Source organism: Pseudomonas sp. JL3 (genome assembly GCF_031570575.1).
Classification (GTDB): Bacteria; Pseudomonadota; Gammaproteobacteria; order Pseudomonadales; family Pseudomonadaceae; genus Aquipseudomonas; species Aquipseudomonas cucumis.
In genome coordinates, this window is record NZ_JAKWJK010000019.1 from 1 (window position 1) to 56,071 (window position 56,071).

Sequence of the window (56,071 nt, forward strand, 5' to 3'; positions counted from 1 at the left end):
GCAAAGCGGGTTGACAGTAGGGGCGAGTCCATACATAGGAGTGAGGCTTTACCCGCGAAAGCATCAACTCGGTTTCGAACTCAAACCGAGTCGCCTGCTTCGCGAGCAAGCTTCGCTCCTACAGAGGTTTCAGCGTTACTCATAGTTCGATCTTGTGATGCAGCTCATTCGTCGGGCGCAATGCCCGGGCATAGCAGAATAGAAACAGATTGCGCACCAGTTCCTTGAGCACCACCGGCTCGCTGGAACTCAGGCCGTTGACGTCCAGATCACCCTGATCCTGTAGCTCGTTCAAGGCTTCTTCTTCAAGCACCGCACAGACTTCCCCGGTTTCCCGATGCAGGATTCTGAGATAGGGATGTGGGCGGTCCAGCCAGGCATCGATCAAATAAGTCATGAGTCTCATCTCCATTGATGGGTTTCAATGAGAATAATTCTTATTCATCAAATAGCAAGGCTCTATTGGCGATTTGTGTTTTTTCTGCGGGGGAATTGCTGGGCGTCAAAACGACTGGCGTTTGGCTACTGCGCGGGAATGCTGGGTGATGCGGGGAAGGGCGAAGCACCATCCCACGCCAGGCGCGGGATGGAATACAGCAGATTCAGACTTTTCTGACGAACTCGGATTTGAGTTTCATCGGGCCGATGCCGTCGATCTTGCAGTCGATGTCGTGGTCGCCATCGCACAGGCGGATGTTCTTGACCTTGGTGCCGACCTTGACCACCAGCGACGTGCCTTTGACCTTGAGGTCCTTGATCACGGTGATGGTATCGCCGTCCTGCAGGACATTGCCGACCGAATCCTTTTTCACGGTGTCATCGGAGGCCACTTCGGCTTCGCCACTGGCGGACCACTCGTGGGCGCACTCCGGGCAGATCAGCTGTGCGCCGTCTTCATAGGTGTATTCGGAATTGCATTTCGGGCAGGGTGGCAACGTGCTCACTAAAGCTCCTTGGATTCAGGATGGCTAAAAAGCGCACATTATATAGGGTTTATGCGGGGGAGGGGTGACACATGATTTCGTAGGAGCGAGGCTTGCCCGCGAACGCGGTGTATCAGTCACATTAGTGTCGACTGGTAGATCGCGTTCGCGGGCAAGCCTCACTCCTGCAGGGGGCGGATCAGTGCGTACGGGCGACCGCAAACTCGCTCAATTCCACCAATGCATCGCGGTATTCGCTGGCGGGCAGGGCGTCGAGGCACTTGATCGCACGGGCTACGTAATCGCGGGCCAGTTGCGCGGTGTAATCCAGCGAGCCGGAAGCTTCAACGGCTTCGCGAATGTTTTCCAGATCTTCGATGCCGCCTTTCTGGATCGCCTGACGAACCAGTGCGGCCTGCTCTGGAGTGCCTTCGCGCATGGTGTAGATCAGCGGCAGCGTCGGTTTACCTTCGGCCAGATCGTCACCGACGTTCTTGCCCAGGGTTTCGGCGTCGCCACGGTAATCCAGCAGGTCGTCGACCAATTGGAACGCCACCCCCAGGTGATCGCCAAAGGTGCGCAGTGCTTCGCTCTGTTCCGGCGTGGCACCGGCCAGGGCCGCGGCACTGTGGGTCGAGGCTTCGAAGAGCATCGCGGTTTTGCCGCGGATGACTTCCATGTAGGTTTCTTCCGTGGTGCTGGCGTCGCGGACCTTCGACAGCTGCAACACTTCGCCTTCGGCGATGATGCGCGTGGCTTGCGAAAGGATCTTCATCACCGGCATGGAGCCCAGTTCGACCATCATTTCGAAAGAACGCGAATACAGGAAGTCGCCCACCAGCACGCTCGGTGCATTGCCCCACATCGCGTTGGCGGTCGAGCGGCCACGGCGCATGCCGGACATGTCGACGACGTCGTCGTGCAGCAGGGTGGCGGTGTGCAGGAACTCGATGGTCGCGGCCAACAGGCGCAGGTCATCACCTTCGCGGCCGAGTGCCTTGCCGCACAGCAGTACGAGCAACGGGCGCAGGCGTTTACCGCCAGCCGAGGTAATGTAGTCGCCGATTTTCGATACCAGCGGCACTCGGGAAGTCAGCTGTTTCTTGATGATGCCGTCGACGGCGCTAAAATCGTCCGCCACCGCGCGGTAGAAAGCTTGGGGTTGCATCAGCGACAGTTGCTCCAGAAGGGTTGCGCGGCATGCTAGGACCCACGTCCGGGCCTGTCAAGGCGCGATAGACGGCCACTTGCAACGCTCAAGCAGCTTGCGTACAATCGCGCACCCTGAACTTCCTGGGCAGCACCTGCCTTACGCAATTGCAAACAGGCCTTCCAGCCTTATGCAGCCATGCCAGCCAATACCTCTTCTTATAAAGAGCTGGGTGAGCAGGATTATCGGAGAAATACCATGTCTTATGCAGTAATCGTTACTGGTGGCAAGCAGTACAAAGTTGCTCCAGGTGAATACCTGAAGATCGAAAAACTGGAAATCGCTACCGGCGAATCCGTTACTTTTGATCGCGTTCTGTTGGTTGCCAATGGCGACGACGTGAATATCGGCGCTCCAGTTGTTCCTGGCGCTACCGTTGTGGCTGAAGTGATCTCCCAAGGTCGTCACGATAAAGTCCGCATCATCAAGTTCCGTCGTCGTAAGCACCACATGAAGCGTATGGGCCACCGCCAGTGGTACACCGAGATCAAAATCACCGGTATTCAGGCTTAATTTCAGCCTAATTCCTCACTAGGAGAATTGAACTCATGGCACACAAAAAAGCTGGTGGTAGTACCCGTAACGGTCGCGACTCAGAAGCCAAACGCCTTGGCGTGAAGATGTATGGCGGCCAGGTTATCATTCCGGGCAACATCATCGTGCGTCAGCGCGGCACCCAATTCCACGCTGGCTACGGCGTTGGCATGGGCAAAGATCACACTCTGTTCGCTAAAATCGACGGCGTGATCAAGTTTGAAGTAAAAGGCGCCTTCGGTCGTCGTTACGTAAGCATTGTTCCGAAGACTGACGTCGTCGCGGCATAATTACGTAGTTGCTGGAAAAGCCCTGTCTTGCGACGGGGCTTTTTCGTTTGTGGGGTGAGTCTCTTGCAAAGCTGTTTGTGATGGGCTCCAGCGCTGTATTGGCGGTCGTTGATTGAGGTCGCTGCGCTCATTTTTGCAAGAGTCTTATGTCTAGGTTTTTTCGGCTCGTCCGTATGGCGAGAGGCGTTTTGTTATGAAGTTTGTTGATGAAGTATCGATTCGAGTAAAGGCCGGGGACGGCGGCAACGGTTGCATGAGCTTCCGTCGCGAAAAATTCATTGAGAACGGCGGCCCGAACGGCGGTGATGGTGGTGATGGCGGCTCGGTCTACATGGTCGCCGACGAAAACCTGAATACCCTGGTGGACTATCGTTACACCCGGCACTTCGATGCCGAGCGTGGTTCCAACGGCGGCAGCACTGACTGTACCGGCAAGAAAGGTGAAGAGTTGGTGCTGCGCGTTCCGGTCGGCACTACCGTTATCGATTCTGCGACTCAGGAAGTGATCGGCGACCTGACCAAGGCTGGCCAGCGTCTGCTGGTGGCTCATGGCGGCTGGCACGGTCTGGGTAACACTCGTTTCAAATCCAGCACCAACCGGGCGCCGCGCCAGACTACGCCGGGCAAGCCGGGTGAGCAGCGCGACCTGAAACTGGAGATGAAGGTGTTGGCGGACGTCGGTCTGCTTGGTTTGCCGAACGCTGGCAAAAGTACCTTCATTCGCTCGGTATCGGCCGCCAAGCCGAAAGTCGCCGACTACCCGTTCACCACTCTGGTGCCGAACCTGGGTGTGGTCAGCGTCGATCGCTGGAAGAGCTTCGTGGTGGCGGACATTCCGGGCCTGATCGAAGGTGCTTCCGACGGCGCGGGCCTGGGGATTCGTTTCCTCAAGCACTTGTCGCGTACTCGTCTGCTGCTGCATCTCGTCGACATGGCGCCGCTGGATGACACCAGTGCTCCGGATGCCGCTGAAGTAATCGTCAGCGAGCTGACCAAGTTCAGCCCGTCCCTGGCTGAGCGTGATCGCTGGCTGGTGCTGAACAAGTGCGACCAGATCCTTGAAGAAGAGCACGACGCTCGCGTCAAGGAAATCGTTGATCGTCTGGAGTGGACTGGTCCGGTCTACGTGATCTCCGCGATCGCCAAGCAAGGCACCGAGCGTCTTTGCCATGACATCATGCGTTATCTGGAGGATCGTGCCGATCGTCTGGCTAACGACCCGGCCTACAAGGAAGAGCTGGCCGAGCTCGATCAGCGCATCGAAGATGAAGCGCGCGCCCAGTTGCAGGCGCTGGACGATCAGCGTGCCCTGCGTCGCAGTGGCGTGAAGTCGGTCCATGACATCGGTGACGACGATTGGGACGAAGAAGATGTGGATGACGAAGACGGTCCGGAAATCATTTACGTGCGTGACTGATTCGTTGCGATAAACTTAAGCGCCGCTCACTAGAGCGGCGTTTTAGTATCTGGAAACGGTAGTCACGAATAACGTTACGGGCAGCGCTGGGTCGTGCTGTCCTCAAGCTAAGGTTGAAGATGATGCGGAGCAAGGTGACAGGTGCGCAGCGTTGGGTCGTGAAGATCGGCAGCGCTTTGCTGACGGCGGACGGCAAAGGCCTGGATCGCGCGGCAATGGGTGTCTGGGTCGAGCAGATGGTTGCCCTGCACGAGGCGGGCGTTGAGCTGGTGCTGGTGTCCTCCGGGGCGGTGGCGGCTGGCATGAGTCGTCTGGGCTGGACCGTACGACCCAGTGCAATGCATGAGTTGCAGGCGGCTGCCGCCATCGGTCAGATGGGGTTGGTACAGGCCTGGGAGTCGAGCTTCGCCGAGCATGGCCGGCATACCGCGCAGATTCTCCTGACCCATGACGATTTGTCCGACCGCAAGCGCTACCTGAATGCTCGCAGTACGCTGCGCGCGCTGGTCGAGCTCAAGGTGATCCCGGTGATCAACGAGAACGACACCGTGGTCACCGACGAAATCCGTTTCGGCGACAACGACACCTTGGCGGCGCTGGTGGCGAATCTGGTCGAGGCTGATTTGCTGGTGATCCTCACTGATCGCGATGGTATGTTCGACGCCGATCCGCGCAACAATCCCGACGCCAAGCTGATTTACGAGGCGCGTGCCGATGATCCGGCGCTGGATGCGGTGGCTGGCAGTACGGGCGGAGCGCTGGGTCGTGGCGGTATGCAGACCAAGTTGCGTGCTGCGCGTCTGGCGGCGCGTTCCGGTGCGCACACCATCATTGTCGGTGGACGCATTGAGCGAGTGCTGGATCGTCTCAAGGCGGGCGAGCGCATCGGCACCTTGTTGTCACCTGAGCGCGGCATGCTGGCGGCGCGCAAGCAGTGGCTGGCCGGGCATCTGCAAACTCGCGGCACGCTGGTGCTGGATGCGGGGGCGGTGACGGCGTTGTCCCAAGGCAACAAAAGTTTGCTGCCTGTGGGCGTCAAGCTGGTCCAGGGCAGTTTCCGTCGTGGCGAAATGGTGGTCTGCGTGGCGCCGGACGGTCGTGAAATCGCCCGTGGCCTGGCTAACTACAGTGCTCTGGAAGCACAAAAAATCATCGGTCAGTCGTCTGAGGCGATTGTCGGTCTGTTGGGTTATATGGCTGAGCCGGAACTGGTTCACCGCGATAACCTGATTCTGGTCTGAAGGAATACCTGAATGCGTGTGGCAAAAGGATTATTGGGTTTGTTGTTCGCAATGCCACTGCTGGCCTCGGCCGAGGAAGTTGGCCAGGTGTCGACGGTGTTCAAGTTTGTTGGCCCGAACGACCGTATCGTTGTCGAGGCGTTTGACGATCCGAAGGTAGATGGCGTGACCTGCTATCTGTCGCGAGCCAAGACAGGTGGTGTGAAAGGTGGTCTGGGGTTGGCCGAGGATCGCGCCGAGGCGTCGATTGCGTGTCGTCAGGTCGGGCCGATCAGCTTCAAGGGAGAACTCAAGGATGGCGAGGAAGTGTTCAAGGAGCGCACCTCGCTGGTGTTCAAGACGATGCAGGTGGTGCGATTCCTCGACAAGAAGCGCAATACGCTGGTGTATCTGGTGTACAGCGATCGTTTGATCGAGGGCAGCCCGCAGAATGCGGTGACGGCGATTCCGATCTTGCCGTGGACGCACGCTCAATAAGTTGACGCAAGTCGAAGTGTGGGGGCGAGCAGGCTCGCTCCCGTATTTTTTGTGGTGTATTTGATAAATCGCAGGCAATAAAAAACCGACCCTGAGGTCGGTTTTTTAATGAGCGTGTCGCTTAGGCAGCAGCGGCAACGTTCAGGGCCTTTACGTGGCCATTCAGGCGGCTCTTGTGACGAGCAGCTTTGTTCTTGTGGATGATGCCTTTATCGGCCATGCGGTCGATAACTGGCACAGCCAGAACGTAAGCAGCTTGAGCTTTTTCAGCGTCTTTTGCGTCGATGGCTTTAACTACATTCTTGATGTAGGTACGAACCATGGAACGCAGGCTGGCGTTGTGGCTGCGACGCTTCTCAGCCTGTTTTGCACGTTTTTTGGCGGAAGGTGTGTTGGCCACCGTCGAGCTCCTCGAAAGACTTTTTAGGAAATAGCAAACAAAATAGGCCGCGAATCATGCCGATGAGTTGATGTCTTGTCAAGGGCGGTTGAGACGATCCGCTAAGTGGCAGGTATAGAGCGCCGGGATATTTCTTTCCGGCGTGCGACCTGTAAACTCGCGAGCTTTGGCTCTGTGCTGTTGCGGCGCGGAGTATCGCATAAGTGGGCGCGTTGTTCGCCTGCTGTTTATCGACAGGCAAAAACTCTTTCAATGAATCTGCTCAAATCGTTGGCCGCTGTCAGCTCTATCACGATGCTTTCCCGGGTGTTGGGGTTTGTTCGCGACACTCTTATTGCTCGTGCATTTGGTGCGGGAATGGCGACCGACGCCTTCTTTATCGCCTTCAAACTGCCCAATCTGCTGCGGCGGATCTTTGCTGAAGGGGCATTTTCCCAGGCTTTCGTGCCGATTCTGGCCGAATATAAAAGCCAGCAGGGCGAGGAGGCGACGCGAACATTCATTGCCTATGTCTCGGGCCTGTTGACGCTGGTGCTGGCACTGGTCACTGCGCTGGGCATGCTCGCCGCGCCTTGGGTTATCTGGGCCACGGCGCCGGGTTTCGCCACTACCCCGGAAAAATTCGAGCTGACCTCCGATCTGCTACGGGTCACTTTTCCTTATATATTGCTGATCTCCCTGTCTTCATTGGCCGGAGCGATCCTCAACACCTGGAACCGCTTCTCGGTGCCGGCCTTCGTGCCGACGCTGCTCAATGTCAGCATGATTATTTTTGCGGTGTTCCTGACACCGTATTTCGATCCGCCGGTAATGGCGCTGGGTTGGGCTGTTCTGGTGGGCGGTCTGGCGCAATTGCTGTTTCAACTGCCGCACCTGAAAAAAATCGGCATGCTGGTGCTGCCGCGCCTGAACCTGCGCGATAGCGGGGTCTGGCGGGTCATGAAGCAGATGCTGCCAGCGATCATCGGCGTTTCGGTGAGCCAGATTTCCCTGATCATCAACACCATATTTGCGTCATTTCTGGTGGCCGGTTCCGTGTCCTGGATGTATTACGCCGATCGCTTGATGGAGTTGCCATCCGGTGTTCTGGGTGTGGCACTGGGCACGATTCTGCTGCCGACCCTGGCCAAGACTTATGCCAGCCAGGATCGCCACGAATACTCGCGGATCCTCGACTGGGGCCTGCGCCTGTGCTTCATGCTGGTATTGCCGTGCGCCCTGGCGCTGGGGATTCTGGCTGAGCCGCTGACGGTTTCGCTGTTTCAGTACGGCCAGTTCAGCGCTTTCGACGCGGCCATGACCCAGCGCGCGCTGATTGCCTATTCCGTCGGCTTGCTGGGGATTATCGTGATCAAAGTGCTGGCGCCGGGGTTTTATGCGCAACAAAACATCCGGACCCCGGTAAAAATCGCGATTTTCACCCTGATCGTCACTCAGCTGTTCAACCTGGTGCTGATCGGTCCACTGGCTCACGCCGGTCTGGCCCTGGCCATCAGCGCTGGCGCCTGCATCAACGCCGGGCTGTTGTTCTATCAACTGCGCAAGCAGCAGATGTATCAGCCTCAGCCGGGCTGGGCGAAGTTCGGGCTCAAACTGCTGGTAGCAGTCGCGGTGATGTCTGCGGTATTGCTGGGCGCGATGCACTTTATGCCGGCTTGGGCGGAAGGGCATATGCTGGAGCGTTTGCTGCGTCTGGGCGCATTGGTGATTGCCGGCGTGGTGGTCTACTTCGGCATGTTGCTGTTGATGGGCTTCCGTTTGCGCGACTTCAATCGCAAGGCCTTGAGCTGAGGCTTTTGTCTCGATAAGCACGGGCGGGCCGACTGTTTTGTCGGCTCGATCACTTTGGGTTACGGTGTTGCCTGTCGTCGGCCGCCGGGTGTGGTTATAATCGACCACTTTATGAGCAAGAAGCGCGTTATGCAGCTGGTTCGAGGCCTCCACAACCTGCGCCCCCAGCATCGGGGCTGTGTCGCCACTATTGGCAACTTTGACGGTGTTCACCGTGGTCACCAGGCAATCCTGGCTCGGCTGCGTGAGCGTGCGCTCGAGTTGGGCGTGCCCAGCTGCGTGGTGATTTTTGAGCCGCAGCCGCGAGAATTTTTCGCCCCGGACACCGCCCCGGCCCGTCTGGCCCGCCTGCGGGACAAACTGCAGTTGCTGGCCATGGAAGGTGTCGACCGGGTGCTGTGCCTGGCTTTCAATCAGCGGCTGAGCAAACTCAGCGCCAGCGAATTCGTCGATACCATTCTGGTGGACGGTCTCGGCGTGCAGCATCTGGAGGTCGGTGACGATTTCCGTTTCGGCTGTGACCGGCTAGGGGATTTCGATTTCCTGCAACAGGCCGGTGTCCTTCAGGGGTTTACCGTCGAAGCGGCGCAGACCGTCGTACTGGACGGCATTCGTGTCAGCAGCACCCAGGTGCGTAATGCCCTGGCCGCCGCAGATTTTGCCTTGGCCGAGCGGCTACTCGGTCGTCCGTACCGGATTGCCGGGCGAGTCCTGCACGGCCAGAAGCTGGCGCGCCAGCTCGGTACGCCGACCGCCAACATACAGCTCAAGCGTCGTCGTGTGCCGCTGTCCGGGGTTTATCTGGTCAACGTCGACATCGACGGCAAGACCTGGCCAGGCGTCGCCAATATCGGCGTGCGGCCAACGGTCCAAGGTGATGGCAAAGCCCACCTCGAAGTACATCTTTTAGATTTTGCCGGCGATCTGTATGACCGGCGTTTGACGGTGGTTTTCCACCACAAGCTGCGTGAAGAGCAGCGTTTCGCCTCTCTGGAGGCGCTTAAGACGGCGATCAATGCGGATGTCGCCGCCGCCCGTGCCCTGTCGCACCTAGCGCCAATCGCTAATGAAGAGCCTTAAATGACCGACTATAAAGCCACGCTAAACCTTCCGGACACCGCCTTCCCAATGAAGGCCGGCCTGCCTCAGCGCGAACCGCAGATTCTGCAGCGCTGGGACAGCATTGGCCTGTACGGTAAGTTGCGCGAGATTGGCAAGGATCGTCCGAAGTTCGTACTTCACGACGGTCCTCCGTACGCCAACGGCACGATTCACATCGGTCATGCGCTGAACAAGATTCTCAAGGACATGATCATCCGCTCGAAAACCCTGTCGGGTTTCGACGCGCCTTATGTGCCGGGCTGGGACTGCCACGGTCTGCCGATCGAGCACAAAGTCGAAGTGACCCACGGCAAGAACCTGGGCGCGGACAAGACCCGCGAACTGTGCCGTGCCTACGCCACCGAGCAAATCGAAGGCCAGAAGTCCGAATTCATTCGTCTGGGCGTATTGGGCGACTTCGCCAACCCGTACAAGACCATGGACTTCAAAAACGAGGCCGGTGAAATCCGCGCCCTGGCGGAAATCGTCAAGGGTGGCTTCGTGTTCAAGGGCCTGAAGCCTGTGAACTGGTGCTTTGACTGCGGTTCGGCCCTGGCTGAAGCGGAAGTCGAGTACGAGAACAAAAAATCCGCGACCATCGACGTGGCGTTCCCGATCGCTGATGAAGCCAAACTGGCTGCCGCGTTCGGTCTGCCATCGCTGGGCAAACCCGCCTCGATCGTGATCTGGACCACCACCCCGTGGACCATCCCGGCCAACCAGGCGCTGAACGTTCACCCGGAGTTCAACTACGCCCTGGTCGACGTCGGCGACAAACTGCTGGTGCTGGCTGAAGAGCTGGTCGAGCCGTGCCTTGCCCGTTACAGCCTGGAAGGCTCGGTCATTGCGACCACCACCGGTAAAGAACTGGAACTGATCAACTTCCGTCACCCGTTCTACGATCGTCTGTCGCCGGTTTACCTGGCCGAATACGTCGAACTGGGCGCGGGCACCGGCGTGGTTCACTCCTCGCCGGCCTACGGCGTAGACGACTTCGTGACCTGCAAAGCCTATGGCATGGTCAACGACGACATCCTCAATCCGGTGCAAAGCAACGGCGTGTACGCGACATCGCTGGAGTTCTTCGGTGGCCAGTTCATCTGGAAGGCCAACCCGGCTATCGTCGACAAACTGTCGGAAGTCGGCGCGCTGCTGCACACCGAAACCATTGAACACAGCTACATGCACTGCTGGCGTCACAAAACCCCGCTGATCTACCGCGCCACTGCGCAGTGGTTCATCGGCATGGACAAAGAGCCTGCAACCGGCGAAACCCTGCGCAAGCGGGCAATCAAAGCCATCGAAGAGACCAAGTTCGTTCCGGCCTGGGGCCAGGCGCGTCTGCACTCGATGATCGCCAACCGTCCTGACTGGTGCATCTCCCGTCAGCGCAACTGGGGCGTGCCGATCCCGTTCTTCCTGAACAAGGAAAGCGGCGAGCTGCACCCACGCACCGTCGAGCTGATGGAAATCGTCGCCCAGCGCGTTGAAGTCGAAGGCATCGAAGCCTGGTTCAAGATGGACGCCGCCGAGTTGCTCGGTGAAGAAGCGCCGCTGTACGACAAGATCAGCGACACCCTCGACGTCTGGTTCGACTCGGGTACCACGCACTGGCACGTCCTGCGCGGTTCGCACCCGATGGGCCACGAGACCGGTCCGCGCGCCGACCTGTACCTGGAAGGCTCGGACCAACACCGTGGCTGGTTCCACTCCTCCTTGCTGACCGGTTGCGCCATCGACAACCACGCGCCATACCGCGAATTGCTGACCCACGGCTTCACCGTCGACGAGTCCGGTCGCAAGATGTCCAAATCCCTGGGTAACGTGATCGCGCCGCAAAAGGTCAACGATACCTTGGGCGCCGACATCATGCGTCTGTGGGTGGCTTCCACCGATTATTCGGGTGAAATGGCGGTTTCCGAGCAGATCCTGCAGCGCAGTGCGGACGCCTACCGGCGCATCCGTAACACCGCGCGCTTCCTGCTCTCCAACCTGACCGGTTTCAACCCGGCCACCGACATCCTGCCGGCTGAAGAAATGCTCGCGCTGGACCGTTGGGCCGTGGACCGCACGCTGCTGCTGCAACGCGAGTTGCAAGAGCACTACGGCGAATACCGCTTCTGGAATGTCTATTCCAAGATCCACAACTTCTGCGTGCAGGAGCTGGGCGGTTTCTACCTCGACATCATCAAGGACCGTCAGTACACCACTGGCGCCAACAGCAAGGCCCGTCGTTCGGCGCAAACCGCGCTGTACCACATCTCCGAAGCGCTGGTGCGCTGGATCGCGCCGATCCTGGCATTCACCGCCGACGAGCTGTGGCAGTACCTGCCGGGCGAGCGTAACGAGTCTGTGATGCTCAACACCTGGTACGAAGGCCTGACCGAATTGCCGGAAGGCTTCGAGCTGGACCGCGCCTACTGGGAGCGGATCATGGCGGTGAAGGTGGCGGTCAACAAGGAAATGGAAATCCAGCGCGCGGCGAAGGCCGTCGGTGGCAACCTGCAAGCCGAAGTGACGCTGTTCGCCGAAGATGCGCTGAGCGCCGATCTGGCCAAGCTGAGCAACGAATTGCGCTTCGTGTTGATTACCTCGACTGCTACCGTGGCGCCGTTCGTTCAGGCTCCGGCCGACGCAGTGGTCACCGAAGTCGGCGGCCTGAAGCTCAAAGTGGTCAAGTCGAGCTTCGCCAAGTGCGCCCGTTGCTGGCACTGCCGTGAAGACGTCGGCGTGAACCCGGAGCATCCGGAAATCTGCGGCCGTTGCGTCGACAACATCAGCGGCGCCGGCGAGGTTCGTCACTATGCCTAATGCCGTTGGCCGTTTCGGACGGCTGAGCTGGCTCTGGTTGAGCGTGCTGGTCCTGGTCATCGACCAGGCCAGCAAGTTCTACTTCGAAAGCTCGCTGAGCATGTATCAGCAAATCGTGGTGATCCCCGATTACTTCAGCTGGACGCTGGCCTACAACACTGGCGCAGCGTTCAGTTTCCTGGCTGACAGCTCCGGCTGGCAGCGCTGGCTGTTCGCCCTGATCGCGGTGGTGGTCAGTGCGGTGCTGGTGGTCTGGCTCAAGCGCCTGGGGCGCAACGAAACCTGGCTGGCAGTCGCTTTGGCGCTGGTGCTGGGTGGCGCGCTGGGTAACCTGTACGACCGCATTGCCCTGGGCCATGTGATCGATTTCATTCTGGTGCATTGGCAGAACCGCTGGTATTTCCCGGCGTTCAACTTTGCCGACAGTGCCATTTCTGTCGGTGCCGTGATGCTCGCGCTGGATATGTTCAAAAGTAAGAAGACTGGAGAAACCGTTCATGACTGAACAGGTATTGGCTGAGCAACGCATCGGCCAGAACACGGAAGTCACCTTGCACTTTGCATTGCGCCTGGAGAACGGCGACACCGTCGACAGCACCTTCGACAAAGCCCCGGCGACCTTCAAGGTTGGCGACGGCAGCCTGTTACCAGGTTTCGAAGCAGCGCTGTTCGGCTTCAAGGCTGGCGACAAACGCACCCTGAGCATCGAGCCGGAAAACGCCTTCGGTCAGCCCAACCCGCAAAACGTGCAGATCATCCCGCGCTCGCAGTTCAAGGATATGGAACTGTCGCCTGGCTTGCTGGTGATCTTCAACGATGCGGCCAATACTGAGCTGCCCGGTGTGGTAAAAGAATTCGATGACGCCCAGGTGACCATCGACTTCAATCACCCGCTGGCCGGTAAAACCTTGACCTTTGACGTCGAAATCATCAACGTCAAAGCGCTGTAATAGGCCGAATACGGTCCAGTGTGGGAGCGGGCTTGCTCGCGAAAGCGTCCATCACATGTAACATCAATGTCGACTGACACACCGCTTTCGCGAGCAAGCCCGCTCCCACATTAAGATTTTCACTGTTTTCGAGCCTGGTGTTCGAATGACAGGCGGCATTACTATCTCTTGCGCGCAAGACACGAGGCACAGCATGCAAATCAAACTCGCCAACCCCCGTGGCTTCTGCGCCGGTGTGGACCGGGCGATCGAAATCGTCAACCGCGCCCTGGAAGTCTTCGGGCCGCCGATCTACGTGCGCCACGAAGTGGTCCACAACAAATTCGTCGTCGAAGACCTGCGCGCCCGTGGGGCGATCTTCGTCGAAGAGCTGGATCAGGTGCCCGACGACGTGATCGTTATCTTCAGTGCCCATGGCGTTTCCCAGGCCGTGCGTACCGAAGCCGCAGGCCGTGGCCTGAAGGTGTTCGACGCGACCTGCCCGCTGGTGACCAAGGTGCACATCGAAGTCGCGCGCTACAGCCGCGACGGCCGAGAGTGCATCCTCATTGGCCATGCCGGTCACCCGGAAGTCGAAGGCACCATGGGCCAGTACGATGGCAGCAATGGTGGCGCGATCTATCTGGTCGAGGACGAGAAAGACGTCGCTGCGTTGCAGGTAAACAACCCTGAAAGACTGGCCTTCGTCACCCAGACCACCCTGTCCATGGACGATACCAGTCGCGTGATCGACGCCCTGCGTACTCGGTTCCCGGCCATCGGCGGTCCGCGCAAGGATGACATCTGCTACGCCACGCAAAACCGTCAGGACGCCGTCAAGCAACTGGCGGACGAATGCGACGTGGTGCTGGTGGTCGGCAGCCCGAACAGCTCCAACTCCAATCGCCTGCGTGAACTGGCTGAGCGCATGGCCACCCCGGCCTATCTGATCGACGGCGCCGAAGACCTGCAAAAGAGCTGGTTCGACGGTGTCGAGCGGATTGGCATCACCGCCGGTGCCTCCGCTCCGGAAGTACTGGTGCGTGGCGTGATCCAGCAATTGCAGGCCTGGGGCGCCACCGGGGCCGATGAGTTGGCCGGGCGTGAAGAGAACATCACGTTCTCAATGCCTAAAGAGCTACGCGTCCGCTCCCTGCTCTGAATCTTCTCCTCCCGCGCACAGCGCCTGTTCAGCCTTATCGCTGCGCAGGCTGACGCGTCCGGTCCGGGACAGCACCACCTGGTGCAGGCTGACCGGTTCGCGGCTGGCGCAAATATGTACCGTCCCCGCTTGAAAGGCACCGCTGGGCAACTGCGGTTCGCCCAGGCTGCTGAACCGTACGAAATTCTTGACCGGCAGATTGCCGACAATGGGCACTCGAGCGTCGCTCTGTTGCTCAACCAGCAGCGGATTACTGCTGTCCTCCGGGCCTTTACCGCTGACATCCAGAATGATCCGCCAGCCCTGACCCCAGTCGCCGTTGATGCCGTGTATCACAACACTCTGATTGCGTGTGATAGCAGCAGTTCTGGCATTACGCATACCACTGACAATCGACTGCGCCGCCTGCTCCCGATGGTTCGATTCTGTCAGTGCGGCGAACGCCGGGCTGACCAGTTGCAGAACAATCCCGACAATTGTCAGTCCCATGAGCAGTTCGATCAGGCTGAAGCCTTGCTGATGCATGTCATTTCCCTCCCTGGAGTGCTGCGGCCCGCACGATCCCTGCGCGAGTAATGGCAAAACAACCGTACATCCGCCGGTCGAATGTTCTAGCGTGTAGAAGCAGGTATAGCCGACGGCAACGGAGGGCACCGATGGATCATCGTACAAAAGGTTTCACGCTGATCGAGCTGCTGATTGCGCTCGCCGTGTTTCTGATCCTGATCAGCCTGGCTGTTCCGGCGTTTACCCGCTCGGTGCAAAGCACCAAGGCCGACACCGAGATCGGCGACCTGCAACGCGCACTCAATTTCGCCCGGCTTGAGGCGATCGACCGGGGCATTACCACCCGGGTTCGCCCGACAGCAGGCGGCAGTGTCTGGACCGGCGATCTGACCGTTTATGACGGTACTGGCAATTCGGCCAATGTATTGCGGGTTGTTCCAGCGATGAGCAGTGGTGCAACTCTGACGCTAACCTCAGGAGTGACCGCCATTGATTTCAACAACCTGGGCGGTTTGTCGGCGCCGTCCACGGCAGTCGTGATCAGTTATGTACTGGGGGCACAGAGCAGGACGCTGAATGTGTGTTTGAACGGACGAATTCTATTGGGTGGAAGTTGCGGATGAGGGGTTGGAGCAAGCGCGCACAGGAGGGCATGACGCTGATCGAGGTACTGGTCGCGTTATTGGTTCTGGCCGTGGGGTTGTTGGGCGCGGCGGCGATTCAGCTCAATGCGCTGAAGTACACCGATAGCTCGCGGATGACCAGCCAGGCGAGTTTTATCGCCTACGACATGATGGACCGCATTCGCGCCAACTCCGGCGCAGATTACACCGTCACGCCACCGACCTCGGGCAACCTGAGCGTGGCCCGGGATCAGGACCTCTACGACTTCACCACCAATATCGTCAATTTCGGCGGCGCCACGGCCACCGGCAGCATTACCCGCAACCAACGGGTGTACACCATTACCATTACCTGGGATGACTCACGGGCCGCCAATACCGCCGACTCACGCCGCAGTTTCGTCCTCACCAGTCGCGCCACCGTTGATCCGGCGACGACACCATGATCAGAGCCAGCAAAGGTTTCGGCCTGATCGAATTGCTGATAGCCCTGGCGTTGAGTCTGGTCGTGGTTCTGGGCGTGGCGCAGATCTTCATCGCGGCTAAAAATACCTACGTCAGCCAGAACACTGCCGCCGGCATGCAGGAAGATGCACGGTTCGTCCTGAGCAAAATGATTCAGGAAATCCGCATGGTTGGCATGTTCGGTTGTCTGGGCACGATTATCGACGCCAGCTCGGCAGGGAGTTTCAGTGCCAGTCAGATCACGCCGATCAGTTGGGACAATGCCAACCTCAAATTAACGCTCGTCACCGCCGATGTCGGTGGCAGTGGCGGGGTGCCGACCTGGACAGTAATTTCCGACTGCCGCAACACCGCGACGGCCCACATGGGGGCACGAACGCCGACGTCTGGGCTGTTGGCATTTCCGATCCGGCGATTGGTCTACAGCTTCAGCAACAACCAGCTGCTGATGGGCTCCGGTGCCGGCACGCCGACGCAGCAGGTGCTGGTGAACAATGTCAGTGCGTTCAATGTGAGCTTCGGCCTCGCTAGTTCAGCCACGGATACGGCCGCCTCCAGCTACAGCAGCAACCCATCCGATCCGGCACGAATCCGCAGTGTGCGGCTGACGCTGACGCTCACCGACCCGAACAACCGGGTACGCAATCAAACCTTTAACGTGGTTGCCGCCTTGCGCAACCGGTTGCCATGAGGGCAGGGCTGATGAGTGTTGCTCCCATGACCCCTCGCGCCCAGCGCGGCATGGCGCTGTTGGTCAGCCTGGTGTTTCTCCTGGTGCTGACGTTGATCGGGCTTTCGTCGATGCAGAGCGCCACGTTGCAGGAAAAAATGGCCAGCAGCGTGATCCTGCGCAACCAGTCATTCCAGGGCGCAGAAGCGGCGTTGCGCGTCGGCGAAAGCGCGGTGCAACTGAACACCTATTCATTGCCGGTTTGCAGCGGTACCAGCCAATGCGCGCCGCCGGCCGAAGCGTCGGTCATTACCGCCGCCGGGTTCAACTCCACGTCGGGGGTGACCTGGATCGCCTCTGGCAACGGCTTTTACGGAGTGCAGAACATCGGCACCACCCTGACGGCCGTGAACGTACCGAGCAACACGTCGGCAACGCTGTACCGGGTGACCGCCGTGGGCATCGCGGGCAATTCGCGCAGTGTGGTGGAGAGTATCTATGCGAAGTACTGAGGCCCTTACAGGGCGGCGCAATTGGTTGTTGCAGTTGTTCTGCGGCGCGGCGTTGGGCCTTTATCTGGCAGCGCCGGCTTACGCCTTCACGCCCTCGGATTCGCCGCTGTTGAACGCCGCCGCCGTGGCCCCCAATGTAATGCTGTTACTCGACGACTCGAAGAGTATGAACAGCATTATGTGGGCGGCAGGCTTCGACCCGACGATCGTACGTACTCCGGTGACGATTTGTCTCTCGAATGGTTCGTGCTTGAAAGGTCGGGACCTTGACATGAACGATAACAATATTGCCCTGTCGAGTTTGAATCATGGAACATGTTTGAAGGCGGGATGGTACGGTTTTTATAAGAACAGCCTTCTCGGTCTGGATTCGCTTTGCCTCAAGCTTCCCGATCCGGTGGGGAGCGAGAACACTCTCTATTCGGCGAAATACTTGTCGTATCTGATTAGCCTTGCCAACAATTCCGACCGGGATTTCACCGATGGTTCGATCCCCAATGACTACCGGATGAATGTGACGCGCAACATTTCCAAGGCGTTGGTGGCCAGCAACCGCTCGCTGCGCATCGGTCTGTCGACGTTCAACCTGGCGGTTGGCAACCATAAGAATGACGGCGGTTATATCGTTCGTTCGGTCAGTGATTTGTCGGCCGTCAGCGGCACCGTGACCCAGGCTCAGGCCGATGCCAACTACAACGAATTGATCGCAGGGATCGAGGAACTGAGCGCGCAGGCGGATACGCCGCTGGCTGAAGCCTATTACGAGATCACCCGCTATTTCCGTGGCATGGCGCCATACAACAACTCGACGCCTACCACCTACACCAGTCCGATTCAGTATCGCTGCCAGAGAAATTACGGAGTGGTAATCACTAGTGGTTTGCCGACCTTCGACCATACCTTTCCGACTGACGATCCGCTGGGTAGCAGCCAGTTACCGAACTGGGACGGGATCAGCAGTAACGATGGTGCCAACCGCTTCGGCGACAATGAGGGCGATACCCTGTTCCTGGATGACATCGCCAAGTTCGCCTACGACATCGACATGCGCTCCACAGGGACCGATGTCACGGGCAAAAGCTGGGATGCCCTGGATTTTTCCCGGCAGAACATGAATACCTATACCGTGGGTTTCACTGCGGCAAACCAAATGTTGGCGGATGCTGCGACCTATGGCCAGGGCAAGTACTACCAGGCGACTGACGGCGCGGGACTGAACAGCGCACTTTCTTCGGCTTTGAGCGACATCACCTCCAAGGCTGGATCAGGTGGCAGCGGCGTTACCAGCGGCACGACCCTGACCAGCAACTCAACCTACTTCCAGACCACCTACGACCCCAAGGACTGGCGCGGCACCATCAAGTCTTTTGGCTTCACGTCGGCGGGCGCGGTGGACACAGCCGCGGTGCTGTGGACGACCGATACCACCATCGTGCCCGGCGCCACCGCGCCGACCTATCAGTCCTGGAACACGCAGACCAACGCCGCTGTCACCCTGGCCTACAGCAATTTCTCCCCGGCCCAGCAGACCTCCCTCAGCCAAAGCTTGCCCACCGGCATCACCGGCAGCGATCTGGTGGAGTGGAGCAAGGGCACCCACAAAACCGGGTTGAAAACGCGCAGCGTATTACTGGGCGACATCATCAATTCGCCACTTGTGCTGGCCGCGCCCAAGGACCAGACCGCGTCCGATCTGGTGGGCGACACCACCTACAGCACCTACCTGACCACTAAGGCCGCCAATATGAATGCCAGCCTGGTGGTGAACGCCAATGACGGCTTTGTAAATGTCATCAACCCGGCCAACGGTGTCAGGCGTTATGCCTACATGCCTTCCAGCGTGCTGCCATCATTGCGCTACATCGCTGATCCCACCTACATCAACGGGGTGAGCCACAAGTTTCTGGTCGACGGCCAGGTCGGTGTATTCGATGCCCAACTCAACAGTGCCTGGAAAACCCTGGCGATTGGCGGAACAGGGGCGGGCGGCAAAACGTTCTATGCGCTGCAACTGTTCGACGCCTCGGCCGGCAACGTGACTCAAGCGCTCTGGGAAATCAGTGCACCGGCCACGGCCAGTACGGCGAACGTTTTCAATGATCTGGGTTATGCCTATGCACGCCCGGAAGTGGCACGCTTGGCCGATGGGCGCTGGGCTGCGTTCATCTCCAATGGCTATGGCAGCAACTCCGGGGTGGCAGCGCTGTATGTGGTGGATATCCGCGACGGCTCGCTGATCAAAAAAATCGTCGTCGACAGCACGGAAACCACCAACGGCCTGTCGTCGGTGAAGCTCAGGGTCAACTCACAGAATGTAGTGCAGGCCGCCTATGGGGGGGACCTGAAAGGACGGTTGTGGAAGTTCGATTTGAGTGGCACCACCGCCGATACCTGGGGCGTAGCGTTTTCCGGCAAGCCGTTGTTCACCGCGGCGGGAGGGGCGACCCAACCGATCACTGTGCAGCCGCTGCTCGCCGATCACGCATCGGGCGGTAAGCAAGTGTTGTTCGGTACCGGCAAATTAAATGAGGCCGCCGACAAGACCAACAAGGATCTCCAGGCGTTCTACGCAGTATGGGATGCAGAAGGAGGCTCGGGTCAAATCACGGTGTCCAGCTTGCAGGCGCAGGCGGTGACCGGCGTTTTTTCGGGCAGCGCCGGGCAATTCATCACCACCAGCCAGAACGAAGTGACCTACCCGGCAAAGAAAGGCTGGTACTTGCCGCTGTTGTACAACAACGTGCTGACGGGAGAGCGAGTGATCAATCAGGCCACTTTTGTGTCGGGGCGAATCGTTTTTACCACGGCCAGTGCAGACACCACGGACCCCTGTGCCGGCTTCGGCAGCGGCAAACTGGTCGAACTCGATGCGTTCAGCGGTAAGATGCTTAATTACGCGGTGCTCGACACCAATGCCGACGGGAAGGTTGACAGCGCTGACACGATTTCCAGCGGGGTGATCTTCACCGGCGGTATCCCGACTCTGAACGCGGTGGTCAACGACGCTACCCGCAAGATTGTGAACGACTCCGGTGGCGGCATCAGCACACTGGTGGAAAAATCCGGTGGCGGCAGCGGCCGTCGCATCATGTGGCGACAAATACAGTAAGTGAGAGTTGAGGCATGCGCAGATCCAACCGAGGCTTTACCCTGATCGAAATCATGATCGTGATTGCGATCATCGGGATCGTCATCACCATTGGCTATCCGAGCCTCACCGAGTACGTGAAAAAGGGTCGCCGGACTGAAGTGGCCGGTTTGCTTTCCGAGCAGGCGCAGATTCTGGAGCGTTTCTATTCGAAGAATAATGTCTACACCAATGCCACCGGTCTGAGCGCCGGTAATGATTTCTATACCATCACCCCGACCCTGACCGATCAGACCTTCCTGCTGACTGCGACACGCAAGGCCGGTTCGACCATGGCGAGCGACAAGTGCGGTGATTTCACCCTCACCAATACCGGTGTCAGGAGCATGGTCAATGCCACGTCCGGCCTGACCACCAAGGATTGCTGGGGGCGCTGAGTTTCTTCTTTTCGGGCGCCCTTTGCGCCTTCTGTCTATTGAACGGTTGGATCAGAACATGAGCAGGCAACAGCAAGTGGTGATTGTCGGTGGCGGGGTGATTGGCCTGCTGACGGCGTTCAATCTCGCGTCCGAAGTGCAGAGCGTCGTGCTGCTGGACCGTTCGAATGTCGGTCAAGAGTCGTCCTGGGCCGGTGGTGGAATCGTTTCGCCCCTCTACCCATGGCGCTACAGCCCGGCGGTCACTGCGTTGGCTCATTGGTCCCAGGATTTTTATCCACAGCTGGCGGAACGCCTGTTCGCCGCCACGGGTGTCGATCCAGAAGTGCACACCACCGGGTTGTACTGGCTGGACCTGGATGACGAAGCCGAAGCGCTCGCCTGGGCCAAGCGGGAAAATCGTCCGCTGCGGGCTGTGGATATCTCTGCGGCACACGATGCGGTGCCGGTATTGGGCACCGGATTTTCGCGGGCGATCTACATGGCCGATGTGGCCAATGTGCGCAATCCACGGCTGGTGAAGTCCCTCAAGGCAGCGTTGCTGGCGCTGCCGAACGTGACGATTCATGAGCAGTGCGAGGTCAGTGGGTTTATCCGCGAAGGTGGTGCGGTGGTCGGGGTACAGACGTCGATGGGGGCCATTGCGGGTGATCAGGTGGTTTTGACGGCAGGGGCCTGGAGCGGTGACTTGCTGAAAAGCCTGGGCCTGGAGTTGCCGGTCGAACCGGTCAAAGGCCAGATGATTCTCTACAAATGCGCAGCGGATTTCCTTCCAAGCATGGTGCTGGCCAAGGGGCGTTATGCCATTCCCCGGCGCGACGGGCACATTCTGATCGGCAGTACGCTGGAACATGAAGGCTTCGACAAGACGCCGACCGACACTGCGCTGGAAAGCCTGAAGGCCTCGGCGGTGGAGTTGATTCCGGCGCTGGCGGATGCCGAGGTGGTGGGGCATTGGGCCGGGTTACGACCGGGGTCGCCGGAAGGGATTCCCTATATTGGCCGGGTGCCCGGGTTTGATGGTTTGTGGCTCAACTGCGGGCATTACCGTAATGGGTTGGTGCTGGCGCCAGCCTCGTGTCAGTTGTTTGCGGATGTCATGCTGGGCAGGGCGCCGATTATCGATCCTGCGCCGTATGCTCCAATCGGGCGGATCTAGCCGCAGCGTTTTACCGCTCGTCAGATCCCCATCGCGAGCTTGCTCGCGATGGGGCCTTCAATCCAACCCCAACTTCTTCAGTCGATAACGCATCGACCGAAACGACAGATTCAACCGCTGAGCCGCTGCCGTGCGGTTCCAGCGGGTTTCTTCCAGGGCCTGGAGGATGAGTTTGCGTTCGACATTTTCCAGATACGCTTCCAGATTGTCGATCTGCGTCAGGTCCGGCACGTCGCTGTCCGAATTGCCGTTACCTTCCACCAACCGTAGGTCGCTGGCTTCGATTTGTTTGTTCTCGCACAAGGTGTGCGCCCGCTCAAGCATGTTCTCCAATTCCCGCACGTTTCCTGGAAAACGATAGCTTTTCAGTGCGTCGAGGGCTTGCGGGTGGAGTTTTGCAGCGGGTTGGCCAGTGCCAGTCGCCAGTCGCTTGAGCATATTGTTGGCCAGAAGCTCAATATCGTCGCGGCGTTCGCGCAAGGGCGGCACCCGCAGTTCGATCACATTCAGACGGTAGTACAAGTCCTGGCGAAAGCGTTCGGCGGCGACTTCGGTATCGAGGTCTTTGTGGGTGGCACAGAGTATGCGCACATCGACCACGGTTTCCTGCTGCCCACCGATGCTGCGCACGGCTTTCTCTTGAATGGCCCGCAAAAGTTTGACCTGCATCGCCAGCGGCAGATCTGCCACTTCATCGAGGAACAAAGTGCCACCCTGTGCGGCCTGGAACAGCCCGGGTTTATCTTCGATGGCTCCGCTGAAACTGCCTTTGCGATGGCCGAAAAACTCGCTTTCCATCAATTCCGACGGGATAGCCCCACAGTTCACCGGCACGAACGGTCGGGTGGCGCGTGGGCCTTGGTCGTGGATCAGTCGGGCGACCAACTCCTTGCCGCTGCCGGACTCACCGCTGATGTATACCGGAGCCTGGCTGCGGGCCAGTTTGTCGATTTGTTTGCGCAGGCTGCGCATCGGCAGGGAGTCGCCCAGTAGCCGACGGTCGATGGCGCTGCTGGCACCGCCTGGTGCCGGCAGACTCAAGGCGCTGGTGACCAGTTCGCGCAAGCGGGTCAGGTCAACCGGTTTGGTCAAAAAATCGAAGGCGCCAGCCTTGAGCGCGTTGATTGCCGTCTCCAGGCTACCGTAGGCAGTGATCATCGCTACTGGCACTTGCGCATAGCACTGCTGGATGTGCTGCACCAGCGCCAGACCGGTGCCGTCGGGCAGGCGCATGTCGGTCAGGCACAGGTCGAACGTCTCCCGTGCCAGCAGCGCCTGTGCTTCTGCAAGGTTGCGGGCACTGAAGGTGTCGAGTTTCATCCGTCCCAGGGTGATTTCCAGGAGTTCGCGGATATCCGGCTCGTCGTCGACGATCAGGATTTTTTGCCGTGGGCTCATGTTCAACTTTGTTTCCGTCCGTGAGCAAAAGTGATGCGAAAGCAGCCGCCGCCTTGGCGTGGTTTGAAGTCTAGGCGGGCCTGATTGCTTTCGCACAGCTCACGGGACAGATAAAGCCCCAGGCCAGTACCCTGGCTGCTGGTGGTGAAGAACGGTTCGAACAAGTGCGAGCGCTGGTCCGGCGCCACGCCGGGGCCATCGTCCAGGACTTCAAGGGTCGGCAGCTGGCTGTCCGTATCAATAAACAACTCGAGCCAGGCCTGCGCCCGATCATGGTTCAGGGCGCTATGACGCCAGGCATTGCGTAACAGATTGTCGAGAATCTGGGTCAGCTGATTCGGATCCATCAGGGTTTTGAAGTCTCCGGAACCGATGTGCAGGTGAATTTGCTGACGTTCGGTCGCCCCTTCGCGGGTTTCAGCGACGAAATGCTCCAGCCACGGTCGCAGATCCAGCCGTTGTGGCACGGTTTGCTGGCGACGGGACAGTTGCAGGACGTTTTCGATTACCCGATTCATTCGCTGAGAGTGGTCTTGAATAATCTGTGTCAGACGCCGATCCGCGCCGTTCAGTTCCTCGGATTCCTGCAGTAACTGCGCGGCATGACTAATGGCGCCCAGTGGATTGCGGATCTCATGAGCAATACCGGCAGTCAGGCGACCGAGGGCGGCGAGTTTCAGTTGCTGGGCCTGTTGGGCGATTTGGGCGAGGTCTTCGAGAAAAACCAGCGTCTGGTGGTGCGGGCTTTGGTCCAGGGCAATAAAGCTTGGTTGCAGCTCCAGCCCATTACTGGCGATTTTCAAGCTTTGCGGGCGCAAAGTCGGATTGTTGAACCACAGTTGGAGCCGCTCGACCAACGGCATCGAGTGGTCGTCGATCAACTGGCCATCGAGTTTTTCCTGGCCCAGCAAGGTCAACGCGCTGTGATTGGCCAGTTGCACACGCCGTTGGTCGTCGAGCACCAAAATGCCTGTGCGCATGCGTTGCAGGATCAGTGCGTTGAGGGCTTCGAGGCCGAGCACTTCGCTGGCCCGCTGCTCGGCGAGGGTTTCGCTGACTTCCAGGCGTCGGATCAAGCCTTGTACCAGCAATGCCGCAGCAAAACACAGGGCGCCGAGGGTGCCGACTTGCAGGTAATCGTTGGGGCTGGCGGGATGGCTGAAGCTCAGTAGGAAACTCAAACCCACGATGCCGAGGGCGCCGACCGCAGCAATCAACAGGCCGATTCGTCCGCGCAGCAGGGTATTGCCGATGGCCACCGACACGATCAGCAAGTTGCCGATGGCGCTGGCGACGCCTCCTGCGGCGTAGAACAGGCCGCACAGCAGCAGGACATCGACCAGCGTCAGGCTGAACAGCTGCGCCGGACGCCGAGTGTTCCCCAGAAAGACCACCAGCAGGATATTCAGCACCAGGTACAACCAGCTGCCATTGCGCAGCAGGTCGTCATTGGCGAACGTCAGCAACTGGTTGTCCATGTTGCTGGAGATCAACAGCACCAGGGTGATGCCGACGCTTAAGCGGTAGAGGTGATAGAGGCGCAGCAGTCGCCGGGCCTGTTTGTTGCCGGGACTGGACGTCTCAGCGATCACTGGAGCCCGGGCCTTGCTCAAGATGAGCCTGGCTGCAATACCACTGTTGTTCAAGTTTGAGCGCGCGGTCGCGGGGCAGATGTACGCCGCAATGAGCGCAACGGACCATGGGTGGAGCGTCTTGCTCTCGCGGCGTGTTGGCGCCCGAAACCGGGGCCTTGAACTTGCGCCAGAGCCATACCGCAGCGGCAATCAGGGCGATCCAGAACAATAAACGAAGCATGGTGAGCTGCTTTTTGACTAATGAATTGGCAGTTTAGCCAAGGACGGGTCAGGCGCACAGCGCAATACGCTCACCCCTGAAATCCGGTAATAAAAAAGGCGCCTCGAAAGGCGCCTTCTCGGCACAACACTCAGCGTCAGTCGAACACGCCAAAGGTCATGTAGCTGAACCACGAGCGGTCGGTGGTATTGGCTTCGGACTCGTGTTCCTCTTCTTCGATCACATCGCCGTTTTCATCTTTAGGCTTGAGCTCGTTCGGAATCGAGTCCTTGGCATCCTGGAACTGCCTCTGCACGTCCTGGTTGGCGCGGGTTTCACCTGGCGGCAACGGCGGACGGGATTCGATCAGGCCCAGGGTGGCCTTGCTCAGCCACGAACGGTTGTCGGCTTCGTCCTTCGAGGGCACGAACTGACCGTCCACCAGGCTTGGGTGGTTCGGGTAGTTGAGCTTCAGGGTTTCGAGGGTGGTTGCGGCCAGTTCGTCCAGGTGCAGACGCTGGTAGGCTTCAGTCATCACCGCCAGGCCGTCACCGACCGAAGGGGTTTCCTGGAAGTTTTCCACCACGTAACGACCACGGTTCGCGGCGGCGACATAGGCCTGACGGGTCAGGTAATAGTCGGCAACGTGAATCTCGTAGGAAGCCAGCAGGTTGCGCAGGTAGATCATGCGCTGCTTGGCATCCGGCGAGTAGCGGCTGTTCGGGAAGCGGCTGGTCAGCTGGGCGAACTCGTTGTAGGAGTCGCGAGCAGCGCCCGGGTCACGCTTGGTCATGTCCAGCGGCAGAAAGCGCGCCAGCAGGCCGACGTCCTGGTCGAAAGAGGTCAGACCCTTGAGGTAGTAGGCGTAATCCACGTTCGGGTGCTGCGGGTGTAGGCGAATGAAACGCTCGGCGGCGGACTTCGCAGCCTCAGGCTCGGCATTCTTGTAGTTGGCGTAGATGAGCTCGAGTTGAGCCTGATCGGCGTAGCGACCGAACGGATAACGCGACTCCAGTGCCTTCAGCTTGGCTGTGGCGCTGGTGTAGCTATTATTGTCCAAGTCGGTCTGCGCCTGCTGGTACAGCTCGACTTCGCTCAGGTTTTCGTCTACGACTTCCTTCGATGAGCAAGCAGCGGTCAATGCGAGGATGGCGATCAGCAGCAGGTGTTTCACTTGCATGGCGGCTTGCGTCCCTATGACGGCCGCTGTCTTGGGCGGGGCCGTCCTGTTATGATGAGCGCCCCGTTGAAAAAGCCTCGGGGCAAAAGACGCCGTATTTAACCACAAGCGCGCAGCCGAAACCAAAGGCTGTGCCGACGCCTAGTCTGAGCATGTCCGATAAAATTGAACTTCGCGCAGAGGTGCCGTCCGAATTGGGCGGCCAACGCCTCGATCAAGTCGCCGCACAATTATTCGCTGAGCACTCGCGCTCGCGCCTTTCCGCCTGGATCAAAGACGGCCGCCTGACTGTGGATGGGGCGGTTATCCGCCCGCGAGACATCGTTCACGGTGGCGCCATTCTTGAGCTGACTGCCGAGCAGGAAGCTCAGGGCGAATGGATCGCTCAAGACATTGAGCTGGATATCGTCTATGAAGACGACGACATCCTGGTGATCAACAAACCTGCGGGTCTGGTGGTGCATCCTGCCGCCGGTCACGCTGACGGCACCTTGCTCAACGCCTTGCTGCACCACGTGCCGGACATCATCAATGTGCCCCGCGCCGGTATCGTGCATCGCCTCGATAAGGACACCACCGGTCTGATGGTGGTGGCCAAGACCATTCAGGCGCAGACACAGCTTGTCACGCAATTGCAGAGCCGCAGCGTCAGCCGGATCTACGAATGCATCGTGATCGGTGTGGTGACTGCCGGCGGCAAGATCAACGCGCCGATCGGTCGTCACGGCCAGCAGCGCCAGCGCATGGCCGTGATGGAAGGTGGCAAGCAAGCCGTCAGCCATTACCGCGTGCTCGAGCGTTTCCGTTCCCACACTCACGTGCGGGTGAAGCTGGAAACCGGGCGTACGCACCAGATTCGCGTGCACATGGCGCACATCAACTACCCGTTGGTCGGAGATCCTGCCTATGGCGGCCGTTTCCGTATTCCGCCGGCCGCCAGTGTGACCATGGTCGAATCCCTGAAGAATTTCCCGCGTCAGGCGCTGCATGCGCGGTTCCTGGAGCTGGATCATCCGACCACCGGTAAACGCATGAGCTGGGAATCGCCACTGCCGGATGACTTCGTCTGGTTGTTGTCGCTGCTCAAGCAAGACCGCGAGGCGTTCATCGGATGAGTGACTGGCTGATTCCCGACTGGCCTGCGCCTGCCGGGGTGAAAGCCTGCGTCACCACCCGTGCGGGCGGCGTCAGTCTGGCGCCGTTCGACAGCCTCAACCTGGGCGATCACGTCGACGACAGCCCCGAAGCTGTCGCCGAAAACCGCCGTCGCCTCACCGATCATTTCTCTATTCAACCAGCCTGGTTAAAGCAGGTTCACGGCATTGTCGTGGCACAAGCGGATCCAGGCCTGGTCGTCACCGCTGACGCCAGCTGGACGGCTACACCCGGTATCGCTTGCACCGCGATGACCGCCGACTGCCTTCCTGCGCTGTTTTGCGACCGTGCCGGCACCCGCGTCGCTGCTGCCCATGCCGGTTGGCGCGGGTTGGCGGCGGGTGTGCTGGAAGCGACCCTCGACAGTCTGGCCGTGCCGCCTGAAGACGTGCTGGTCTGGCTTGGCCCGGCCATTGGCCCACAAGCTTTTGAAGTCGGCCTGGAAGTGCGCGAAACCTTCGTCCAGCAATTGCCTGCAGCCGCCAAAGCCTTTGTACCGAGTCAAAACGCCGGCAAGTTCATGGCCGACATCTATGAGCTGGCGCGTTTGCGCCTGGCCGCTCGCGGTGTAACGGCGGTCTACGGCGGCGGGTTCTGCACCGTGACCGATCCACGTTTCTTTTCTTACCGCCGTAGCTCCCGCACCGGCCGGTTTGCCTCTTTAGTCTGGCTCGAACGCTAGACTTCTCTGATCTACATCAACTGTACGACGCTTGAATCTTCCAGAATCGACCACATCTAGTGAGGTATCTGGCAGGTTTCTTCATTCGGGATGTTTATAGGTCCGGCCTGCTCAAAAGGAAGGTGACCCATGCGTATAGACCGTTTAACCAGCAAGTTGCAGTTAGCCTTGTCCGACGCCCAATCCCTGGCCGTCGGCCTCGATCATCCGGCTATCGAGCCGGCGCATCTGATGCAGGCCATGCTTGAACAACAGGGCGGTTCGATCAAGCCCCTGTTGATGCAGGTGGGGTTCGACGTCAGCAGCTTGCGTAAAGAACTGACCAAAGCACTTGATCAGTTGCCGAAAATCCAGAACCCGACCGGCGATGTGAACATGTCGCAGGATTTGGCGCGCCTGCTCAACCAGGCCGATCGCCTGGCGCAGCAGAAGGGTGACCAATTCATTTCCAGTGAGCTGGTACTGCTCGCCGCGATGGACGAGAACAGCAAGTTGGGCAAATTGCTGCTCGGTCAGGGCGTGAGCAAGAAAGCCCTGGAAAATGCGATCAATAACCTGCGGGGCGGTGAGGCGGTCAATGATGCCAACCAGGAAGAGTCACGCCAGGCGCTGGATAAATACACCATCGACCTGACCAAGCGCGCCGAAGAAGGCAAGCTCGATCCGGTGATCGGCCGTGACGATGAAATTCGCCGGACCATTCAGGTTCTGCAACGCCGCACCAAGAACAATCCGGTGCTGATCGGTGAACCTGGCGTGGGTAAAACCGCCATCGCCGAAGGCCTGGCCCAGCGGATCATCAACGGTGAAGTGCCGGACGGTCTCAAAGGCAGGCGCCTTTTGTCCCTGGATATGGGGGCATTGATTGCCGGTGCCAAGTACCGCGGCGAGTTTGAAGAGCGCCTCAAATCCCTGCTCAACGAACTGTCGAAGCAGGAAGGGCAGATCATTCTGTTCATCGACGAACTGCATACCATGGTCGGCGCCGGTAAGGGCGAAGGCTCGATGGATGCGGGCAACATGCTCAAGCCTGCGTTGGCTCGTGGTGAACTGCACTGCGTCGGCGCAACCACGCTCAACGAGTACCGCCAATATATAGAGAAGGACGCGGCCCTCGAGCGGCGCTTCCAGAAAGTCCTGGTGGACGAGCCGAGCGAAGAAGACACCATCGCCATCCTGCGTGGCCTGAAAGAGCGTTATGAGGTTCACCACAAAGTGGCGATCACCGACGGCGCGATCATCGCCGCGGCCAAGCTCAGTCATCGCTACATCACCGACCGTCAGTTGCCGGACAAAGCCATCGACCTGATTGACGAAGCAGCCAGCCGCATCCGTATGGAAATCGACTCCAAGCCGGAAGTGCTGGACCGTCTCGAGCGTCGTCTGATTCAGCTGAAGGTGGAATCCCAGGCGCTGAAGAAAGAAAGCGACGACGCGGCGAAAAAACGTCTGGAAAAACTGCAGGAAGAAATCGCTCGTCACGAGCGTGAATATTCGGACCTCGAAGAAATCTGGAACTCGGAGAAAGCCGAAGTACAGGGTTCTGCGCAGATCCAGCAGAAAATCGAACAGTCCCGTCAGGAACTGGAAGCCGCGCGCCGGAAGGGCGACTTGAACCGCATGGCCGAGCTGCAATACGGGGTGATCCCAGACCTGGAGCGCAGCCTGCAAATGGTCGATCAGCACGGCAAAAGCGAAAACCAGTTGCTGCGCAGCAAGGTGACAGAAGAAGAGATTGCTGAAGTCGTGTCAAAGTGGACCGGCATTCCGGTATCGAAAATGCTCGAAGGCGAGCGCGAAAAACTGATGAAGATGGAAAGCCTGTTGCACCAACGTGTGATTGGCCAGGACGAAGCGGTGATCGCGGTCTCCAACGCGGTGCGGCGTTCCCGAGCCGGGTTGTCCGACCCGAATCGCCCGAGCGGCTCGTTCATGTTTCTCGGCCCGACCGGTGTCGGCAAAACCGAGCTGTGCAAGGCGCTGGCCGAGTTCCTGTTCGATACCGAAGAGGCGATGGTGCGGATCGATATGTCCGAGTTCATGGAGAAACATTCCGTGGCTCGACTGATTGGCGCGCCACCGGGCTACGTGGGCTATGAAGAGGGCGGTTACCTGACCGAGGCGGTGCGTCGCAAGCCTTATTCGGTGATCCTCCTGGATGAGGTCGAGAAGGCCCACCCGGACGTGTTCAACATTTTGCTGCAAGTGCTCGAAGATGGCCGGTTGACCGACAGCCATGGCCGCACGGTGGATTTCAAAAATACCGTGATCGTCATGACCTCCAACCTCGGTTCGGTGCAGATCCAGGAGCTGGTAGGGGATCGCGAAGCGCAGCGCGCGGCGGTGATGGATGCGATTTCCACACACTTCCGGCCGGAGTTCATCAACCGGGTCGATGAAGTGGTGATTTTCGAGCCGCTGGCCAGGGATCAGATCGCCGGCATTACCGAGATCCAGTTGGGTCGCCTGCGTAGCCGCCTGACCGAGCGCGAGCTGAAGCTCGAACTCAGCCCTGAAGCGATGGATAAGCTGATCGCCGTCGGTTACGACCCGGTCTATGGCGCACGGCCGCTCAAACGGGCGATCCAGCGCTGGATCGAGAACCCGTTGGCACAGCTGATCCTGTCGGGTCGCTTCCTGCCCGGGGAGACCGCCAAAGGTGTGGTGGAGAACGACGAAATCGTTTTTGTCTGATCCACGGCGGCAACAAAATGAAAGAGGCCTCGCATTGCGAGGCCTTTTTTTCGTTAGGCTGTTGAACTCAAAGGAAAAGGCTTGTAAAGTGCGCCCCGCAGTAAGTCGCCCTGAAGGGTTTCTGCTCCCCAAGCAGGAATCTGAAATAAGTTGCAAATCATTAACTTGAAAGCAATTTAGGGGGTTGACAGAGGTGCTTAAGATTGTAGAATAGCGCGCCTCAGACACACGAATGCAGCGATGCGAACGGGTCGAAGAGGTGAAGCATGCTTCACAGTTGTAATTGAAATATGTAGTTCCGTGATAGCTCAGTCGGTAGAGCAAATGACTGTTAATCATTGGGTCCCAGGTTCGAGTCCTGGTCACGGAGCCAATTTCAAACCGGGGTATAGCGCAGTCCGGTAGCGCGCCTGCTTTGGGAGCAGGATGTCAGGAGTTCGAATCCCCTTACCCCGACCATTTTTGGGTCGTTAGCTCAGTTGGTAGAGCAGTTGGCTTTTAACCAATTGGTCGTAGGTTCGAATCCCACACGACCCACCATTTTTGAAACCAGTTAACGCTGGAATCGAATCTTAAGATCAGACGCCAAAAGCTCTGTTCGCAGAAGGCGCCTTTCAAAGGTGCCTTTTTTTTACCGGGGTATAGCGCAGTCCGGTAGCGCGCCTGCTTTGGGAGCAGGATGTCAGGAGTTCGAATCCCCTTACCCCGACCATATTAAAAATCCTCGTATCGAAAGATACGGGGATTTTTTTTGCCTGCTGTAAAGGCAAAAAGCCCCGCTTCTCGATGGAGAGGCAGGGCTTGGGCCTTCAGAGGCTTAACTATTGTCTTTCAAGTGCTCGAACAAACCCTTTGGCATTTTTTTGCCATTGGCTTCGTAGTTGGCTTTCACGTTATCGAAAGCCTCTTGTTCGTCGATTTGGCCGTCATGGTTGGTGTCGATCTTGTCGAAGTCAGCCTTGGGTGCGACTTTCAAAAATTCCGCGCGGGATACTTTGCCGTCATCATCGGTATCGGTTTTGGCCATCGAGGCATCGCCGCACTTGCCTTCACCACATTTACCTTCAGGCGTCTTTACGACCTGGTCGGCCGAGGCCAGCAGGTAGCCCTGAGTCAGCGGCTGCGAAGCGAATACGGAACCAGACAACATCATGCCTCCGGCCAGGACGGCGCCAAGCAGGCCAACGGTGTTTTTGCTGAGAGTAGTAGTACGGGACATTACAAATCTCCTGGGTTGCACAACACAACCGCTCGATAAAGAACGCCACATGAGCGCGGCGAGGACCGAAGCAGGCGGTGCCTTGCTCGGGTGTGGCCATTTAGCGGGCGTGGTGTATCGCTACTGTGTCGTGGAGCGCAGAGTTTGTAAGCGAAGGGGTGGAATCAGTGGGGGAGATACAGTGAGACACAGATCTGCAGGGCGATGAATAAAAAATGTGGGAGCGGGCTTGCTCGCGAAAGCGGCATCACAGACAACATCTAGGTTGAAAGTACTGGCCCCTTCGCGAGCAAGCCCGCTCCGTGTGTTAATGCAGCTTCAACCGCGGCTCAGTCCCGCGCCCAATCTTGCTGCCCAGCATCAACATCGCCGTGCGGAATGCGCCATACAGCGCCATCTGGTGCATGCGATACAGAGACACATAAAACATCCGTGCCAGCCAGCCCTCGAGCATCACGCTGCCGGTCAGGTTGCCCATCAAGTTACCCACAGCCGAAAAACGCGACAGCGAAATCAGCGAACCGTAATCGGTGTATTTGTATTCCGGCAAGGATTTGCCTTCGATCCGCAGTTTCAGCGATTTGGCCAGCAACGAAGCTTGCTGGTGCGCGGCCTGGGCGCGCGGCGGCACATTGCGGTCGGTGCCCGGTTGTGGGCAGGCCGCGCAGTCACCGAAGGCGAAGATGTTCTCGTCGCGGGTGGTTTGCAGTGTGGGCAACACTTGCAGTTGATTGATGCGGTTGGTTTCCAGGCCATCGATGTCCTTGAGGAAACCTGGGGCACGAATCCCGGCGGCCCAGACTTTCAGGCTCGCATTGATCACTTTGCCGTCGGCGGTAATCAGGCTGTCTGCCGTCACTTCGCTGACCGCAGCATTGGTCATCACGTTGACTCCGAGTTTCTCCAGGGTTTTATGCACAGGCCCGCCGATTCGTTCCGGCAGGGCAGGGAGCACCCGTGGTCCGGCTTCTATCAGGGTGATGTGCATGTTTTCCGGTTTGATTCGGTCCAGGCCGTAGGCCGCGAGTTCGTGGGCGGCGTTATGCAGTTCCGCTGCCAATTCGACCCCGGTGGCACCGGCGCCGACGATCGCTACGCTAATTTGCTCGACTTTGTCGGTCTGCCCGGCGTGGGCGCGCAGGTAGTGATTGAGCAGTTGCTGATGGAAGCGCTCGGCCTGTTTGCGGGTATCGAGGAACAAGCAGTGCTGCGCCGCGCCCTGTGTGCCGAAATCGTTGGTGGTGCTGCCGACGGCAATCACCAGCGAGTCGTAAGCTACTTCGCGCGCCGGCACCAGTTCCAGACCGGCCTCGTCGTAGGTGGCGGCCAGCTGGATCTTCTTCTGTGCGCGATCGAGCCCGCTCATGCGCCCCAGCTGGAACTCGAAGTGGTTCCATTTTGCCTGGGCAACATAGTTGAGTTCGTCTTCGGAAGAGTTCAGGGAACCTGCCGCCACTTCGTGCAACAGCGGTTTCCAGATGTGGGTCAGGTTCGCGTCGACCAGCATCACACTGGCCGTGCCGCGCTTGCCCAGAGTTTTACCCAGACGGGTAGCCAACTCCAGACCGCCGGCGCCGCCGCCAACGATGACAATACGATGAGTCATGGGGATATCTCGCAAGGCTAAAAGAAATCGGTGCAATTACCCGAGCGAGCGCGATGCAGCTCATAGCGTCAGGTAACTGATAAGTCGGCTCAACAGGCCTAAACCAATGGTCACTGCCAACACCACCACCAGGAGCATCCACGGCCGAAAAGGCCGGCGCTCGACTTGGTGCTGGGACAGGTGCAGGTACTCTTCGACATGCTTCTGGTCGTCCGGGTTCAGGCGGCTGGTCATATTGGGCCTCGTCAGGTAGACGTTGCTGAATGTTTAGAAGCTACAGGGCTTTTATCCTGGGTTGAACGGAGCATAGCCGCTGTCCGGAATCGGCTCGACATTCACCCTGTCGTCCAGGCGAATGATGCCACTTTGTAGCACTCGGGCAGTGATTCCGCCATGTCCGCGAACAGCCTGAAAGGTCCCGGGGCCGAGGTTGTTTTCGAGACGTGCGCAGGGTTGGCACCAGCCGCTGGTTTCAAAAATCGCCTGGCCGATCCTGAAACGCCGGCCCTTGAGGCTGAACAGGTTGATGCCGCTGACGACGATATTGCGCCGCAGATCCTGAGGTCGCACCGGTTGATCGTCGGGGCGGCCCATCAGCGAATTGATGACGGCCAGGTGTTCCCACTGAATCAACGTCACCTGCCGCGCATTGCGCACACCGGGCCGGGCATGATCACCGGTCAACCCGGCCTCGAGCCGCGCTTCTACGGCATCAAGTTCGATCATCGGCGAGCGCGATTGCGGTCGCACACCGATCCAGCGCACACGGCCTTGTTGCGGTACTTCGGCGATCAGCTCCTGCAATGGACTCACAGGCTGATTCCGACATCGAAAACGATGCTGCGCCCCAGATTGCTGCGCAAGAAATCCGGGGCATCCGGATGGGCGAATAACACTCGGGCGAAGGTCGGGCCGACCAGCGACAACGAGCGCCAGCCCTGACGCAGATACTCGGTGGGCGGCGGAAAGTGGCTGTTGAGGTCCAGTACTTCGCGCTTGAGGCTGGCGAAGGCGATGATGTCCAGCTCCCCCAAATCCATGCCCCTCTCTTGGTAGTTATGGGCTTTTTTACGCAAGGTCGGCGCCAGTCTCAGCAGAAATTCATTGGCCGGGATGCGCCGGGGCTTGGCCTCGCGGCGCACCAGTTGGCTCAGGGAAAACGCGCTGCGCCGACGTTGCAGTTCGTCGCGCCATTCGTCGTTGAGGCGCCGGCCTTCGTCGAGCACGAAAAATACCTCGAAATTCGCGTCGCGGAACAACACGTCCGGCGGCTCTCCGGCGGGGGCAAATTCGTCGGCGCGATAGGGAATGTTCAGGCCTTGCAGCAGGCGCTGGCAAACCCAACGCTCACGCTCCCATTTGCGGGCATTGGACAGGAACGTATTGGCTTGCTCGGCCGCAATGGTCAGCAGGCGTAAATAATCTGAGTCATCCATAGGCCCAAGCTTAGCGTTCATTTGCGACAAGCAGAAAGCGTGAAATGGTAAACGCAGGCCTGGGCACCCGGAACGGGCGGTGTAGACTGATGGCTATTACGCCTATGCGCTCGAATGAGGAGTGGAACTTGAAATATTGGCCGGTGTTATTGCTCAGTCTTCTGCCGCTTTGGGCCCAGGCGCTGGAGGTTGGCGAGCGCCTGGCGCCGTGGACCTTACTTGATCAGTTCGATCGGGCTTTCACGCTCGATAACCAGACTCAGACGCTGTTGGTGGCGCGCAGCATGGACGCCGCTAAACTGGTCGGCGCCGCTCTGCAAGACCAGCCCAAGGGCTACCTGGAGGCTCGGCACGCGGTATTTGTCGCGGACATCCAGCGCATGCCTCGACTGATCGCGAAGATGTTCGCAGTACCGGCTATGCGCGATTATCCCTATCGAGTGATGCTTGACCGTGATGGTCGCGTGGCGCCGCGCTACCCCGGGGCCGTGGATAAAGTGCTGTGGCTGCAGCTCAAGGACGGGCAATTGGTGGGGAAGCACGAATACGCCACGGCGGCACAATTGCGTGAGGCGCTGGAGAAGGCCCTGCCATGATTGGCGCATGCCTATGGGCGTTCACGCTGCTGTAGCCTGTCCATGTTGTGTTTTATGACATCCATCACCGCAGCGGTCATCACTGAGGTGGAGACACCAAACATCAGGATTCCGTTGGCTGCCTCCAATGGGCCAAGCAGACGCCAGCGAGGGGACATGACGATGTCGCCGTAGCCTAGCGTGGCGAAGTTGACCGCCGAGTGATACATCGCGATGGCGAATTCGTCGAATTCGTTGAGCAGCATGAACAGCGTGGCCCAGATGGCGATCTGCACGAAATTACTCAGTAACATCAGCAGCATCACCATCGACAACAACAGGATATTCAGCCATTGCGTTTCAGGCGGTTTGGAATGCCTGAAATGCACGTATTGACGCAGGCATATGGTCACGAAAATGGCTTGCAGTACCAGGCAGAACAACATCACGGGAAGGCCGGCCAGTAGATTCAACAGCATGGGAATTTCCTCGGCCGTCGTGTCAGGTCTGTCCCTGGTTGTCTGGCCCGGGCCCTTGCACTTGATCCACCCATTCCCAGAACAGCTGATAGCCGACCGCGAGTATCACAGGGCCGATAAACAGGCCGAGGATACCGCCCGTGACCATGCCGCCCAAGGCACCGATCAACACCACTGGCATCGGTACATCGACACCGCGACCCAGCAGCAGCGGTTTGAGGACGTTATCGACCAAGCCCGCGATGAACACATAAATGGCAAACACAATGGTCGCCGTACTGGCCCCTTCGCTCATGAAAACAAAGACGATGACTGGAAGGGTAATCAGGGTCGCCGGTAATTGCATGATGCCAAGCAGCAGCACCGCCAAGGCGAGAAGACCGGCGCCGGGGACGCCCATGAACACAAAGCCGATGCCCACCAACAGCATCTGAATGAACGCGATGCCGACCACCCCCAACGCCACTGCCCGGATGGTGGCGGTGCACAGGTCGGCGATTTTCGGCCCGTTGATCGGACCGCTGAAGCGCGTAACGATTCGCACCGCGCTGCGGTGGCCGCTTTCTCCATACGCTAAAAAAATACCGGCAATGATCAGGGCGACGATGAATAAAAGGAGCCCCATGCTGACACCCGCAAGCTTGCTCAGCAGGGAGAGGCTGACGCCTTTGATCTGCGGTATGAATTTCTGCGCCAGATGGGGCAGGTCAGTGGTCGCTTGTGCCCATAAGTTATAAAGAGGTTCTCCCACCAGTGGCCAACTGGCTACCGTGGCGGACGGTGGCGGAATATGGAAACTGTCGGTTTTGACCATGGTCATGACCCTTCCCACGGATTCCGCAAGCGAGGCTCCCAACAAATAGACAGGCACCATAAGAATACTGATGACGATCAATACGATCAGTGTCGCGGTGATCCCGTCCTTGTTTCCCAGTTTGCCTTTGAACCTGACTTGCAAGGGGTAGAGGGTGATCGCCAGGATCACCGACCACAGCATCAGATCCAGGAACGGGCTGAATATCTGAAAGCAGAACATCACCAGGACGGCAACCAGTCCGGCACGAATCAGTACATCGAGCAGGTCTCGGGAAAAAACCTTTTCAAGAGTGGATATGGGAACCATTGATTACCTCCTGTAGAGAGTGGCAAAGGCATGCGTTCGGTAAGCCACGGGCGAGCCGGTAAACATGGAAACATTGATAAAAACCCGTCGCTGAGTGTCTCCATGCCACTCAGCGATCCTCGTCCTCCCAATCCACCGGATGAATCATCAGATAGCTGTCGACTGCAGTGCCTATTGTTGGAAAGAACGCCGATTCGCCAAGCCGCGCGAAAAGCCCGAATCGCTTCAGCTTGTCCTTGACCGGGTCCTTCATCTCGGCCACGCACAACTTGATGCCCGCCGCGTGCAAGGTTTCGTCCAGCTCAGCCAACATGTCGGCCGAGGTCACGTCCACGCTGGTGACGGGTTCCGCCGCAACGACCAGCCAGCGCACTGGCGTAGGCGATGCCGCCACGGCGTCCAGCACTCGGTCATGGAACAACTCGGCGTTGGCGAAAAACAACGGCGCATCCCAGCGAAACAGCACTAGGCCGGGTACAAGGCGCGCGTCGGGATAGCGCTTGATGTCGTGATAACCCTTGACGCCTTCCGCGCGTCCCAGAACGGCAGAGTAAGGGCGCCAGCCATCCCACAGAAATTCGATGACGGCGATCACAATGGCCAGGCCGATGCCCTCAATCGCACCCAGCACGGCTACGCCGACGGTGCAGACGATTGACAGCCAGAACTCCCAACGCTGGATTCGATAAATGCGTCGCAGGTCGGTGACCTCAATCAGGCCGATGGCGGATGCGATCACTACCGCAGCCAGTGCGCTGGTGGGTAAATCCTTCAGCAGGTCCGGCGCCACCACTAGCAATAAGGCGACGGCAACCGCGCCGATGACTCCGGTCAGCTGGGTTTTGGCGCCTGCGGCCTCGGCCACGGGCGTACGTGACGAACTGCTGCAGATCGGAAAACCCTGAAAAAATCCGGCGGCCAGGTTGGTGACGCCCAGGCCCACCATCTCCTGGTTCGGGTCCACATAGGTACGGCTCCGCGCCGCATAGACACGTGAGAGCACGCTGGTATCGGCGAATGAAACCAGGGCAACAGCGAAACCGCCGATCAGGACGGGGACGATGTCGGCCCTGGTGATCCAGGGGATGTCGAACGCAGGCAAGCCTTGTGGAAGAGAGCCGAGGACTGATATTCCAGCGCTCTCTGCAAGGTCCAGCACCCCCACGACGATGGTCGCTCCCACCACGGCGATCAGAATGCTCGGTACGCGCTTGTTGCCCTTGAACAGCAGAATCACGGCCAGGGTGGCTGCACCGACCATGAAGGCGGTCCAGTTGGTTTTCCCCTCCATGATCGCTGTAGCGATGGCCCACAGGTTTCTCAACGGGCCGTCGGATTCAATTGAAAAACCGAGAAGTTTGGGCAGTTGGCTGATCAATACTGTCAGCGCGATTCCGTTCATGTACCCGTAGCGGATCGGTTTGGAAAGAAGCTCCGTGACAAAGCCCAGGCGCGCTATGCCGGCCAGGATGCACACTACCCCCGATACGATCGCCATCATGCTCGCAAGGGCGATGGCACGACGCGGATCACCGCCGGACAGTGGCAGCACGACGGCGAGAATAACGGCAGCCAGCGAGGAATCCGGCCCCAGCACCAGAATTCGGCTGGGTCCGAACAGCGCATAAGCGAGCAGCGGAACGATGGTCGCGTAAAGGCCATAGATGCCGGGTACGCCCGATGCCACTGCGTAGGCGATGCCGACGGGCACCAGCATCGTGGTCAGCACCAGTCCGGCCACGAAGTCGTGCCGCAACCAGGCAATTTTGTATCCACGTAGCGTGCGCAGTCCCGGCAGCCAGCGGCTCCAACTGGTTTTATCGTCGCTGGTTTCCCGATGGGCAATCCGGCCGGGTTCCGGGACGGGAGACGAAGAATCCGAATCGCTCATAGGACTGTGGCCCTTTGGTGTACAGCGCAGATCCGCTTGAACGTGCCGGTCAGAATTTTTCTGGAATTCGCCGCAGCGGATAATTCGGTTCACGATAGCCGCCTGATTTCTGCCGCTTGGGCAAAACCACCTTCTCGCGCGGTACATTCTTGTACGGAATGCGACTGAGCAAATCAGAGATGATGTTGAGGCGGGCCCGCTTCTTGTCGTTCGAGTTGGCCACAAGCCACGGAGCATGATCGGTGTCGGTCGCCTTGAACATGTCGTCACGTGCGCGCGAGTAGTCATACCAGCGGCTGTATGACTTGAGATCCATCGGCGTCAGTTTCCAGATTTTTCGGCCATCCTTGATCCGCGCCTCGAGCCGGCGGGTTTGCTCCTCTTCGCTGACTTCCAGCCAATACTTGAACAGCATTACACCCGAGTCGACCATCATGCGTTCCATGAGAGGGGCCAGGCTCAGGAAACGGGTCACTTGCTGATCGGTACAAAATCCCATCACACGCTCGACCCCTGCGCGGTTGTACCAACTGCGATCGAAGATCACCACTTCGCCAGCCGCTGGCATGTGCGCCATGTAGCGCTGCATATACATCTGGCTCTTCTCGCGCTCGGTCGGTGCCGGCAACGCCACGACCCGAAAGACACGCGGGCTCACCCTCTCGGTGATCGCCTTGATCGTCCCACCCTTGCCGGCGCCGTCACGTCCCTCGAAGACGATACAGATCTTGATGCCCTTTTCTTTCACCCATTCCTGCAACTTGACCAGTTCGACATGCAATTGGCGTAACTGCTCAAGATAGGCTTTGTTCTTCAGTTTCAACGGTTCAGCGGAGTTACTTTTAACAGGGGTTTTCTTCTTGTCCTTTGCCATGACCCAAGCCTCACAAATGCCAGTCGCTGACTATCGATAGATAGACCCTGCAGGTGCAGCTATCAGCCTGCAGATTGAGCATTGCTTCGAGCAAAACTGGCGTCAGTCGTGGACGGCCCCTCTGCTCTTGACGTTCAACTCCATTACCACCGCGTGAGTCTAGTCCATGAATCAACCCTCTACAGGGTTGCTACAGGCTCTTGGAGCACGCCTCACCCCACGCCCGGTTCAGGGCATTGCACAAAACGGATAGCGATCTGCGCAAAGCGGCTATTGCCCCGTGTCTGGCATCTCTACCCTCGGCTGTACGGACGTTAGCCGCGTTACCGACTCTTAAAAAAACAACAACAAGAGATAGATGCCATGCGCAAGATCAACGTACATGAGGTTATCGACAACGCTCGATTCAACCGCTTTCACTGGATGGTGCTGTTCTGGTGCGCCCTGATCATCATTTTCGACGGATACGATTTGGTGATTTACGGCGTGGTGTTGCCGATGCTGATGAAAGAGTGGGGGCTCAGTCCCTTGCAAGCCGGCGCACTGGGAAGTTATGCACTGTTCGGGATGATGTTCGGCGCGCTGTTTTTCGGCCCGTTGTCGGACAAAATCGGTCGCAAGAAAGCCATCACCCTGTGCGTGATGCTCTTCAGCGGTTTTACCGTGCTCAATGGTTTTGCCCGTAACCCCACCGAGTTTGGCCTCTGTCGGTTCATTGCCGGGCTGGGCATTGGCGGGGTGATGCCCAACGTCGTGGCGCTGATGAACGAGTACGCGCCGAAGAAAATCCGCAGCACGCTGGTGGCGATCATGTTCAGCGGTTACTCGGTGGGCGGCATGCTCTCGGCGGGGCTCGGCATTGTGTTGATCCCGAGTTTCGGCTGGCAGTCAGTGTTTTACGTGGCTGTGCTGCCGTTGCTGTTGTTGCCGTTGATTATGTACTTCCTGCCCGAGTCGGTGGGTTTCATGCTGCGTCAGGGGCGCGATGAAGAGGCGCGTAACGTTCTGGAACGGGTTGACCCGGCTTACGTCGCGCTCGCCAGCGACGAGTTGCACATGAGCGAAGTGAAGGGCACCGGCACCCCCGTGTTGCAACTGTTCCGTGAGGGCCGTGCGCTGCGCACGCTGATGCTGTGGCTGGCATTTTTCTGCTGCTTGTTGATGGTCTACGCCTTGAGTTCCTGGCTGCCGAAACTGATGGCCAACGCCGGTTACAGCCTGGGCTCGAGTCTGTCGTTCCTGCTGGTGCTCAACTTCGGTGCCATTTTCGGCGCGGTCGGCGGCGGGGTGCTGGGCGACAAGCTCAACCTGCCGCGCGTGCTGGCGGTGTTTTTCGTCATTGCTGCGGCATCGATCACCTTGCTGGGCTTCAACAGTCCGATGCCGGTGTTGTACCTGCTGATTGCCCTTGCTGGCGCCACCACCATCGGCTCGCAGATTCTGTTGTACGCCTGCGCTGCGCAGTTCTATTCCATGACCATTCGCTCCACCGGTTTGGGCTGGGCGTCAGGCATCGGCCGCAACGGCGCGATCGTCGGCCCATTGCTGGGCGGTGCCTTGCTGGGGATCAGCCTGCCGCTGCAACTGAACTTCATGGTGTTTGCCTTGCCCGGTGCGGTGGCCGCCCTCGCCATGACGGTGTTCGCCATCAGCAGCCAGCGCAGTGCCAAGCAAACACTACCGGGCCTGCATCACGTATCGCCTGATGAGGCTGTCGGCGAGGTTTCATGAAAGCGTTATTCCAGGACTTTTCCCTGTCGGCTGCCGTCGCCGGATTTATCGCCACGGTGATTTCCTACGCAGGCCCGTTGGTGATCATCTTTCAGGCCGCCGAGAGCGCGCACCTCTCGCGGGACGTGTTGTCGTCCTGGGTCTGGGCGATTTCCATCGGCAGCGCCGTGCTCGGCATCGGTTTGAGCTTGCGTTACCGAGTTCCGGTGATCATCGCGTGGTCGGCACCGGGCTCGGCGTTGCTGGTGGCGTTGTTGCCGGGAATCCCCATGCCGGAGGCGGTGGGCGCTTATCTGGTCAGCAGCCTGATTATTTTCCTGGTCGGCGTGTCGGGGGCGTTTGACCGGATCATCGGCAAACTGCCCGCAGCGATTGCGGCGGCGATGCTGGCGGGGATTCTGTTCAGCTTCGGCACTGGGTTGTTCGTCTCGTTGCAAGGCAAGCCGCTGCTGGTGCTGGCGATGTTTGCCACGTACCTGATCTGCAAGCGGGTGATGCCGCGCTATGCGGTGTTGATGGTGCTGCTGGTGGGTTGTTCGATTGCGTTTCTTGCCGGTGATTTGCACCGCGAAGCGCTGGTGATCGGTTTGGCCACGCCGGTATGGATTACCCCCGTGTTCAGCCTGAGCGCGATCCTGAATGTCGCCTTGCCGCTGGTGATGGTGGCGCTGACCGGCCAGTTTGTTCCCGGCATGGCGGTGCTGCGTGCCAGCGGCTACACAACGCCGGCCGGCCCGATTATCGCCAGCAGCGCGTTGGGCACTGCGCTGTTGGCGCCGTTTGGTTGTCACGGGTTGAATCTGGCGGCGATTACCGCGGCCATTTGTACCGGTCGCGAGGCCCATGAAGATCCGGGCAAACGCTATGTGGCCGGGGTCGTGGGCGGGCTGTGTTACCTGGTGCTGGGGATCTTCGGCGCCACGCTGGTTTCGTTGTTTTCGGCGTTCCCCAAGGAACTGATCGCGGCCCTGGCCGGGCTGGCGCTGTTTGCGGCGATAGCCGGGGCGTTGGCCGGCGCAATGGCGGTGCCGAGTGATCGCGAAGCCGCGCTGGTGACCTTTCTCACCACCGCCTCGGGCATGTCGCTGTTTGGTTTGTCCGCCGCTTTTTGGGGATTGATTTTCGGCATGGTCACACACGTGCTGTTGAGTGCCCGGCGGCCTGCGCCGGCGACTCAAGCCACCCCTGCGCAGGAGGTGGCGCGCTGACCGAGTAAGTAATCGCAACCCCGATCCATATCCGTTTTCACTATCCCCAGCGGCGAATCCGCCACGGGTGAAGCACTTCAACCTGTCGATCAATAACAATAAGAGAACAGCGATGAAACAGATTTTTCCAGCAACCGGTTCAGTGTTGTCCCTGGCGGTCGTCTCGGGTTTTTCCAGTGGCGTGATGGCTGCCGAGGGCGGCTTCATCGAAGACACCACGGCCACCTTGCAGGCGCGTAACTACTACTTCAGTCGGGACTTCTCGGACATCGTCGGCGCCAATCAACAGTCGAAGGCCGAAGAGTGGGCGCAGGGCTTCATCCTCAACGTCAAATCCGGTTATACCCAGGGTCCGGTCGGTTTTGGCGTGGATGTTATTGGCCTGCTCGGGCTCAAACTCGACAGCAGCCCGGACCGGGTCAATACCGGTTTGCTGCCGGTGCACGATGATGGTCGCGCGGCAAATGATTACAGCCGTCTGGAGGGTGCGCTGAAGATGCGTTACTCCAAGACCGAGTTGAAAGTGGGGGAGTTGCAACCCAACCTGCCGGTGCTGGCCTTCAGCGATATCCGCCTGCTGCCGCCCAGCTATCAGGGCGCAAGCATCAGCTCCAATGAAATCGATGGCCTGACCTTGCAGGGCGGCCACTTGAATTCGACCAGCCTGCGCAACGAGGCCGGCGACGAAAAGATGCAAGCTATGCTCGGTCATGTTCCGCAGCGTCAGGTCAGCAGCGATGGTTTCAACTTTGCTGGCGCCGACTACGCCTTCAATGACAAACGCAGTTCGGTCAGTGCCTGGTTCGGGCAACTGGAAGATATCTACAACCAGCGCTTTCTCGGCTTCAAGCACAGCGAGCCGTTGGGAGACTGGACCCTGGGCGCCAACCTTGGCTATTACGATTCGCGTGAAGACGGCAAAAAGTTGCTGGGCAAGATCGACAACCAGGCGTTCTTCTCCTTGCTATCGGCCAAGCGCGGCGGCCACACGTTTTATGTCGGCTATCAGGGTATGTTCGGTGACAGCGCCTTCCCGCGAGTGTTTGCCAACATCTCGCCACTGGGCAATGAAGTGCCGACCTACGAGTTCGCCTACACCGACGAGCGCTCCTGGCAGGTCCGTTACGACTACGACTTCGCCGCCCTCGGCATGCCCGGCCTGACCAGCACCGTGCGTTACATCACCGGCAATAACGTCGACACCGGCAAGGGCTTTGAAGGCAAGGACCGCGAGCGCGATCTGGATATCGGCTATGTGTTGCAGAGCGGCAGCCTCAAAGGCCTCGGCATCCGTGTTCGCAATGTGATGGCGCGCTCCAACTACCGCAGCGATATCGACGAAAACCGCCTGATCCTCAGCTACACCTGGAAGCTGTTATGAGCCTCGTCAGCCCGGGCAAGACCTCTCATTGCAACGTCGCCGAATCAATGGTCAAGGCGTCGGAGGCCGGCATGGGGATCAGCCTGATTCCGTTCTATACCGCAACACGACCCTTGAGCGACGGCACGTTACTGCGCTTGCTGCCGACCTCTCGTTTACGTCATCCCCAGCAAGTTCGGCAGAGCCAGAGAAATCCACGGTACATAGGTAATCAATACCAGGAACAGAAGCAGGAGAATCAGCCAAGGCATGGCTGCACGGATGGTAGCGGCCAGTGGCATGCCGGTCACCGCCGAGGTAACGAACAGGTTCAGGCCTACGGGGGGAGTAATCAGACCGATCTCCAGATTCACCACCATGATGATCCCCAGGTGAATCGGGTCGATCCCCAACTGAGTGGCAATCGGAAACAGGATCGGCGCCAGGATCAGGATGATCGCCGAAGGTTCCATGAACGCCCCCGACACCAACAACACGATGTTCACCACGAGCAGGAATGTGATGGGTGTCAGGCCCGCGCCGATCACCCAGGCGGTGATTTGTTGGGGCAATTGCTCGGTGGTCAGCACATGAGCGAAGAGCATGGCATTGGCGATGATAAACATCAGCATGATGCTCAGTTTGGCGGATTCGAGCAGCACCTTCGGCGTTTCACGGAGCGACATATCTTTGTAGACGAACAGCGCAACGAATGCCGCGTAGACCGCCGCTACGGCCGCCGCCTCGGTCGGGGTGAACATTCCGCTGTAGATGCCGCCCAGAATGATGACCATCAGCAACAAGCCCCAAATGGCCTTGCGTGCCGCACTCAACCATTCACGAACGGTCGCCCGTGGCATGGCGGGCAGATTTTTCCTGACGGCAACGATGTAGATGGCCACCATCAGTACCGTACCCAGCAGCAGCCCGGGCACGACGCCGGCCATGAACAGCTTGCCGACTGAGGTTTCCGTTGCCGCGGCATACACCACCATCACGATGGAAGGGGGAATAAGAATCCCCAGCGTGCCGGCGTTGCACACAATACCGGCACCGAACGCCTGTGGATAACCGGAGCGGACCATCCCCGCGATGGCGATGGAGCCCACGGCGGCTACCGTCGCGGGGCTTGAGCCGGACAGCGCGGCGAACAGCATGCACGCCAGCACCGCCGCGATGGCCAGGCCGCCGCGAATATGGCCCACGCACGCGTTGGCAAAGTCGATCAAGCGCCGCGCCACACCGCCCGTGGTCATGAAGGCACCGGCCAGCAAAAAGAACGGGATGGCCAGCAACGTGTAGTGCTCGGAGGTCTCGAACAGCTTGATGGCCAGTGAGCGCACGGAGTCAGGGCTGAAAAAGATGATCGTCAGCGAACCGGCCAGGCCAAGGGAAATAGCGATCGGTACGCCGATAAACATCAGCACGAACAGGGCAGCAAAGAGGAAGAGAATAGTCATTTTTTGTCATCCTCATGCTCGGTCAGTTTCATCACCTCCGCGGCCTCGTCGGCCAGGCCCAGGCCCGTTTGACGGTTTTGCACGATACGCACCAGGATCTCGGCAAAGCGGATGAACACCAAGGCAAAACCCACCGGCACAATTAGCCCGATATGCCATTGCATGATGCCGTAATGACCGAGGTCCTCGGCACCGATGCCGGCGATGAACAGCGTCTGAATCCATTCGAAACTGGCGACGCTGAGCAGGCCCGCATAGACCAGACTGCAGAGGCAGGCAATGATGCCAATGATTCGCTGAACCGGTTTGCTGGCCAGCTTCACCAAGGCATCGACACCGATATGCCCGGCTGTGCGCACGCCATAGGACAAGCCGAAAAAGATCAGCCAGGCGAACAAGGCTTTGGTCAGCGATATGCTCCACGTCATGGCTTGGGCCATCCCCATCACGCTGTCGCCAATGGCGAACAAGGGTTCACTGGCGCTCTGCCACTGCTCGGCGAGGCTGTAGAAAACGCTATAGAGGTTGTTAAGGATGACGTAAACGAACGTGACCAGCGTCATTGCCGCCAGCAGGAAGACGATAAAACCTTCTTCGAAGTGATCCCAGATTCGCCGTAAGGCATTCATGAGTGGCATCTCCCGATCGAGTGACGACGATGAAACAGGGGCCACCCTTTCGGGTGGCGCCCGCCGGCAGATTACTGAGCCTGGTTGGCGGCTTCGGCGGCCTTTATCAGGTCGGCACCGATATCACCTTCGAACTTCTTCCAGACCGGTTTCATTGCTTCGCGCCACTTGCCACGTTGCTCTGGGGTCAGGGTGATGATTTCAGTGGTTTTGGCGTTGATGATGCTTTGTTTGGCATCCTGGTTCAGTTTCTCCGCATCCTTGTTCACCTGAGTGGTGACCTCGACGATGATCTTGTCCAGTTCGGTTTTTATATCCGGTGGCAGGCCAGTCCAGAACTTGGTGTTGGTGATCAACATGTAGTCCAGCAAGCCATGGTCGGATTCAGTGATGAACTTCTGCACTTCGTGCATTTTCTGGCTGTAGATGTTCGAGTAAGGGTTTTCCGCGCCATTGACGACGCCGGTCTGCAAGCCCTGATACACCTCGGCGAAGCTCATCTTGCGAGGGTTGGCGCGCACCGCCTTGAATTGCTCTTCGAGCACGGCCGAAGCCTGCACGCGGAATTTCAATCCGCGGGCATCGCCCGGTTCTCGCAGCGCCTTGTTGGCGGACAACTGCTTCATGCCGTTATGCCAATAGGCCAGACCGGTGATGTTTTTGCTTTCCATGGCCTTGAGCAGCCCCTGGCCGTCAGGGCTGCGCTGGAAGCGGTCAACTGCCGAGATGTCGTTGAACAGGAACGGCAGATCGAACAATTGCAGCTTGGGTGTGTATTGCTCGAACTTGGCCAGCGAGGGCGCAATCATCTGCACATCGCCCGACAGCAGCGCCTCCATTTCCTTGCCGTCACCAAACAGCGACGAGTTTGGATAAACCTCTACCTTGACCTTGCCGGGCAGACGTTCTTCGACGAGTTTCTTGAACAGCAGGGCGCCTTGGCCTTTAGGCGTTTGTTCGGCGACCACGTGAGAAAACTTGATAACGACTGGATCAGCCGCCAGCGTCAGGCTCGATGCGCCCAGCGCGAGTGTGCAGACGGCCGCGCTCCACAATGATTTGAGCATTTAGTTATTCCTCTTGTTTTAGTTCTCGTGCCGTTCATGTCTGAACGCGTTTGCACGGTGGACAAGAGGAGTCTAGGCAATAAATCACCATTGGTCGTTGCAACTAGTATTTCCAGAAAACCGGGATGAACAGCACCAGAACGGTGAGGATCTCCAGCCGTCCCAGCAGCATGCCAATGGTCAGCAGCCATTTGGCGGCATCGGGCAGTGTCGAGAAGTTACCTGCCGGGCCAATGATCGAACCAAGGCCAGGTCCCACGTTGCAGACGGCGGTGGCCGCGCCACTCAATGCCGTGGTCCAGTCCAGGCCGATGATCGCCAAGCCCATGGCGATCGCCCCGATAGTGATGGTAAAAAAGAATGAAAATGTCAGGAGTGAACGGGCGATATCCTCATCAATGGGATGGTTGTTGTATTTTTTACTGATGACGGCTCGAGGATGGATCAATTGTTTCAGACTGCCCATGAGCAATGCGCCAGCCACTTGAAAGCGGAAGATTTTAAGGCTGCCAGCGGTGGAACCGGAGCAGCCGCCGACAAAGGTCAGATAAAAGAACAGCAACACGGAGAAACTGCCCCACAGCGTGTAATCACCCAACGCCACGCCGGTCGTCGTGACCACTGACGTCACGTTAACGGCGACAATCCGAAACGCTTCCCACCAGCTGTACTCGCTGTGCAAACACAACCAGGTGCCGAACAGCAGCCAAGTGATGATCAAAAAGCCAATGAAGCCGCGTACCTGATGATCTTTGAGCAAGGCCTGTTTATTCCCGCGCAACAGGCTCACGTACAGCGTAAAAGGCAGGCTACCCAGAATCATGATAACCACGGCCACCCAATGAATGGCCGGTTGAGTCCAGTGCGCCAGAGACGAATCGGAGGTGGAAAAACCTCCCGTGGAAATCAACGACATTGCATGGTTGATGGCTTCGAACGGGGTCATCCCTGTTATCCACAGCGCCAGCGTGGAAACAGCGGTCAGCCCGATATACAAGCCCAGAATGTATTTGGCGGCGACGTGGGAGCGTGGTGTGACCTTCTCCGACCAGTCGGATGATTCAGTCTGAAACAGCCGCATACCCCCGACCCGCAATAGCGGCAGGATGGCCACGGCCATGCCGATGAAGCCGATCCCTCCCAGCCAATGCAGCATTGAACGCCAGATCAGCAATCCGGGCGAGGCAGTGTCCAGACCGGTCAGGATGGTCGATCCGGTGGTGGTGATGCCGGACATCGTTTCAAAAAACGCGTCGGTGTAGCTGATGTGCTGGATCAGAACCATGGGTAATGCGGCGAACATGCAGACGACTACCCAACTGGCGGTCGTCAGCATGTACATATCGCGGGGACGCAACTGAGCGTCTTCAGGACGTCCCTTGTTGATCAATAGCAGCCCAGACACCGCAGTGATCAGGCTCGACCACAGAAAGGCCGACATATCATCGTTGCGTTCATAGATCACCAGCGTGAGCATCGGTATCGACATGCTCACCGCCAGCGTGATCAAAAAAATACCCAGGATAAAACCAATAAGTCGCAGTGCCGCAATGGACATAAAAAACGCCTGTCTTGTTAGCGCCGCGCAGTATCGATCGGCTTGTCGTTTTGTCTCGTAAAGTTTACGTAACTTTTTTCGATCCCGCGGATTCTCTGTGCGCCTGGTTAGAAGCATAGGTATATCGGCTCTGGTAGGAGCGAGGCTTGCCCGCGAAGGCGGCCTGATAGCCGATTGGGGTCTTTGATCGTGTACATATCCGTTTCTGCGGTTATGGCCGCTTATGGTTTCGCTTTTACAGCGAGTCACTTTCGAAAAGCGCGAAAGTAACCAAAGCGCTTTTGCCCCGCCATTCGGTGCCTCGCCCAGGCTCGGCATGCCCTCACTCCGGCATTACTCCGGGGGCCCGCCGCCATCGGCCATCCATGGCCGGGGGCGGCTACCGCGGCATCCTTGCCGCGGTGCCCCCTGCGCAATACCTGCGTTCGGCCTCTGGGAAAGGGGCGACAGATCACGATCAAGATCAAGAGCCAAAGCCAAAGCCAAAGCCAAAGCAACGGCAACGGCAACGGTAAGATCAACAGCTTCGCAGGCAAGCCAGCTCCCACAATTGGACTGGGTATAGTCGGGGAAGATTGATCGGCTGACAGGCCGCCATCGCCGCGATGCGGCGACCCGACAAGCCCGCTCCCACAAAAAATCAGAGCACATCCGCTCTGCTTTCACCACTCAACAGGCCGAGCGTTAGCTCGCCTGCAGCTTTTGATGTTGATGCAACGCCCCCTCGAGAGGCCGAGAGGAGGTTCTGCGCAGTGGGCAACCCGGCATGGATGCCGGGTTAGCCGCGCACGGCCATGGATGGCCGATCGCGGCGGGCCCACGGAGCAGGACCGGAGCGAGGGCATGCCGAGCCTAAGCGAGGCACCGAACGAAAGGGGCAGAAGCCCTTGGTTACTTGGGGCTTTTCCAAGTGACCCGCCGTAAGGGCGGAACCCTAGGTGGCCGTTACCGCAGAAACGGATATGTACACCCTCAAAATCCCGCGGCTAGAACAGCGATTCGGCCAGTCAGAAACGCCGGTATAGACTGAGAGCTATCACGACGGGAGAGACGCGTGAAATATAGAACAGTGTTGCTGCTCAGTCTTGCGCTTATGCGGGCCCAGGCGCCGGAAAAGGCTTGCCCATGATTGGCGCTGAACTGCTGTCACCGCAAAGCCTTACAGTGGGCTGGCTGATTTACGCGCCGGTAGTGATCTGGGCTGTCTGTCGAGCGCCCTGGGTCGAACTGTTCAGCGATAGCCGCCGTCAGCATCTCTTGTTCGGCACGGTGTTCGCGCTGTTCATGCTCTGGCTGGTGCGACGGGACTTTGATACGGGCGTGTCCTATCACTTCATCGGCATGACGGCGGTGACGTTACTGCTGGATTGGCCGTTGGCGATTGTCGGCGGGTTGGTCGCGCAAGCAGGATTGGTGCTGCTCGGGCGGCAGGACATGGCGGCCATGGGGGTCAACGGCTCGTTGCTGATTCTGCTGCCGGTGCTGGTCACTGAGTGCTGCGCAATCCTGGTCGAGCGCGCGCAGCCGCGTAATCCCTTTGTGTATATCTTCTGTTCCGGTTTTTTTGCCGCTGCGTTGTCGGCCCTGTTGTGCCTGATTCTGGCGCTCACATTGCTGTGGTACGACGAACGTTTCGCCATGCCGTATTGGCTGGAAGATTTTGTCGGTTACCTGTGGCTGCTGATTTTCCCGGAAGCGTTTATCAACGGCATGGTGGTCAGCGCATTGGTGGTGTTCTGCCCCGAATGGCTGGAGACGTTCAATCGCACCCGCTACCTTTCGGCGCCCTGGAAAGACGACGATCCCAAATCTTGATCCACATCAAATCCAAAAATCGTTGACGAATCCATGCTCCGGAAAACCTTCAGGAGCAATGGCATGAGTGTGTATGAGTGGGCCCGGCAGGAGTTGCGTCAGAGTCTGGATGTGGCGCAAGAGGTGGGTTTCGATCCGGGATTGAGCCTGCGCGCCTTGCTCAGTGCGGTGGTGCAGCAGAGCAAGGCGGTACGCAATATCGAAGACCTGGCCGATGAGTTGCGGTTTCTCGCCGAGAACCTCGACGAAGGCCAGGACTATGGCTTTATGCGGCCCTGAGGGTCGGGATCAGTGACGCGGGTCGAAGTCTTCGCTGAACAGTTCGTCTTCGGCATCCGGGCTCACCGGGATCTTGTGTTCTTCCGACGCCCAGGCGCCCAGGTCGATCAGTTTGCAACGGTCTGAACAAAATGGCCGGAACTTGTTCTCGGGGCTCCATTCGACAGGGGCGCCACAGGTTGGGCAATCGACGGTTGGGGTTTGGCTCATGACTGGCCTCCACGCAAAGTAAGGTAAAAGTGATGCAGGCGTTCGACCTCGCTGTGCAGCCAGGCGAGGTCGCGGTCGTTGACCACCACATCGTCGGCATGGCTCACGCGGTCCTGTCGGCTGGACTGGGCCTTGAGGATCGCCTGGACCTGCTGTTCGCTGGTCTGGTCACGCTGCAGGGTGCGTTCGATCTGTAACTGTTCCGGGGCATCGATCACCAGGACCCGTTGGGTCATGGCGTACTGCCCGGACTCGATCAGCAGCGGCGAAACCAGAATCGCGTAAGACGATTGTGCCTTGGCCAGATGGTGGGCGATCTCCTCGGCGATCAGCGGATGCAGCAGTGCTTCGAGCCAGCGGCGTTCATCCGGCACTTCGAAGATCAGCTTGCGCAGCGCCGCGCGATCCAGTTGGCCATCGGCTTGCAGCACGCCGGGGCCAAAGTGCTCGGCGATCTTCGCCAGTGCCGGGCGACCGGGTTCGACCACCCAGCGAGCCGCATGATCGGCGTCCACCACGTGCACGCCCAGGTCGATGAAGTGCTGGGCGGCCGCGCTTTTGCCGCTGCCGATGCCGCCGGTCAGGCCGAGAATCCAGGGTTTTTCCACAGGGGTATTCATTTCAAACCGACAAACTGCCAATAGAAGCCGGTTATTTGACCACCCCAGAGCAAGGCAATCCAGCCGGCAATGGCCAGATAGGGGCCAAAGGGTAGCGGCGTCGAGGTTTTTGCGTCCCGCAGGCGCAGCAAAATCACCCCGATGATGGCGCCCAGCAGCGATGACAGCAGGATGGTCAGCGGCAGGACCTGCCAACCGCCCCAGGCGCCGAGCATCGCCAAGAGCTTGAAGTCGCCGTAGCCGATGCCGTCCTTGCCGGTGATCAACTTGAACAGCCAGAACACCGTCCACAGCGCCATGTAGCCGGCCACCGCGCCCCAGAGCGCGTCATGCAGAGACACGAAGAGCCCGAAACTGTTGACGATCAACCCCAGCCATATCAACGGCAGCACCAGCACGTCCGGCAACAGCTGGTGTTCGGCGTCGATCAGGCTCATCGCCAGCAGGCCCCAACTCAGGACCAGCACCATGCAGGCCTGCCAACCGAAACCGAAATGCCAGGCGACGAACGCCGACAGCACGCCGCAGGCCAGTTCGGTCAGCGGGTAACGTTTACTGATCGGCGTCGCGCAGTTCGAGCATCGCCCACGTAAAAACAGATAACTGAGCACGGGAATGTTTTCCCACGCTCGAATCCGATGGCCACAGTCGGGGCACTCGGAGTGAGGCAGTATCAGGTTGTAAGCCGGGCCGGGGGCTTCGGGTGGCAAGTCCAGGACGTCATGGGCCTGCAAGCGCCATTCACGCTCAAGCATTTTCGGCAGGCGCCAGACCACCACGTTGAGAAAACTGCCGATAAGCAAACCGATCACCAATGCGGTGATCGTGAAGGCCAGCGGGTTGAGACTCAGAAATTCGTTCAAGGACATATCAGATCGCTGAGCCAAGTTGGAAGATGGGCAGGTACATCGCAACCACCAGGCCGCCGACGATAACCCCCAGCACCACCATGATGAAAGGCTCCATCAGACTGGTCAGGTTATCGACCATGTTATCCACTTCGTCCTCATAGAAACTTGCGACCTTGTCGAGCATGTCGTCCAGTGCGCCGGACTCTTCGCCGATGGCCGTCATCTGGATCGCCATGTTCGGAAAGATGCCGGAGGTGCGCATGGCAAAATTCAGCTGCATGCCAGTTGAAACGTCCTGCTTGATGCGTAACACCGCTCGCTTGAACACGATGTTGCCAGTCGCGCCCGCCACTGACTCCAGGGCTTCGACCAGTGGCACCCCGGCGGCAAACGTCGTCGACAAGGTGCGGGCGTAACGGGCCACGGCGGACTTGTACATGAGCGCGCCAACCAACGGCAGTTTCAGCAGCCAGGTGTCCATCCGGTCCCGAAAGCCCGGGGACTTTTTAAAGGCATGGCGGACGCCGAAGACCAGCGCGCCCAGCATGCCGAGCACCATCCACCACCAGGCCTGCAGGAACTCCGACAAGCCGATGACCATCACGGTGAACGCCGGCAGCTCGGCGCCAAACCCCGAGAACACTGACTCGAATTGCGGCACAACCTTAACCAGCAGGATCCCGGTCACAATGATCGCGACGAACACCACCGCCAGCGGGTAAGTCATGGCTTTCTTGATCTTGGCCTTGAGGCTTTCGCTCTTTTCCTTATAGGTCGCCACCCGTTCCAGCAGGGTATCCAGGGCGCCAGCCTGCTCGCCGGCATCCACCAGGTTGCAGTACAGCTCATCGAAATACTGGGGCTTTTTGCGCAGGGCCGCGGCGAAGCTGTTACCGGCCGCGACTTCCTGTTTCACCTCGTCCACCAGCTTGCGCATGTTCGGGTTATCGAAGCCCTCGCCGATAATGTCGAACGATTGCAGCAGCGGTACGCCGGCTTTCATCATGGTCGCCATCTGCCGGGTAAACAGGGCAATGTCCAGGGGCTTGATGCGTTTTCCGGCACTGAAAATGGACGCGGTTTTTTTCCGCACCTTGCCCGGGTTGATCCCTTGCTTGCGTAACTGGGCCTTGATCAGCGCGGGATTCTGGCCGGTCAACTCGCCGGTCATTTTTGTGCCTTTCTTGTCTGTGCCTTCCCAGGCATAGATGCTGATTTTCGCCGCTTTGACCGCCATGTTCAGTCCTTCGTGACCCGATTGATTTCTTCAAGGCTGGTGATGCCTTGCATGGCCTTGAGCAGGCCCGAAGTACGCAGGTCGTTGAAGCCGTCCTTACGCATCTGGATGTCGATTTCCAGTGAATTGCCTTCGGCCATGATCAGCCGTTGCAGGTCTGGGGTGTTCTTTACCACTTCATAAATCCCTACTCGCCCTTTGTAACCGCTGTTGCACTGATCGCAACCGACCGGTTCATAGATCGTGAACGAGCCGATGCGTTCCTCGGGAAAGCCTTCTTTGAGTAACGCCTCGCGGGGAATCTCGATGGGCTTTTTGCAATGACTGCACAGTTTGCGCGCCAGGCGCTGGGCGATGATCAGGCTGACCGAGGTCGCGATGTTGAACCCCTGAATCCCCATGTTGTGCAGGCGGGTCAGGGTTTGCGCGGCGCTGTTGGTGTGCAGGGTGGAAAGCACCATGTGCCCGGTCTGGGCAGCCTTGATGGCGATTTCGGCGGTTTCGAGGTCGCGGATTTCACCGACCATGATCACGTCCGGGTCCTGACGCAGAAACGAGCGCAGCGCCTGGGCGAAATCCAGTCCTTGCCTGGGATTGACGTTGACCTGGTTGATGCCTTCCATGTTGATTTCTACCGGGTCTTCGGCAGTGGAAATATTGATGTCGACGGTGTTGAGAATGTTCAGCCCGGTATAGAGCGACACGGTCTTGCCCGAGCCAGTGGGACCAGTCACCAGGATCATCCCCTGTGGCTGCTTGAGCGCGGCCATGTACAGGTCTTTCTGATCGGGTTCGTAGCCGAGGGCATCGATGCCCATATGGGCACTGGAGGGGTCGAGGATCCGGATCACCACTTTCTCGCCCCACAAGGTGGGCAGTGTGTTGACCCGGAAGTCGATGGACTTGCTTTTGGACAGGCGCATCTTGATTCGCCCGTCCTGGGGTTTGCGCCGCTCGGAAATGTCGAGACTGGCCATGACCTTCAGCCGGGAAGCAATGCGGTTGGCCAGTTGTGTCGGCGGCCTGGCGACCTCCCGCAGCATGCCATCGGTGCGCATGCGCACGCGGTAGATTTTTTCATAGGGTTCGAAATGCAGGTCGGAAGAACCGCTCTTGATCGCGTCGAGCAGCATCTTGTGGACGAAGCGCACCACGGGGGCATCATCGGCATCTTGCCCTACGATTGAATCCTGTTTCTGGTCATCGACCGACTCGATGTCCAGCCCGTCGAGGTCGACATCGGCCATGTCTTCCAGACCGGTGGAGTGGTTGTCGAAGAATTTTTCGATGGCGTCGCTGAGCTTGTCTTCCTCCACCAGAATGGCTTCGGTGCTCAGCCCGGTGCTGAACTGGATGTCATTGATGGCTTGGTGATTGGTCGGGTCGGAAATCCCCACGAACAGCTTGTTACCACGCCGCCAGAGGGGCAGGGCGTGGTGCTGACGGATCAGTTTCTCACTGACCAGCCCTCGGGGTTGAGTGTCTTTGTCCAGGCAGTTGAGGTCCAGCAGGGCCATGCCGAAATGCTCCGAGGCCACCTCGGCGACCTGTAAGCTTTTCAGCAGTTTGTTTTGCACCAGATAGCTGACCAGCGAAATGCGATTGCGTTGGGCTTGTTGATACGCCTGTTGCGCACTTTGATCAGTGATCAGCTCGGCCAGTACCAATTGCTTGGCCAGACCGCTAAGGGCAATGTCATTCATTGGGATACCGGACGCAGACAGTTAATGACTTATAGCCTAGTCAAGCAGTGGAACCAAACCAGCCGGGGTGAGGTGACAAAAAGTGTCAGATAGTGCGGATCCTTGGAGTAGGAAAGGTCTTTGCCGCGATCTCGTGCCCAGCAGGCAGGGGCGCGCGCGGCTTGGCATGACCTGTGCTGTGCCTTGTTCAGATCATGAGATTTCGACTCATGCATGGAGCCTGTCTATGAAAAATCAAAAAGGTTTTACTCTGATCGAGCTGCTGATCGTGGTGGCGATCATCGGGATTCTGGCGACGTTTGCGTTGCCGCAGTATTCGAAGTACCAGGCGCGGGCGAAGGTCACCGCTGCGGTTGCAGAAATTTCGGCACTGAAGGTGCCTTTCGAAGACATCATCAATCAAGGCACTGATATTGCCGCCCCCGCCGGGATCGGCGCGGCGAGCGCCACGGGTAATTGCACGATTACGGCAACGGGTACCGCCTCTTCC

At 58.7% G+C, this 56,071-nt stretch carries 55 protein-coding genes, 4 tRNA genes and 1 pseudogene (1 of these 60 cut by a window edge); 33 read left to right on the plus strand and 27 right to left on the minus strand.

The annotated features are described in order from the left end of the window. Positions 1-139 precede the first annotated feature (139 nt). The 3 genes from MMG91_RS24490 to MMG91_RS24500 all read right to left on the minus strand — a co-directional run bounded on the left by MMG91_RS24490 (position 140) and on the right by MMG91_RS24500 (position 2,091). Positions 140-397 (minus strand): hypothetical protein, encoded by a 258-nt coding sequence (locus MMG91_RS24490; protein ID WP_030129462.1) that lies wholly within the window; start codon positions 395-397, stop codon positions 140-142. A gap of 205 nt (positions 398-602) precedes the next feature. After that, positions 603-944, minus strand: coding sequence for a zinc ribbon domain-containing protein YjdM (locus MMG91_RS24495; protein ID WP_007901863.1), 342 nt, complete (start codon positions 942-944; stop codon positions 603-605). Positions 945-1,122: 178 nt separating this feature from the next. Next, on the minus strand, positions 1,123-2,091 hold the full coding sequence (locus MMG91_RS24500; RefSeq protein ID WP_310660969.1) for a polyprenyl synthetase family protein: 969 nt from the start codon (positions 2,089-2,091) through the stop codon (positions 1,123-1,125). A 240-nt stretch (positions 2,092-2,331) separates the two neighbouring features. On the opposite strand from MMG91_RS24500, the gene rplU reads away from it, so the two are divergent. From rplU to MMG91_RS24525, 5 genes are all read left to right on the plus strand, one after another. Beyond that, complete coding sequence (gene rplU / locus MMG91_RS24505) at positions 2,332-2,646, plus strand: 50S ribosomal protein L21 (protein ID WP_007901869.1); 315 nt, start codon at positions 2,332-2,334, stop codon at positions 2,644-2,646. Between the two features lie 35 nt (positions 2,647-2,681). Further along, positions 2,682-2,957 carry a 50S ribosomal protein L27 gene (gene rpmA, locus MMG91_RS24510; RefSeq protein WP_007901871.1) on the plus strand — a complete coding sequence of 92 codons (276 nt, stop codon included), beginning with the start codon at positions 2,682-2,684 and terminating at the stop codon, positions 2,955-2,957. A gap of 193 nt (positions 2,958-3,150) precedes the next feature. After that, on the plus strand, positions 3,151-4,374 hold the full coding sequence (gene cgtA, locus MMG91_RS24515; RefSeq protein ID WP_007901876.1) for an Obg family GTPase CgtA: 1,224 nt from the start codon (positions 3,151-3,153) through the stop codon (positions 4,372-4,374). Between the two features lie 122 nt (positions 4,375-4,496). Continuing rightward, positions 4,497-5,615, plus strand: a complete 1,119-nt coding sequence (proB, locus tag MMG91_RS24520; protein ID WP_038981484.1) for a glutamate 5-kinase — start codon at positions 4,497-4,499, stop codon at positions 5,613-5,615. Positions 5,616-5,627: 12 nt separating this feature from the next. After that, positions 5,628-6,092, plus strand: a complete 465-nt coding sequence (locus MMG91_RS24525; RefSeq protein ID WP_305446964.1) for a CreA family protein — start codon at positions 5,628-5,630, stop codon at positions 6,090-6,092. Positions 6,093-6,213: 121 nt separating this feature from the next. Here MMG91_RS24525 and rpsT read toward each other — a convergent pair whose 3' ends face one another. Then, on the minus strand, positions 6,214-6,492 hold the full coding sequence (gene rpsT / locus MMG91_RS24530; RefSeq protein ID WP_003185593.1) for a 30S ribosomal protein S20: 279 nt from the start codon (positions 6,490-6,492) through the stop codon (positions 6,214-6,216). Between the two features lie 252 nt (positions 6,493-6,744). Here rpsT and murJ point away from each other — a divergent pair, with 252 nt between their 5' ends. From murJ to ispH, 6 genes are all read left to right on the plus strand, one after another. After that, positions 6,745-8,283 carry a murein biosynthesis integral membrane protein MurJ gene (gene murJ / locus MMG91_RS24535; protein ID WP_310660970.1) on the plus strand — a complete coding sequence of 513 codons (1,539 nt, stop codon included), beginning with the start codon at positions 6,745-6,747 and terminating at the stop codon, positions 8,281-8,283. A 129-nt stretch (positions 8,284-8,412) separates the two neighbouring features. Further along, entirely contained in the window at positions 8,413-9,363 is a 951-nt protein-coding gene (gene ribF / locus MMG91_RS24540; RefSeq protein WP_305446962.1) for a bifunctional riboflavin kinase/FAD synthetase, read from the plus strand. Further along, the gene (ileS, locus tag MMG91_RS24545; RefSeq protein WP_310660971.1) at positions 9,364-12,195 is read left to right on the plus strand and encodes an isoleucine--tRNA ligase; all 2,832 of its coding nucleotides are present in this window, start codon (positions 9,364-9,366) and stop codon (positions 12,193-12,195) included. Continuing rightward, positions 12,188-12,700 carry a signal peptidase II gene (gene lspA, locus MMG91_RS24550; protein WP_305503355.1) on the plus strand — a complete coding sequence of 171 codons (513 nt, stop codon included), beginning with the start codon at positions 12,188-12,190 and terminating at the stop codon, positions 12,698-12,700. Before ileS ends, lspA begins: the two co-directional genes overlap by 8 nt. Before the next feature lie 7 nt (positions 12,701-12,707). Continuing rightward, the gene (gene fkpB, locus MMG91_RS24555; RefSeq protein ID WP_310661006.1) at positions 12,708-13,145 is read left to right on the plus strand and encodes an FKBP-type peptidyl-prolyl cis-trans isomerase; all 438 of its coding nucleotides are present in this window, start codon (positions 12,708-12,710) and stop codon (positions 13,143-13,145) included. Positions 13,146-13,338: 193 nt separating this feature from the next. Next, entirely contained in the window at positions 13,339-14,286 is a 948-nt protein-coding gene (gene ispH / locus MMG91_RS24560) for a 4-hydroxy-3-methylbut-2-enyl diphosphate reductase (protein WP_008008700.1), read from the plus strand. Here ispH and MMG91_RS24565 read toward each other — a convergent pair. Then, positions 14,263-14,811, minus strand: a complete 549-nt coding sequence (locus MMG91_RS24565; RefSeq protein WP_310660972.1) for a GspH/FimT family pseudopilin — start codon at positions 14,809-14,811, stop codon at positions 14,263-14,265. The two genes, ispH and MMG91_RS24565, sit on opposite strands and share 24 nt — an antisense overlap. Before the next feature lie 131 nt (positions 14,812-14,942). Between MMG91_RS24565 and MMG91_RS24570 the strand changes: the two genes are divergently transcribed. From MMG91_RS24570 to thiO, 7 genes are read left to right on the plus strand one after another with little or no spacing between them, the layout of a single operon-like run. Continuing rightward, a complete protein-coding gene (locus tag MMG91_RS24570; RefSeq protein ID WP_305503353.1) occupies positions 14,943-15,416 on the plus strand; it encodes a GspH/FimT family pseudopilin in 474 nt (157 codons plus the stop codon). Next, positions 15,413-15,862, plus strand: coding sequence for a type IV pilus modification protein PilV (pilV, locus tag MMG91_RS24575; RefSeq protein WP_305446957.1), 450 nt, complete (start codon positions 15,413-15,415; stop codon positions 15,860-15,862). Before MMG91_RS24570 ends, pilV begins: the two co-directional genes overlap by 4 nt. Further along, complete coding sequence (locus MMG91_RS24580) at positions 15,859-16,572, plus strand: prepilin-type N-terminal cleavage/methylation domain-containing protein (RefSeq protein WP_310660973.1); 714 nt, start codon at positions 15,859-15,861, stop codon at positions 16,570-16,572. The genes pilV and MMG91_RS24580 overlap by 4 nt, the downstream gene beginning before the upstream one ends. An 11-nt stretch (positions 16,573-16,583) precedes the next feature. After that, a complete protein-coding gene (locus MMG91_RS24585) occupies positions 16,584-17,063 on the plus strand; it encodes a PilX N-terminal domain-containing pilus assembly protein (RefSeq protein ID WP_310660974.1) in 480 nt (159 codons plus the stop codon). After that, on the plus strand, positions 17,050-20,172 hold the full coding sequence (locus MMG91_RS24590; RefSeq protein ID WP_310660975.1) for a PilC/PilY family type IV pilus protein: 3,123 nt from the start codon (positions 17,050-17,052) through the stop codon (positions 20,170-20,172). Before MMG91_RS24585 ends, MMG91_RS24590 begins: the two co-directional genes overlap by 14 nt. Before the next feature lie 14 nt (positions 20,173-20,186). Next, positions 20,187-20,588, plus strand: coding sequence for a type IV pilin protein (locus MMG91_RS24595; protein ID WP_258699014.1), 402 nt, complete (start codon positions 20,187-20,189; stop codon positions 20,586-20,588). Between the two features lie 58 nt (positions 20,589-20,646). Then, positions 20,647-21,747, plus strand: a complete 1,101-nt coding sequence (gene thiO / locus MMG91_RS24600) for a glycine oxidase ThiO (protein WP_310660976.1) — start codon at positions 20,647-20,649, stop codon at positions 21,745-21,747. Between the two features lie 57 nt (positions 21,748-21,804). On the opposite strand, the gene MMG91_RS24605 is transcribed toward thiO, so the two are convergent. From MMG91_RS24605 to MMG91_RS24620, 4 genes are all read right to left on the minus strand, one after another. Further along, positions 21,805-23,145 (minus strand): sigma-54 dependent transcriptional regulator, encoded by a 1,341-nt coding sequence (locus tag MMG91_RS24605; protein WP_305446951.1) that lies wholly within the window; start codon positions 23,143-23,145, stop codon positions 21,805-21,807. Positions 23,146-23,147: 2 nt separating this feature from the next. Continuing rightward, the gene (locus tag MMG91_RS24610) at positions 23,148-24,737 is read right to left on the minus strand and encodes a PAS domain-containing sensor histidine kinase (protein ID WP_305503341.1); all 1,590 of its coding nucleotides are present in this window, start codon (positions 24,735-24,737) and stop codon (positions 23,148-23,150) included. Continuing rightward, positions 24,727-24,960 (minus strand): PP0621 family protein, encoded by a 234-nt coding sequence (locus MMG91_RS24615; RefSeq protein ID WP_305446949.1) that lies wholly within the window; start codon positions 24,958-24,960, stop codon positions 24,727-24,729. Before MMG91_RS24615 ends, MMG91_RS24610 begins: the two co-directional genes overlap by 11 nt. Before the next feature lie 136 nt (positions 24,961-25,096). Further along, positions 25,097-26,119 (minus strand): outer membrane protein assembly factor BamD, encoded by a 1,023-nt coding sequence (locus MMG91_RS24620; RefSeq protein ID WP_305446948.1) that lies wholly within the window; start codon positions 26,117-26,119, stop codon positions 25,097-25,099. A gap of 152 nt (positions 26,120-26,271) precedes the next feature. On the opposite strand from MMG91_RS24620, the gene rluD reads away from it, so the two are divergent. The 7 genes from rluD to MMG91_RS24655 all read left to right on the plus strand — a co-directional run bounded on the left by rluD (position 26,272) and on the right by MMG91_RS24655 (position 31,362). Next, a complete protein-coding gene (rluD, locus tag MMG91_RS24625) occupies positions 26,272-27,234 on the plus strand; it encodes a 23S rRNA pseudouridine(1911/1915/1917) synthase RluD (protein WP_007901932.1) in 963 nt (320 codons plus the stop codon). Beyond that, positions 27,231-27,956: a peptidoglycan editing factor PgeF gene (gene pgeF / locus MMG91_RS24630; RefSeq protein WP_310660977.1), complete on the plus strand. Its 726-nt coding sequence runs from the start codon at positions 27,231-27,233 to the stop codon at positions 27,954-27,956. The genes rluD and pgeF overlap by 4 nt, the downstream gene beginning before the upstream one ends. A gap of 129 nt (positions 27,957-28,085) precedes the next feature. After that, positions 28,086-30,650: an ATP-dependent chaperone ClpB gene (gene clpB, locus MMG91_RS24635; protein ID WP_310660978.1), complete on the plus strand. Its 2,565-nt coding sequence runs from the start codon at positions 28,086-28,088 to the stop codon at positions 30,648-30,650. A gap of 297 nt (positions 30,651-30,947) precedes the next feature. Next, a tRNA-Asn gene (locus MMG91_RS24640) sits at positions 30,948-31,023 on the plus strand. A gap of 9 nt (positions 31,024-31,032) precedes the next feature. Then, positions 31,033-31,109, plus strand: a tRNA-Pro gene (locus MMG91_RS24645). A gap of 5 nt (positions 31,110-31,114) precedes the next feature. Further along, a tRNA-Lys gene (locus MMG91_RS24650) sits at positions 31,115-31,190 on the plus strand. Between the two features lie 95 nt (positions 31,191-31,285). Further along, positions 31,286-31,362 (plus strand) — tRNA-Pro (locus MMG91_RS24655). Positions 31,363-31,467: 105 nt separating this feature from the next. Here the strand turns inward: MMG91_RS24655 and MMG91_RS24660 are convergent. From MMG91_RS24660 to MMG91_RS24680, 5 genes are all read right to left on the minus strand, one after another. Next, positions 31,468-31,869, minus strand: coding sequence for an EF-hand domain-containing protein (locus tag MMG91_RS24660; protein WP_305446945.1), 402 nt, complete (start codon positions 31,867-31,869; stop codon positions 31,468-31,470). 307 nt (positions 31,870-32,176) lie between these two features. Next, complete coding sequence (locus MMG91_RS24665; protein WP_305446944.1) at positions 32,177-33,475, minus strand: NAD(P)/FAD-dependent oxidoreductase; 1,299 nt, start codon at positions 33,473-33,475, stop codon at positions 32,177-32,179. Between the two features lie 60 nt (positions 33,476-33,535). Continuing rightward, positions 33,536-33,709 carry a DUF3094 domain-containing protein gene (locus MMG91_RS24670; RefSeq protein WP_007938396.1) on the minus strand — a complete coding sequence of 58 codons (174 nt, stop codon included), beginning with the start codon at positions 33,707-33,709 and terminating at the stop codon, positions 33,536-33,538. A 51-nt stretch (positions 33,710-33,760) separates the two neighbouring features. Further along, entirely contained in the window at positions 33,761-34,288 is a 528-nt protein-coding gene (locus MMG91_RS24675; protein ID WP_123721410.1) for an MOSC domain-containing protein, read from the minus strand. Continuing rightward, a complete protein-coding gene (locus MMG91_RS24680; protein WP_052967624.1) occupies positions 34,285-34,911 on the minus strand; it encodes a DUF1780 domain-containing protein in 627 nt (208 codons plus the stop codon). Before MMG91_RS24680 ends, MMG91_RS24675 begins: the two co-directional genes overlap by 4 nt. Before the next feature lie 128 nt (positions 34,912-35,039). Between MMG91_RS24680 and MMG91_RS24685 the strand changes: the two genes are divergently transcribed. Further along, positions 35,040-35,507 (plus strand): FAD/FMN-containing dehydrogenase, encoded by a 468-nt coding sequence (locus tag MMG91_RS24685; RefSeq protein ID WP_310661007.1) that lies wholly within the window; start codon positions 35,040-35,042, stop codon positions 35,505-35,507. Between the two features lie 11 nt (positions 35,508-35,518). On the opposite strand, the gene MMG91_RS24690 is transcribed toward MMG91_RS24685, so the two are convergent. From MMG91_RS24690 to ppk2, 4 genes are all read right to left on the minus strand, one after another. Continuing rightward, positions 35,519-35,965 (minus strand): potassium channel family protein, encoded by a 447-nt coding sequence (locus MMG91_RS24690; protein ID WP_305446941.1) that lies wholly within the window; start codon positions 35,963-35,965, stop codon positions 35,519-35,521. A gap of 22 nt (positions 35,966-35,987) precedes the next feature. After that, a complete protein-coding gene (locus MMG91_RS24695) occupies positions 35,988-37,088 on the minus strand; it encodes an AI-2E family transporter (protein WP_310660979.1) in 1,101 nt (366 codons plus the stop codon). Between the two features lie 109 nt (positions 37,089-37,197). Next, positions 37,198-38,979, minus strand: a complete 1,782-nt coding sequence (locus MMG91_RS24700; protein ID WP_310661008.1) for a sulfate permease — start codon at positions 38,977-38,979, stop codon at positions 37,198-37,200. 49 nt (positions 38,980-39,028) lie between these two features. Then, a complete protein-coding gene (ppk2, locus tag MMG91_RS24705; RefSeq protein ID WP_310660980.1) occupies positions 39,029-39,853 on the minus strand; it encodes a polyphosphate kinase 2 in 825 nt (274 codons plus the stop codon). A gap of 363 nt (positions 39,854-40,216) precedes the next feature. On the opposite strand from ppk2, the gene MMG91_RS24710 reads away from it, so the two are divergent. The 4 genes and pseudogenes from MMG91_RS24710 to MMG91_RS24725 form a co-directional block, all read left to right on the plus strand. Continuing rightward, on the plus strand, positions 40,217-41,584 hold the full coding sequence (locus tag MMG91_RS24710) for an MFS transporter (RefSeq protein WP_310660981.1): 1,368 nt from the start codon (positions 40,217-40,219) through the stop codon (positions 41,582-41,584). Then, positions 41,581-42,792 carry a benzoate/H(+) symporter BenE family transporter gene (locus MMG91_RS24715; RefSeq protein WP_310660982.1) on the plus strand — a complete coding sequence of 404 codons (1,212 nt, stop codon included), beginning with the start codon at positions 41,581-41,583 and terminating at the stop codon, positions 42,790-42,792. The genes MMG91_RS24710 and MMG91_RS24715 overlap by 4 nt, the downstream gene beginning before the upstream one ends. A 112-nt stretch (positions 42,793-42,904) precedes the next feature. Further along, positions 42,905-44,173 carry an OprD family porin gene (locus MMG91_RS24720; protein ID WP_310660983.1) on the plus strand — a complete coding sequence of 423 codons (1,269 nt, stop codon included), beginning with the start codon at positions 42,905-42,907 and terminating at the stop codon, positions 44,171-44,173. 5 nt (positions 44,174-44,178) lie between these two features. Next, positions 44,179-44,334 (plus strand): annotated as a pseudogene (locus MMG91_RS24725) (LysR family transcriptional regulator); the annotation flags it as partial. Here the strand turns inward: MMG91_RS24725 and dctM are convergent. From dctM to MMG91_RS24745, 4 genes are all read right to left on the minus strand, one after another. Next, positions 44,329-45,612 carry a C4-dicarboxylate TRAP transporter large permease protein DctM gene (gene dctM, locus MMG91_RS24730; protein WP_310660984.1) on the minus strand — a complete coding sequence of 428 codons (1,284 nt, stop codon included), beginning with the start codon at positions 45,610-45,612 and terminating at the stop codon, positions 44,329-44,331. The pseudogene MMG91_RS24725 and the gene dctM overlap by 6 nt on opposite strands. Beyond that, on the minus strand, positions 45,609-46,241 hold the full coding sequence (locus tag MMG91_RS24735; RefSeq protein ID WP_310660985.1) for a TRAP transporter small permease: 633 nt from the start codon (positions 46,239-46,241) through the stop codon (positions 45,609-45,611). The genes dctM and MMG91_RS24735 overlap by 4 nt, the downstream gene beginning before the upstream one ends. Before the next feature lie 71 nt (positions 46,242-46,312). Next, complete coding sequence (locus MMG91_RS24740; protein WP_310660986.1) at positions 46,313-47,308, minus strand: TRAP transporter substrate-binding protein; 996 nt, start codon at positions 47,306-47,308, stop codon at positions 46,313-46,315. A gap of 103 nt (positions 47,309-47,411) precedes the next feature. Further along, positions 47,412-48,866 (minus strand): TrkH family potassium uptake protein, encoded by a 1,455-nt coding sequence (locus MMG91_RS24745; protein ID WP_310661009.1) that lies wholly within the window; start codon positions 48,864-48,866, stop codon positions 47,412-47,414. A gap of 1,125 nt (positions 48,867-49,991) precedes the next feature. On the opposite strand from MMG91_RS24745, the gene MMG91_RS24750 reads away from it, so the two are divergent. Continuing rightward, entirely contained in the window at positions 49,992-50,681 is a 690-nt protein-coding gene (locus MMG91_RS24750) for an energy-coupling factor ABC transporter permease (protein WP_310660987.1), read from the plus strand. Between the two features lie 63 nt (positions 50,682-50,744). After that, a complete protein-coding gene (locus MMG91_RS24755; protein WP_007938959.1) occupies positions 50,745-50,960 on the plus strand; it encodes a hypothetical protein in 216 nt (71 codons plus the stop codon). A gap of 9 nt (positions 50,961-50,969) precedes the next feature. Here the strand turns inward: MMG91_RS24755 and yacG are convergent, their stop codons facing one another. The 5 genes from yacG to pilB are packed head-to-tail and all read right to left on the minus strand — an operon-like array spanning position 50,970 to position 55,581. Next, complete coding sequence (gene yacG / locus MMG91_RS24760; RefSeq protein WP_030130376.1) at positions 50,970-51,170, minus strand: DNA gyrase inhibitor YacG; 201 nt, start codon at positions 51,168-51,170, stop codon at positions 50,970-50,972. Continuing rightward, complete coding sequence (gene coaE, locus MMG91_RS24765) at positions 51,167-51,790, minus strand: dephospho-CoA kinase (RefSeq protein WP_305425147.1); 624 nt, start codon at positions 51,788-51,790, stop codon at positions 51,167-51,169. The genes yacG and coaE overlap by 4 nt, the downstream gene beginning before the upstream one ends. Next, a complete protein-coding gene (locus tag MMG91_RS24770; protein WP_305446929.1) occupies positions 51,787-52,659 on the minus strand; it encodes an A24 family peptidase in 873 nt (290 codons plus the stop codon). Before MMG91_RS24770 ends, coaE begins: the two co-directional genes overlap by 4 nt. Before the next feature lies 1 nt (position 52,660). Further along, positions 52,661-53,878, minus strand: a complete 1,218-nt coding sequence (locus MMG91_RS24775; protein WP_305503317.1) for a type II secretion system F family protein — start codon at positions 53,876-53,878, stop codon at positions 52,661-52,663. Positions 53,879-53,880: 2 nt separating this feature from the next. Continuing rightward, a complete protein-coding gene (pilB, locus tag MMG91_RS24780) occupies positions 53,881-55,581 on the minus strand; it encodes a type IV-A pilus assembly ATPase PilB (RefSeq protein WP_305446927.1) in 1,701 nt (566 codons plus the stop codon). Between the two features lie 226 nt (positions 55,582-55,807). On the opposite strand from pilB, the gene MMG91_RS24785 reads away from it, so the two are divergent. After that, positions 55,808-56,071, plus strand: the 5' portion of a protein-coding gene (locus MMG91_RS24785) for a pilin (protein ID WP_310660988.1). It continues 162 nt past the right edge of the window; only the first 264 of its 426 coding nucleotides appear in the window; the start codon lies at positions 55,808-55,810; the stop codon falls past the right edge of the window.

Coding starts and splice junctions, on each gene's coding strand:
- ileS (WP_310660971.1), top strand. CDS start 9,364: ATGACCGACTATAAAGCCACGCTAAACCTTCCGGACACCGCCTTCCCA.
- MMG91_RS24720 (WP_310660983.1), top strand. CDS start 42,905: ATGAAACAGATTTTTCCAGCAACCGGTTCAGTGTTGTCCCTGGCGGTC.
- MMG91_RS24525 (WP_305446964.1), top strand. CDS start 5,628: ATGCGTGTGGCAAAAGGATTATTGGGTTTGTTGTTCGCAATGCCACTG.
- dctM (WP_310660984.1), bottom strand. CDS start 45,612: ATGACTATTCTCTTCCTCTTTGCTGCCCTGTTCGTGCTGATGTTTATC.
- clpB (WP_310660978.1), top strand. CDS start 28,086: ATGCGTATAGACCGTTTAACCAGCAAGTTGCAGTTAGCCTTGTCCGAC.
- MMG91_RS24750 (WP_310660987.1), top strand. CDS start 49,992: ATGATTGGCGCTGAACTGCTGTCACCGCAAAGCCTTACAGTGGGCTGG.
- lspA (WP_305503355.1), top strand. CDS start 12,188: ATGCCTAATGCCGTTGGCCGTTTCGGACGGCTGAGCTGGCTCTGGTTG.
- thiO (WP_310660976.1), top strand. CDS start 20,647: ATGAGCAGGCAACAGCAAGTGGTGATTGTCGGTGGCGGGGTGATTGGC.
- murJ (WP_310660970.1), top strand. CDS start 6,745: ATGAATCTGCTCAAATCGTTGGCCGCTGTCAGCTCTATCACGATGCTT.
- pgeF (WP_310660977.1), top strand. CDS start 27,231: ATGAGTGACTGGCTGATTCCCGACTGGCCTGCGCCTGCCGGGGTGAAA.
- ppk2 (WP_310660980.1), bottom strand. CDS start 39,853: ATGGCAAAGGACAAGAAGAAAACCCCTGTTAAAAGTAACTCCGCTGAA.
- pilV (WP_305446957.1), top strand. CDS start 15,413: ATGAGGGGTTGGAGCAAGCGCGCACAGGAGGGCATGACGCTGATCGAG.
- rpmA (WP_007901871.1), top strand. CDS start 2,682: ATGGCACACAAAAAAGCTGGTGGTAGTACCCGTAACGGTCGCGACTCA.
- MMG91_RS24670 (WP_007938396.1), bottom strand. CDS start 33,709: ATGACCAGCCGCCTGAACCCGGACGACCAGAAGCATGTCGAAGAGTAC.
- MMG91_RS24735 (WP_310660985.1), bottom strand. CDS start 46,241: ATGAATGCCTTACGGCGAATCTGGGATCACTTCGAAGAAGGTTTTATC.
- ispH (WP_008008700.1), top strand. CDS start 13,339: ATGCAAATCAAACTCGCCAACCCCCGTGGCTTCTGCGCCGGTGTGGAC.
- ribF (WP_305446962.1), top strand. CDS start 8,413: ATGCAGCTGGTTCGAGGCCTCCACAACCTGCGCCCCCAGCATCGGGGC.
- cgtA (WP_007901876.1), top strand. CDS start 3,151: ATGAAGTTTGTTGATGAAGTATCGATTCGAGTAAAGGCCGGGGACGGC.
- MMG91_RS24740 (WP_310660986.1), bottom strand. CDS start 47,308: ATGCTCAAATCATTGTGGAGCGCGGCCGTCTGCACACTCGCGCTGGGC.
- MMG91_RS24665 (WP_305446944.1), bottom strand. CDS start 33,475: ATGACTCATCGTATTGTCATCGTTGGCGGCGGCGCCGGCGGTCTGGAG.
- MMG91_RS24605 (WP_305446951.1), bottom strand. CDS start 23,145: ATGAGCCCACGGCAAAAAATCCTGATCGTCGACGACGAGCCGGATATC.
- MMG91_RS24500 (WP_310660969.1), bottom strand. CDS start 2,091: ATGCAACCCCAAGCTTTCTACCGCGCGGTGGCGGACGATTTTAGCGCC.
- MMG91_RS24570 (WP_305503353.1), top strand. CDS start 14,943: ATGGATCATCGTACAAAAGGTTTCACGCTGATCGAGCTGCTGATTGCG.
- MMG91_RS24695 (WP_310660979.1), bottom strand. CDS start 37,088: ATGGTTCCCATATCCACTCTTGAAAAGGTTTTTTCCCGAGACCTGCTC.
- MMG91_RS24745 (WP_310661009.1), bottom strand. CDS start 48,866: ATGTCCATTGCGGCACTGCGACTTATTGGTTTTATCCTGGGTATTTTT.
- coaE (WP_305425147.1), bottom strand. CDS start 51,790: ATGAATACCCCTGTGGAAAAACCCTGGATTCTCGGCCTGACCGGCGGC.
- MMG91_RS24615 (WP_305446949.1), bottom strand. CDS start 24,960: ATGCTTCGTTTATTGTTCTGGATCGCCCTGATTGCCGCTGCGGTATGG.
- MMG91_RS24775 (WP_305503317.1), bottom strand. CDS start 53,878: ATGGCGGTCAAAGCGGCGAAAATCAGCATCTATGCCTGGGAAGGCACA.
- MMG91_RS24710 (WP_310660981.1), top strand. CDS start 40,217: ATGCGCAAGATCAACGTACATGAGGTTATCGACAACGCTCGATTCAAC.
- MMG91_RS24490 (WP_030129462.1), bottom strand. CDS start 397: ATGACTTATTTGATCGATGCCTGGCTGGACCGCCCACATCCCTATCTC.
- pilB (WP_305446927.1), bottom strand. CDS start 55,581: ATGAATGACATTGCCCTTAGCGGTCTGGCCAAGCAATTGGTACTGGCC.
- MMG91_RS24715 (WP_310660982.1), top strand. CDS start 41,581: ATGAAAGCGTTATTCCAGGACTTTTCCCTGTCGGCTGCCGTCGCCGGA.
- MMG91_RS24590 (WP_310660975.1), top strand. CDS start 17,050: ATGCGAAGTACTGAGGCCCTTACAGGGCGGCGCAATTGGTTGTTGCAG.
- MMG91_RS24620 (WP_305446948.1), bottom strand. CDS start 26,119: ATGCAAGTGAAACACCTGCTGCTGATCGCCATCCTCGCATTGACCGCT.
- MMG91_RS24770 (WP_305446929.1), bottom strand. CDS start 52,659: ATGTCCTTGAACGAATTTCTGAGTCTCAACCCGCTGGCCTTCACGATC.
- MMG91_RS24595 (WP_258699014.1), top strand. CDS start 20,187: ATGCGCAGATCCAACCGAGGCTTTACCCTGATCGAAATCATGATCGTG.
- MMG91_RS24690 (WP_305446941.1), bottom strand. CDS start 35,965: ATGCTGTTGAATCTACTGGCCGGCCTTCCCGTGATGTTGTTCTGCCTG.
- rluD (WP_007901932.1), top strand. CDS start 26,272: ATGTCCGATAAAATTGAACTTCGCGCAGAGGTGCCGTCCGAATTGGGC.
- yacG (WP_030130376.1), bottom strand. CDS start 51,170: ATGAGCCAAACCCCAACCGTCGATTGCCCAACCTGTGGCGCCCCTGTC.
- MMG91_RS24755 (WP_007938959.1), top strand. CDS start 50,745: ATGAGTGTGTATGAGTGGGCCCGGCAGGAGTTGCGTCAGAGTCTGGAT.
- MMG91_RS24585 (WP_310660974.1), top strand. CDS start 16,584: ATGAGTGTTGCTCCCATGACCCCTCGCGCCCAGCGCGGCATGGCGCTG.
- proB (WP_038981484.1), top strand. CDS start 4,497: ATGCGGAGCAAGGTGACAGGTGCGCAGCGTTGGGTCGTGAAGATCGGC.
- MMG91_RS24565 (WP_310660972.1), bottom strand. CDS start 14,811: ATGCATCAGCAAGGCTTCAGCCTGATCGAACTGCTCATGGGACTGACA.
- MMG91_RS24700 (WP_310661008.1), bottom strand. CDS start 38,979: ATGAGCGATTCGGATTCTTCGTCTCCCGTCCCGGAACCCGGCCGGATT.
- rplU (WP_007901869.1), top strand. CDS start 2,332: ATGTCTTATGCAGTAATCGTTACTGGTGGCAAGCAGTACAAAGTTGCT.
- MMG91_RS24680 (WP_052967624.1), bottom strand. CDS start 34,911: ATGGATGACTCAGATTATTTACGCCTGCTGACCATTGCGGCCGAGCAA.
- MMG91_RS24660 (WP_305446945.1), bottom strand. CDS start 31,869: ATGTCCCGTACTACTACTCTCAGCAAAAACACCGTTGGCCTGCTTGGC.
- MMG91_RS24580 (WP_310660973.1), top strand. CDS start 15,859: ATGATCAGAGCCAGCAAAGGTTTCGGCCTGATCGAATTGCTGATAGCC.